The 57671-nt window shown below is 62.9% G+C and carries 20 protein-coding genes (1 of these 20 cut by a window edge); 9 read left to right on the forward strand and 11 right to left on the reverse strand.

What is annotated here, in order from left to right; translation table 11 throughout:
- A protein-coding gene (locus tag AC07VV_RS01095; protein ID WP_495034900.1) for an LTA synthase family protein crosses the window boundary here: on the reverse strand, positions 1-1458 show its 5' portion. 753 nt of this gene lie to the left of the window's left edge; only the first 1458 of its 2211 coding nucleotides appear in the window; its start codon is at positions 1456-1458; the stop codon falls past the left edge of the window.
- Positions 1459-1757: 299 nt separating this feature from the next.
- Here AC07VV_RS01095 and AC07VV_RS01100 point away from each other — a divergent pair, with 299 nt between their 5' ends.
- From AC07VV_RS01100 to AC07VV_RS01115, 4 genes are all read left to right on the forward strand, one after another.
- Positions 1758-2777 (forward strand): sterol desaturase family protein, encoded by a 1020-nt coding sequence (locus AC07VV_RS01100; protein WP_495034901.1) that lies wholly within the window; start codon positions 1758-1760, stop codon positions 2775-2777.
- Positions 2778-2957: 180 nt separating this feature from the next.
- Entirely contained in the window at positions 2958-3512 is a 555-nt protein-coding gene (locus AC07VV_RS01105; protein WP_495034902.1) for a hypothetical protein, read from the forward strand.
- Positions 3513-3564: 52 nt separating this feature from the next.
- Positions 3565-4086: a DUF2846 domain-containing protein gene (locus AC07VV_RS01110; RefSeq protein WP_495034903.1), complete on the forward strand. Its 522-nt coding sequence runs from the start codon at positions 3565-3567 to the stop codon at positions 4084-4086.
- Between the two features lie 270 nt (positions 4087-4356).
- Positions 4357-4773 carry an organic hydroperoxide resistance protein gene (locus AC07VV_RS01115; protein ID WP_495034904.1) on the forward strand — a complete coding sequence of 139 codons (417 nt, stop codon included), beginning with the start codon at positions 4357-4359 and terminating at the stop codon, positions 4771-4773.
- 83 nt (positions 4774-4856) lie between these two features.
- Here AC07VV_RS01115 and AC07VV_RS01120 read toward each other — a convergent pair whose 3' ends face one another.
- The 4 genes from AC07VV_RS01120 to AC07VV_RS01135 all read right to left on the reverse strand — a co-directional run bounded on the left by AC07VV_RS01120 (position 4857) and on the right by AC07VV_RS01135 (position 8367).
- Positions 4857-5336 carry a copper chaperone PCu(A)C gene (locus AC07VV_RS01120; RefSeq protein ID WP_495034905.1) on the reverse strand — a complete coding sequence of 160 codons (480 nt, stop codon included), beginning with the start codon at positions 5334-5336 and terminating at the stop codon, positions 4857-4859.
- Positions 5336-5941, reverse strand: a complete 606-nt coding sequence (locus AC07VV_RS01125) for an SCO family protein (RefSeq protein ID WP_495034906.1) — start codon at positions 5939-5941, stop codon at positions 5336-5338. Before AC07VV_RS01125 ends, AC07VV_RS01120 begins: the two co-directional genes overlap by 1 nt.
- A 156-nt stretch (positions 5942-6097) precedes the next feature.
- Positions 6098-7510: an efflux transporter outer membrane subunit gene (locus AC07VV_RS01130; protein WP_495034907.1), complete on the reverse strand. Its 1413-nt coding sequence runs from the start codon at positions 7508-7510 to the stop codon at positions 6098-6100.
- Positions 7511-7572: 62 nt separating this feature from the next.
- Positions 7573-8367, reverse strand: coding sequence for a helix-turn-helix transcriptional regulator (locus AC07VV_RS01135; protein WP_495034908.1), 795 nt, complete (start codon positions 8365-8367; stop codon positions 7573-7575).
- Positions 8368-8859: 492 nt separating this feature from the next.
- Here AC07VV_RS01135 and AC07VV_RS01140 point away from each other — a divergent pair, with 492 nt between their 5' ends.
- From AC07VV_RS01140 to AC07VV_RS01160, 5 genes are all read left to right on the forward strand, one after another.
- Entirely contained in the window at positions 8860-15270 is a 6411-nt protein-coding gene (locus tag AC07VV_RS01140; RefSeq protein WP_495034909.1) for an amino acid adenylation domain-containing protein, read from the forward strand.
- Between the two features lie 185 nt (positions 15271-15455).
- A complete protein-coding gene (locus tag AC07VV_RS01145; RefSeq protein WP_495034910.1) occupies positions 15456-31724 on the forward strand; it encodes an amino acid adenylation domain-containing protein in 16269 nt (5422 codons plus the stop codon).
- Complete coding sequence (locus AC07VV_RS01150) at positions 31721-46369, forward strand: amino acid adenylation domain-containing protein (RefSeq protein WP_495034911.1); 14649 nt, start codon at positions 31721-31723, stop codon at positions 46367-46369. Before AC07VV_RS01145 ends, AC07VV_RS01150 begins: the two co-directional genes overlap by 4 nt.
- A 66-nt stretch (positions 46370-46435) precedes the next feature.
- A complete protein-coding gene (gene macA / locus AC07VV_RS01155) occupies positions 46436-47584 on the forward strand; it encodes a macrolide transporter subunit MacA (protein WP_495034912.1) in 1149 nt (382 codons plus the stop codon).
- A 2-nt stretch (positions 47585-47586) separates the two neighbouring features.
- Positions 47587-49545: a MacB family efflux pump subunit gene (locus AC07VV_RS01160; RefSeq protein ID WP_495034913.1), complete on the forward strand. Its 1959-nt coding sequence runs from the start codon at positions 47587-47589 to the stop codon at positions 49543-49545.
- Positions 49546-49609: 64 nt separating this feature from the next.
- Here AC07VV_RS01160 and AC07VV_RS01165 read toward each other — a convergent pair whose 3' ends face one another.
- The 6 genes from AC07VV_RS01165 to proP form a co-directional block, all read right to left on the reverse strand.
- On the reverse strand, positions 49610-50383 hold the full coding sequence (locus tag AC07VV_RS01165) for a helix-turn-helix transcriptional regulator (protein WP_493091718.1): 774 nt from the start codon (positions 50381-50383) through the stop codon (positions 49610-49612).
- A gap of 926 nt (positions 50384-51309) precedes the next feature.
- Positions 51310-52542: a glycolate oxidase subunit GlcF gene (gene glcF / locus AC07VV_RS01170; protein WP_495034914.1), complete on the reverse strand. Its 1233-nt coding sequence runs from the start codon at positions 52540-52542 to the stop codon at positions 51310-51312.
- 3 nt (positions 52543-52545) lie between these two features.
- Complete coding sequence (gene glcE, locus AC07VV_RS01175; protein WP_495034915.1) at positions 52546-53610, reverse strand: glycolate oxidase subunit GlcE; 1065 nt, start codon at positions 53608-53610, stop codon at positions 52546-52548.
- Positions 53610-55109 (reverse strand): glycolate oxidase subunit GlcD, encoded by a 1500-nt coding sequence (gene glcD, locus AC07VV_RS01180; RefSeq protein ID WP_495034916.1) that lies wholly within the window; start codon positions 55107-55109, stop codon positions 53610-53612. The genes glcE and glcD overlap by 1 nt, the downstream gene beginning before the upstream one ends.
- 53 nt (positions 55110-55162) lie before the next feature.
- On the reverse strand, positions 55163-56002 hold the full coding sequence (gene yghU, locus AC07VV_RS01185; RefSeq protein WP_495034917.1) for a glutathione-dependent disulfide-bond oxidoreductase: 840 nt from the start codon (positions 56000-56002) through the stop codon (positions 55163-55165).
- A gap of 128 nt (positions 56003-56130) precedes the next feature.
- Complete coding sequence (gene proP, locus AC07VV_RS01190; protein ID WP_495034918.1) at positions 56131-57630, reverse strand: glycine betaine/L-proline transporter ProP; 1500 nt, start codon at positions 57628-57630, stop codon at positions 56131-56133.
- Positions 57631-57671: the final 41 nt, after the last annotated feature.

The raw sequence follows: 57671 nt of genomic DNA on the forward strand, positions 1-57671 counted from the left end.
ATTCAAGTGCGGCAACTGGGCCTGCTCCGGTGCCAGGGTCAGGTTGAATCCCCAGGACGACGCCAGTCGCACGCCATCGATGCCATGGGATTCGTCCGAGGTGATCACCACCAGCGTGTCTTTCAGTACGCCCTGACGTTCGAGGCCGCTGAGGAACTGGTCCAGTGCGTCGTCCAGATAACCGACGGCGGCCTGTTTCGGCGTGTCGTAGCGTTGCAGGTAGTCTTCCGGCGCCGAGTAGGGCTGATGGGTGCCGACGGTCAGCAGGGTCAGCATCCACGGTTTTTTCTGTTTCTTCAGTTGGCCGACGTAACCCAGTGCGCCTTCGAAGAACGCCTTGTCGTCCTTGCCCCACGGGAATTCCAGATAGTTGGCGTTGGTGAACCACTCCAGGCCATGAGTCGCATCGAAGCCGATGTGCGGCATGATCTTGTCTTTGGCCATGAAGCGCAGGCCGGCGCCTTGCAGGTAGTGAGTGCTGAAACCGTGCTGGCGCAGTTGGGCCGGCAGACAGGCCTGGTTGCGTTCGTTCTGGGTCAGCATTTCCACGCCTTTGGGCGTGCCGTTGTTCAGTTTGTCGTAGTCGCCGCAGAGCATGGCGTACAGGCCGCGAATGGTCTGGTGCGTGTGCAGCACGTAGTCCGGCGTGTTCATGCCGCGTTCGGCCCAGCGACTGAGCTTGGGCATCAGGTCTTCCTGATAATGGCTGCCGATGGCCTCGCGATTGGCGCGGATGTAGGCGCCGGGAATGCCTTCGACGGTGACGATCAGGACATTGCGCGCCTGACCTTTGGCTGCCAGTAACGAGCGACCATTCAAGTCGAGGTCGGTGAGCCCGGCCATCGAGGGCGCTGGTGCTTCGCTGCCACCTTCCAGCCATTCCTCGGCCTGCATCTGCGCGTCGGCGACCTGCGCGGCGAGCAACTGATGCGGCAGGTTGTACAGGCGCCATGGGTCGGCGTCGCTCGGCGAAAGGTTTTGTGCGCCCCAATGGGCGGCGAACAGCAACACCGGTGCCGTCCACGCCGCGCGGGGCAGGGCCGGGGCGGGAGTCGCGCGGTTTGCCCACTGCGTCGCCAGCCACAGCAGCAGGGCCAGCAGCAATGCGCCGGCCACCGCCGGATGGGCAAAACCGCCGCCGGTGGAGTTCTCCACGAATTGCGGGTCGATCAGGTAATGCAGGTCCTGGGGATTGGGCAGGCGCCCGACCGCGCTGACCAGTTCAGCTGTCGCCACCGCCAGCAAGCCCCAGAACACCAGCACCGGCAACCCCAGCCACCACGGCCGGCGATGCAGCAGGACCACCAGCAGGCTGCCGATGGCCAGGTCCGAAAGATAGCCGAACAGGCTCGACCAGCCGAGTGCCGCACGCAGGCACACCGGTACGATCAGTACCAGAAAAACCAGAGAGAGAAGACGGGCGTCGGGGTGCCGAAGCCGTTGAAAAAGAGCGCTCACAAAAAAGACCTTCCAGCCATCAAACCGTCATAAAAGTGTGCGCGATGATACCAAGGGTGGGCTGTCTGATCGCCCTTTTAAACGAGAAGCTGATCCGCTGTCGAACGGCTGTGCGATCACGGCGAAATGCCTGAGGCCCAGACCTGCGTTCATGTCAGGGGTGGCGGAAGGCTTTTTCCGGCGTACCGGAGCAGGGGATTAATTGTTTCAGGCTGTTTATTGCGCCTTTGATCCCTTTCGGCTGCATTTGCGAAACGTTGCGATTTACAATGCCCGACCTCTGATGGAGACCTGCCTCCGTGGATGTCCTCACGCAACTCAACGCGTATCTGCACCGACTGCTGATCGAGCCGGTCGCCGAGCAGTTCTTCGGCCTGTTCGATCTGAACGGTCGTATCGGCGTGGCGTTTATCTTCACGTCCTATTGCGTGGCCTATGGTCTGTTCCGCTACAGAAAATCCCGAGGCCTGACCGAGGCCCCAACCTTCTGGCAGTTCCTCGGCGGCGGTCGCGTGCATGGGCATCGCTCGGCGTGGCTGGATTATCGCTACTACTTCATCAAGGGCATTCTGCGGGTCGCGCTGGTGTTGCCGGTCGTGGCGCTGGTCGATCCGCATATCCTGCGCTCTGGCGACTACGTGCAGTTTTTCACCCGGCTCTGGGGCGCCCGCGAACAGGTCTCGGATCACCCCTCGATCGCGTTGTTCTATGGCCTCGGCGTATTTGTGTTCAGGGACTTCCTGCACTACTGGATTCACCGCGCCTTTCATTCCCGTTTTCTGTGGGAATTTCATAAGGTCCATCATTCGGCACCGGTGCTGGTGCCGGCCACCGCCAGCCGCATTCACATCGTCGAATCGATCTTCGAACGAATCGTCATCACCGCCGGCCTTGGCGCTTTTGCCGGCGTGGTCTGGTATGCCTGTGGCGGGGAAGTCAGTCGCTACACGCTGTTCGGTGTGACCTGGCTGGCACTGATCATCAACAGCCTGGGGGCCAATCTGCGGCACAGCCATGTCTGGCTGTCGTTCGGGCCGTCGGTGGAACACGTGCTCAACAGCCCGGCCCAGCACCAGATCCACCATAGCGACGCGCCGCGGCATTTCAACAAGAATTTCGCGATCAACCTGTCGCTGTGGGACTGGATGTTCGGCACGTTGTACGTCACCACCTCGACCCCGGAAAAACTGCGTTTCGGCACGGGAGAACAGGACGGCGAACGTTACCTGACACTGCACGGCCTGATCATCCTGCCCTTTGCTGAGGTGGCGCGACTTGTTCTTCCCCTGACGGTGAAACGCAGGTTACGCATGCTCTGAAGGGGCGAAGAGGGACGTTGATCGAAAGCCGAAATATTCAAGGTTGCTGTTCTTTGGACGATACCTGTGACCAATGTGCGCCGGATCAATTAGGTCGGTGCACCTTTTGGATCAACTGGTCGTCATGGGAACAACATGCCAAGGAATATCTGCTGCAACTTTGCCGGGTGGGGAGCGATATTGTTCTGCATCGTATTTTTGAACGGGTGCACGACGGCACGCTTTGACGGAAGCCGGGCGCCCGATCCTGCCAAGGCGTTGATCGTGGGCTCGATTACCGAAGGTTATCTCACGCAGCCTCATGGATTGATTGTCAATATCCGACAGCTTGACGAGCCCGGGGCAAGCATCGAGTTGAGGACGCTCAACAACGACGACGATCAACCGTCGCGCAACCTGCTGGGCAATCTGTTCATGTACGAAGTGCCGCCCGGCCGGTATGAATTTACCGACTGGCGCTATCAGTTCTACTTCGGCCGTGCCGTTGCACGCCCGTCTCCTGTCGTGTTCCACGTGAAGGCAGGGCAGACGCTCTACATCGGGGATCTGTACGCCAATGCCCTGACTTACTGCCTGTCCAACGTGAACAATGATGGCGAGACAGTAGAAGCCCTGAAGCGCAAATACCCGATGCTCGCTAAACGGACGATCACCAATCTGACCGCCGAAAGTGCTTTCGCGCCATGGCCCAACTCGGATGCCGAAGACAACGGCAAGGGACTCTGCAGGTTTTGAAGCGCGCTGTGCAACAGCGCTGTACGTGTCTTCGTTAAGGGATTGAACAATCATGAAATGCTTTACGCTGATCCGGGCTTGTCTGCTCGCCACCCTGACTTTGCTGAACGGGTGCAGTACCGGGCCTGACCTCAAGGGCCAACCTTTCTTCACCGCCCCTGATCCGGCGCAGCCGGGTCAGGCAACGTTGTACTTTTACAGGCCTGCCGCGAGCGTCGCCTACTTTGTGACAGCCACCATTGAACTCAATGACAAAGTGGTTGGGGTTTTGCCGTCCGGGGGCTATTTCAAGACCCTGGTTCCTGCCGGTCGTTATCGAGTCGAGTCGACGTCGCCCTCGATAGGCAGTGGCAAAGCGGACACGCGTTTTGATCTCGATGTTGAAAACGGCAAGGTTTATTTCATCGCTGACCAGACCAGTCTTTCGGAGTTCAATGATGCTCATACGGTGGGGGAGGTGAATGATGCTCGCTACTCGGGCGCCCATTACTATTTCCGCTATGCACTTCTGCCCGAGGAGCAGGCGCTGCGCACGATCAAGTGGTGTCAGCAGGTGCCTGAAGCCGCTCGATGAGGCCTGACTGGCGCTCTCACTGAGGTCATCCTGAAAGAAAACGGCCCCCTGAAGGGGCCGTTTTCTTTTCGGTTCAGTCCCGGCCATCGTCGAAATCGCGCTCGATAGTGATCCTGGCCGATCATTATTCGACAAGCCGACCGCCATACGTCCGTTGCTCAAGTGAACCGAAAACCCCCGTCTATAGTGACAAGGCTGTGCGAAACGGGTGGCGCATCCATACCTTGAAGGGGGGCGCCGAGAAGACAGGTTGTCTATCAGGAGATCGCCATGAGCCAGATCGAAAAAGTCCTCTACACCGCAAAGACCCACACCACCGGCGGACGTGACGGGGCGTCGCGCAGTTCCGACGGGATTCTCGACGTCAAACTGTCGTCCCCCGGCACCAACGGCGGTGGGACCAATCCGGAACAACTGTTCGCTGCCGGCTGGTCGGCGTGCTTCATCGGCGCGATGAAAGCGGTGGCGGGGCAACAGAAAATCAGCCTGCCAGGGGACCTTGCGGTGGATGCCGAAGTAGACCTGGGTACCAACTCGGGAGGGTATCTGTTGCAGGCGCGACTCAATGTGAGCCTGCCAGGCATGGAACGCGGCGCGGCGCAGCAACTGGTGGATGCGGCGCATCAGGTGTGCCCGTACTCCAAGGCCACGCGCAACAATATCGAAGTCGAGTTGAAACTGGTCTGACATCCAGATGCAAACGGGGCGGCATGATCGTCGATCAGGCCGCCCCGTTTGTTTTTTGAAGCCGTAAATCTGTCAGTCAGCGATCAATGCATCTTGCTGTGATCGTGGCCTTCCATGTTGGTCAGCGAGCGCACCGGCGCCTGGACTTCAATGGCCTGTTTCTCGCCCTTGGCGTTTTCCACGGTCAGGGTCAGCGGCACGTTGTCGCCTTCCTTCAGTTGACCCTTCAGGCCCATCAGCATCACGTGGTAGCCGTTCGGATCGAACTTCACAGCCTTGCCGGCCGGCAGGTCGACCGAGTTGACCGGGCCCATGCTCATCACGTCGTTCTTCATGGTCATTTCGTGAATCTGCACGTCCTTGGCCACCGGCGATGCAACGCTCAGCAGTTTGCTGTCGCTGTCGGCGGTGACGGTCATGAACGCGCCGCTGGCCGACTGGTTTGGCACGGTTGCACGGACCCAGGCGTCATCGACCTTGGTCTGCGCCGAAACCTGGAAAGCCAGGCCCAGCAGGGACAGGCCCAGTGCGGCACGTTTGATGTTGTTCAGAAAAGGGTTCATCAGCAGACCTCCATGACGGTAAGCAAGTCTTCCGTACACTCTTGTGCAGAAAGCGATTGGGACAGACCCACGCGCAGGTTGCCGCGGGTGTCGTAGACATAACTGGTAGACGTGTGCGACAGGGTGTAAGTGTCGCCGGCAGGGACTTTTTCGTAGAAGACGTCGAATTCCTTGGCGGTGGCCTTGGTTTCCTCGAGGGTGCCGTACAGGGCGACGAAGCTCGGGTCGAAGGTCTTGACGTAGGCGTCGAGGATTTCGGGTGTGTCGCGCTCCGGGTCGAGGGTGATGAACACCACTTGCAGGATGTCGCCATCCTTGCCCATCAGCTTCTTGATTTTTGCCGCGCGGGCCAGGGTCGTCGGGCAGACGGCCGGGCACTGGGTGAAACCGAAGAAGATCATCGGCATCAGGCCGCGAAAGCTCGACAGCGATACGGTGTTGCCTTCGGTGTCCTTGAGCTTGAAGGTGCGTCCGAGGATCTTGTCACTCAGATCCTTGCCGTACTTGTACGACAGTTGGCCGCGGGTGTCGCAACCGGCGAGCAGGCCCAGACCGAGCACGCCCATTCCCGCAAGCACCTTGCGGCGAGTCAACAAAGCCGTCATCTAATACCGCCTTTTGCAGCCCGCCGGTCAGCAAGACAGGCGGGGGGTTAACCGTAAAAGCGGCGCATGATACCAAAATGAACCGCCAGGTCGGTTTTTGATCACCCACCAATGTCGGATCGGGCGACAAAAGGTGTAAGAAAACATGACCTGCGGTTATTGCAGCGACGGTTCAACCGGGCTCCAGCTACCGCCCAGCGCGGTGTAAAGGTTCACCTGAGCGACCAGTTGCGCCAATCGGTCAGTGATCAGCCCTTGCTGGGAACTGAACAGCGAACGCTGGGCATCGAGGAACGTCAGGCTGCTGTCGACGCCGGTCTGATAGCGGTGCTGCGCCATGTCGTAATAGTCCTGGGTCGCCTGCACCAGATCACGCTGGGCCTGGAGTTGTTGCTGGTAGGTCTGGCGCGCCGCGAGTCCGTCGGACACTTCCTGGAAGGCGGTCTGAATGGTCTTTTCGTACTCGGCGACGCTGATGTCCTTCTGCAATTTCGCGTAGTCCAGACTGGCGCGCAGGCTGCCGGCATTGAAGATCGGCAGATTGATCTGCGGCTGGAACGTCCAGGCCCCGGAGCCACCCTTGAACAGCCCCGACAGGTCGCGACTGGACGTGCCGGCGTTGGCGGTCAGGCTGACACTGGGAAAGAACGCCGCCCGGGCCGCGCCGATATTGGCATTGGCAGCCTTGAGCTTGTATTCGGCCTGGAGAATGTCCGGCCGGCGCTGCAGCAGATCCGACGGCAACCCGGCCGGCACTTGCGCCACCAGATCACTGTCCAGCGGACGGGCCGGCAGGGTTTCGGAGACTGGCGCGCCGACCAGCAGTGTCAGGCTGTTCAAGTCCTGGGCGACCTGGCGTTGATAGCGGGCGAGGCTGGCGCGGGTGCTGTCGACGCTGGTCTGCGCCTGGATCTGATCCAGCGCCGAGGACTTGCCGGCCTCGCGGTTGCGCGTGGTCAGGCGCAGGCTTTTTTCGTCGGCGGCGAGGGTTTCGCGGGCGAGGGCCAGTAGCTCCTGGTCGGCGCGCCAGGTCAGGTACGCATTGGCGACGTTCGCCACCAGGCTCAATTGCGCACTGCGTCGGGCCTCTTCGGTGGCCAGCCAGCTCATCAACGCCTGATCACTGAGGCTGCGTACCCGGCCGAAGAAATCCAGCTCGTAGGCGCTGATGCCAAGGTTGGCGGAGTAGGTCGAGGTGATCGCCGCTTTGGTTTTGGTCACGCTCGCCGGCACCCGCTGGCGCAGTTCGTTGGCATTGGCCGAGACCGCCGGAAGCAGATCGGCGCGCTGAATGCGGTACTTCGCCTGGAATGCCTCGACGTTCAGCGCGGCGACCCGCAAGTCGCGGTTATTGACCAGCGCGCTTTCAATCAACTGTTGCAACGCCGGGTCATTGAACAATCCGCGCCAGTCCTCGACCGCGCTGGTGGCCTGGGTTGGCGCAGGGTAGGCGGGGCCTTTTGGATACTGCGCCGCACTGGGCGACGCGGGCTGCTGGTAGTCGGGAATCAGCGAGCAGCCGCCCATCAGCAACGCCATGGACAGCAGGGAGATCGGCAACCTGGACATCAAACAGCCTCGTTCACGAATGAGAGCGGGCGCCGGGCGCCCATGATGAGAGAAACGCCGGATCAGGCCCCGGCCATCCATTTCGCCAGACCGTGACGACCACTGACCCCGAGCTTGGCGGCCGCGCGCTTGAGGTAGGTCTCGACCGAACTGTTCTTGACTCGCAACCGCTCGGCCATCTGCGGCACGGTGCCGCCGGTCAACAAGCCCAGGCAGACTTCCTTCTCGCGCACTGACAGGGTGATGTCGCCCAGTGCCAGGCGTTCGTCGAACACCTGTTGCAACGGTGTCTGCTCCTGATCGGCCTGGAGTGGGCGCGGTTGTCGGGCGACGATTTGCCGACGGATCTGCGCGTGACGCTCGATCAACGGCAGCAGGGTGTCGGACAGGCTTTTGAGAAACGACAGTTCCGGCAGGGAAAACACCCGGTGCGTGTGAGGGCGACAGAACGAGATGACACAGCGGCGGTTGGAGGTGCGTGACACCAGATTGCACTGATGGACGCTGTGGTGCGGGTGTCGTTGCTGCAGCGAGGCTTTGAGTTGAATCAGCAGCGAGTCATTCATCTCGATCATCTTCTGCAACAGCGGATGATCGTCCTGGCATTGCAGCGGATCCGGGGGCGGGAAGGTATCCGGCAAACCGGCGCTGCCCAATGCCTTGATCTCGACCACGCTGGCCTCGCGCTCGTCGAGTGTCCATTCGCTGAGATCCACCCGGTTGACCGGCACCAGGGTGTCGACCAACTGAAACATGTTCGTGGCGAAACGCTCGTTCCCCGTGCTGGCGATCAACTCGCCCAGCTGCCAATAGAAGTGCGGGTTGTCCATGTTGCGAAGACTGCCGGTCAGATTCATATCCTTGTCATCCTTGATTTAAAGCCATTGCCGAATCCTCTGCCGTGCATGCACCTGTGAAGCCGCCACCCAATCATTTCTCCTTGAAATCGATCTGGAGCGGGATTTAATCCTATGCATTTGTCCTACGTCTGTAGGGGAAAACGGGGACACAAAGTGCCACTATTTCCGGATTAATGGCGCCACGTTTCTGTCAGTCCAGGGGTGGCAGGCATGTAGGACGTGACTGTACGGTCTAGTGAGAACCCCGAAAACCGGGGTTCAGAGCGCCGTTTCCCACCATTGCGAAGTCGTAGTCAGCGCAGGTGGATGGCGATTGTCCTACAGGATTTTCAGTCATTTCTTTCCGAACTTTTGGAGGGATGGCCGGCCAGTCGAGGCCTGTCAGCCCGCAGGGCAGGGCAAAGAGGGGGGAGTTGTCCGGGTTTCACGTGTCATGCGGGTTTCGGGGCCGATGCTTGAATACGCGCCAAATCACATGAGACGGATCTTATGAACCAATTTGCTGCCGATGCGGCGGACGGTCTGTCCGCGATTTCCGAGACCTTCCCGCTGACTGCCGCCCAGAGCGACATCTGGCTCGATCAACTGCGTCAGGGGGATTCACCGCTGTACAACATCGGTGGCTACGTCGAGCTGACCGGCCCACTGGATCCGGCGCTGATGCAGGCGGCCCTCGAAGGTCTCGTGGCCCGGCATGACGCCATGCGCACGATTCTGTTGCCGGGCGCCGGCCAGCATGGCTTGCCGCTGCAGCGCTTTGCGCGATCCTTGCCGGCCCCGATGCCGATCCATGACGTTTGCGCGCAGCCCGATCCACAGTCCGCAGCGCGCAGGCTGATTCAGGAGCGCATCCAGCAACCGTTCACGCTGGATGGCGGGCCGTTGTTCCGGTTCCTCCTGATCCGTCTCGATGCCGATCATCATTGGCTGTCGATCCTCGCCCATCACCTGATCGTCGACGGCTGGGGTTTCGGCGAGATGCTCAAGTCACTGGACGAGATCTATAACGCGCTGGCGCTTGGGCAACAGCCGCCGGACTCGGCACCGTCCTATGTTGATTTCATCCATGACGATGCGCGTTATTACGAGTCGGCACGCTATACCCACGACCGGGCGTACTGGCTGGACAAGTACCGCGACCTTCCCGAGCCGTTATTGCTGCCCCGATATCAGGAGCGCTTTGCCGGTGCCCTGGCCCCGACCCGGATTTTCTCCCAGGCCTTTCCCGCACGGCTGCACGAACGCATGAAACACGTGGCCCGCGAATACAGCGGGTCGGCGTTCCATGTGTTGCTGGCAGCCTTGCACGTGTATTTCAGTCGTACCGCCCAGCGTGACGAATGGGTGGTGGGCGTGCCGCTGCTCAACCGTTCCGGCGCCCGGTTCAAGTCCACGCTCGGGCTGTTCACTCAGGTCAGCGCGGTGCGGATGGGGTTCGGCCGGGCGTTGTCGTTCGGTCAATTGATCACGGCGATCCGCGACGAACTGAAGCGTGATTTCCGTCATCAGCGTTTTCCGCTGAGCGAAATGAATCGTGCATTGGGCCTGCTGCGCGAGGATCGCTCCCAGTTGTTCGAACTGACGGTGTCCTACGAGCAGGATGTGCACGAATACCGCTACGGCGACGCTCAGGCGCGGGTCATCAAGGTCTCGAACCATGAAGAGGGCACGCCGCTGGCGGTGCATTTGCTCAGCACCCTCAACAACGACAAAGACAGTTTGTACATGGTCTACAACGAAGCCTATTTTGGCGCCGATGAGATCGAAGCGCTGTCCGGGCGCCTGTTGCTGGTGCTGGAGCAGGGCCTGGAGAATGTTGACCTGGCGCTGGACGATTTCTGCCTGAGCCTGCCAGCCGAATCGGCGTTGCTGCAGCAGTGGAATGACACGCGCGCGGACTACCCCAACGAGCTGACCATCCATCAGCGCATCGAAGCGCAAGCGGCGGCGCGGCCAGAGGCGGTGGCCGCAGAGTTTCAGGGACAACGGCTGACCTATGTCGAGCTGAACCGTAAGGCCAACGCCCTGGCTCATCACTTGATCGGGCTCGGTGTACGGCCCGATGACCGCGTGGCGCTGGTCGCTCGCCGAGGGCTGGACACGCTGGTCGCGCTGTTGGCGATCCTCAAGTCCGGCGCCGGTTACGTACCGGTTGATCCGGCCCATCCGGCGGAACGCTTGAGCTATTTATTGAGCGACAGCGCTCCGGTCGTGGTTCTGACCCAGCGCGATCTGCGCGTACGCTTGCCGGTGCTGGACGTGCCGGTGATCGAAATCGACCCGCGCTCTTGGCCGGTCAACGATCTCAACCCCGAGGTCTCGGGCCTGACCACCGCGCATCTGGCCTACGTGATCTACACCTCCGGTTCCACCGGCCAGCCCAAAGGCGTGATGGTCGAACATCAGACCCTGTCGAATCTGGTCGACTGGCATTGCACGGCTTTCGATCTGGGCGCCGGACGTCACACCTCGAGCCTCGCCGGCTTCGGTTTCGACGCCATGGCTTGGGAAGTCTGGCCCGCACTGTGTGCCGGCGCGACCCTGCACCTGGCGCCGTCCCGCGACGGCGGCGAAGACATCGACGCGTTGCTCGACTGGTGGCGTGCGCAACCGCTGGACGTGAGCTTCCTGCCAACGCCGATTGCCGAATACGCCTTCAGCCGCCACCTCGAACATCCGACTCTGCGCACGCTGCTGATCGGCGGTGATCGCCTGCGGCAGTTCAATCGCGAGCAGACGTTCGCGGTAATCAACAACTACGGCCCGACCGAAGCGACGGTGGTCGCCACCTCGGGCCGAATCGAACCGGGACGGACGCTGCACATCGGCAAACCCGTGAGCAATGCCACGACCTATCTGCTGGATGACCGACAGCGTCCGGTACCGATTGGTGTGGCCGGTGAGCTGTACGTCGGTGGCGCCGGGGTGGCGCGGGGTTACTTCAACCGGCCGGAGCTGACCGCCGAGCGCTTTCTCGACGACCCGTTCAGCTCCCGCCCCAACGCGCGCATGTACCGTACCGGCGACCTCGCACGCTGGCGCCCGGACGGCAACATCGAATACCTGGGCCGCAACGACGATCAGGTGAAAATCCGTGGTGTGCGCATCGAACCCGGCGAAATCGAAGCGGCGTTGAGCAGCCATGAATCCGTGCGCGATGCGGTGGTGCAGGTGCGCGACGGGCAGTTATTGGCCTGGTTCACCGAAAAACAACCGCTGGACATCACGCAACTGCATGCCCATCTGCAAACCCGTCTACCCAGCGCAATGCTGCCGTCGGCGTACGTGCGCCTGGCGGTGTTGCCGCTGACAGCCAACGGCAAGCTGGATCGCCAGGCGTTGCCGGCGCCGGGGCCGGAGGCGTTGATCCGCCGCGAATATGAGGCCCCGCAAGGCGACGTCGAAATTCTGCTGGCTCAGATCTGGGCCGAGGTGCTGCAAGTCGAAAAGGTCGGGCGTCACGATCACTTCTTCGAACTGGGCGGGCATTCCTTGCTGGCGGTCAACCTGATCGAGCGCATGCGTCAGCTCGGCATGAGCAGTGATGTGCGCGTGCTGTTCGGCCAGCCGACGCTGGCAGCACTGGCCGCGTCGGTGGGCAGTGGTCGCGAAGTTGAAGTGCCGGCCAACCGCATCCCGTCGGGTTGCACGCAGATCACTCCGGACCTGTTGCCATTGGTGCAACTGGATCAGGCCACCCTCGACCGGATCATCGCCACCGTGCCGGGCGGGGCGGTCAACGTGCAGGACATTTATCCGCTGGCGCCGTTGCAGGAAGGCATCCTTTATCACCACATCACCGCCGCGCAGGGTGATCCGTACCTGCTGCAATCGCAGCTGGCGTTCGACAGTGTCGAGCGGGTCGAGGCCTATGCGGCGGCGTTGCGTCAGGTCATGGCGCGGCACGACATTCTGCGCACCGCCGTGGTCTGGGAAGGTTTGACCACTCCGGTGCAAGTGGTCTGGCGCGAGGCTGAACTGCCGGTGCAGGAAATCACCCTCGATCCGGCCGGGGGCGATGTCCTCGCGCAACTGCATGAGCGTTTCGATGCCCGGCGTTATCGCATCGACGTCAGCCAGGCGCCGCTGATCCGGCTGATGTATGCGCGCGACCCGGCCCACGGGCGGATCGTGGCGATTCTGTTGTTCCATCACCTGGCGCTGGATCACATCGCGCTGGAAGTCTTGCGCCATGAAATGCGCGCCAATCTGCTGGGGCTGAGTGAACCGTTGCCGCCGGCGGTGCCGTATCGCAACTACGTGGCGCAGACCCGACTGGGCGTCAGCGAGCAAGAACACGAAGCGTTTTTCCGCGAGATGCTCGCCGACATCGACGAGCCGACCCTGCCGTTCGGTTTGCAGGATGTACAGGGCGACGGTCGCGGCATCGACGAAGCCGTGCGAACGCTTGCGCCTGAACTGGACCGCCGCTTGCGCCTTCAGGCGCGGCAGGCAGGCGTCAGCGTGGCCAGCCTGATTCACCTGGCCTGGGCGCAGGTGCTGGCGGCGACGTCGGGGCAGGATCAGGTGGTGTTCGGCAGCGTTTTTATGGGCCGTATGCAGGGCGGCGAGGGCGCGGACCGGGCGCTCGGGGTGTTCATCAACACCTTGCCGTTGCGGGTGGACATGGATCGAGGCGTGCGCGATGCAGTGCTGCTCACCCACGCCCGACTGACTGACTTGCTCGGGCACGAACATGCGTCACTGGCGCTGGCCCAGCGTTGCAGCGGGGTCGCGTCACCGGCGCCGCTGTTCAGTGCGTTGCTCAACTATCGACACACTGACTTTGAGGCGCAGGAAGAGGCGTCGGACCAAGCCTGGCAAGGCATCCAGACTCTGGAGAACGAAGAACGCACCAACTACCCGATGACCTTGAGCGTCGATGATCTGGGCAGTGCCTTGCAGATCACCACGCGGACCCTGATGAGCATCGGTGCGCAGCGCATCGGCGACTATGTGCAGACCGCGTTGCAGAAACTGGTCGATGCTCTTGAGCAGACACCACAACAGCCGCTGAATAGCTTGCCGATTCTGCCGGCGGCGGAGCTTGAACAACTGCTGGTCGAGTTCAATGCCAGCGAAGTCGATTGTCCGCTCGACCAGCCGCTTCAGGTGTTGTTCGAACAGCAAGCGCAGCGCAGACCCGACGCCATCGCCTTGCAGGCCGGGGAGCAACAGCTGACGTATCGCCAATTGAACGAGCAGGCCAACCGTCTGGCGCATCATCTACGCGAGCACGGCGTGCAGCCCGATTCTCGGGTGGCGATCTGCGTCGAACGCAGTCTGGATCTGATAATCGGTCTGCTCGGCATTCTCAAGGCCGGTGGTGCTTACGTGCCGCTGGACCCGGACTATCCGCTGGAACGCCTGCATTACATGTTGCAGGACAGCGCGCCGGTCGCGGTGCTGGTGCATGAAGCCACCCGCAATCTGTTGGGCGATCCGGGTGTGCCGGTCATCGATTTCGACCGTTGCACCTGGCAGGAGGCATCGGTCGAAAATCTGCAAGTACCGGGTTTGGGCGCTGCGAACCTGGCCTACATGATCTACACCTCGGGCTCCACCGGCACGCCGAAGGGCGTGATGATCGAGCATCGCAGTGCCTGCAACATGGTGCACTGGGGCTCGCAGATCAGCCCGCCGACCGGGCACGGCGCGCTGTTGCAGAAGGCGCCGTTCAGCTTCGACAGTTCGGTGTGGGAGATTTTCTGGCCGCTGTGTTCCGGCCTGCGGCTGGTGCTGGCGCGTCCCGACGGCAACCGCGATTCGGCCTATGTGACCCAGGTGATTCGCGAACGGCAGATCACCGTGGTCAAGTTCGTGCCGGCGCTGCTGCAACAGTTCATCGAACAGGACGATGTCAGCCAGTGCACCAGCCTGACCGACGTGCTCAACGGTGGCGGTGAGCTGACCGCCGCACTGGCCCGGCGTGTCCGCGAGCGCCTGCCATGGGTGCGTCTGCACAACGTCTACGGGCCGACCGAAACCACGGTCGACAGCACCGGCTGGACGCTGGAACCCGATCAATCGGTGCCGGAGGCCGTGGTGCCAATCGGCAAGGCACTGAGCAACACCCGGCTCTATGTGTTGGATGCCCACGACCAACCGGTGCCATTCGGTGTCAGCGGTCACCTGCACATCGGCGGGGTCGGGGTTGCGCGGGGTTATCTGGGACTGCCGGACATGCAGGCCGAGCGCTTCATCGACAGCCCGTTCGTGGCCGGTGATCGTCTGTACCGCACCGGCGATCTGGTGCGCTACCGGGCGGATGGCAACCTCGAATTCCTCGGGCGCAACGACTTCCAGGTCAAGCTGCGTGGCCTGCGTCTGGAACCGGGGGAAATCGAAGCGCGGCTGATCGAGCATCCAGCGGTGCGTGAAGCGGTGGTGCTGGTGCGGGATGAGCGACTGGTGGCGTATTTCACCGTGCGTGAAGGCTTCGACGCGCCCAGCATCGAAACCTTGCGCGCCCATGTGCTTGAGCGCTTGCCGGAGTACATGGCGCCGGGCGCTTACGTGAAGCTCGATGCGTTGCCCCTCACTCCCAACGACAAGGTCGATCGCAAGGCCTTGCCGGCACCGGGGGCAGAAGCGGTGCTCAGTCGTCGTTACGAGGCGCCCGAAGGGGAGCTCGAGATCAGGCTGGCGCAGATCTGGGCCGAGGTGCTGCAACTGGAGCAGGTCGGGCGCAACGATCATTTCTTCGAACTCGGCGGGCATTCGTTGCTGGCGGTCAGTCTGGTGGCGCGCATGCGTCAGGCCGGGCTGCACGTCGATGCCCGGACGCTGTTCAGCCAACCGACCCTGGCCGCGCTGGCGGCTCAGACTTCGGCGCAGGCAAAACAGGTGGAAGTCCCTCAAACCACCATACCGACGCTCAACCGCAAACGTCGGCTCTGAGCCGACATCGGCGTCGATTCGCGGTTCCCGCGGATCGACGCCATGACTGGCCGGTCACGGGTCTTGTCCCCGCTTCCCATGTCAGACACCCAAGCCCCGATGTTTTAGCTTTTCCGGGCTGCGCGTGGCCGCACGGATTCGCCGCTGCGCGCTCCTTTTCCCCGAATTTACAGCAGGTTACCCCCATGCAATTTCGCGAGCTGATGGCTGTTATTTCCACCCATGCGATCCGCCTTCAACAGGACGATGAAGACCTGGTCATTCTGGGCGACGACGACGCGCTGGACGACGCGTTGTGGGACAGCCTCGCCAAGCACAAGGCGCAATTGCTGGAACTGGTGGCGAGCCACGGCGGCGACTGGTCGAGCCCGGCGCTGCGCATCACCCCGGACATGCTGCCGCTGGTGAAACTGGATCAGCCGGCCATCGACCGCATCGTCGCCACCGTGCCGGGTGGGGTGGCGAATGTGCAGGACATCTATCCGCTGGCGCCGTTACAGGAAGGCATGCTTTATCTGCACCTCGCGGCCGGCGAAGGTGATCTGTATGTGCAACAGGCGCAGTTCACCTTCGACAACCACGAACGTCTCGACGCGTTTGCCCAGGCGTTGCAATGGGTGATCGACCGTCACGACATCTTGCGTACCTCGTTTGTCTGGGAACGCCTGGACGAACCGGTGCAAGTGGTGTGGCGCCAGGCGCCGCTGGTCTGCGAAGAGGTGCAGCTCGACACGTCCACGGACGTGTTCAGCCAGTTGCAGGCGCGCTACGACGCCCGTCACTTGCGCCTCGATCTGCAACAGGCGCCGCTGCTGCGCTTGGTCTATGCACGGGATCCGGCGCAGGGTCGGATCGTCGCGCTGCTGCTGTTCCATCACATGATCATCGACCACGTTGCGCTGGACGTGGTGCGCCGCGAAATCCAGGCCTGGCTGCAAGGGCTGACCGAACAGGTTGCGCCGGCGGTGCCGTTTCGCAATCACCTGGCGCGGGCGCGCATGTCCCTTGATGAGCAGGCCCACGAAGCATTCTTTCGCGAGATGCTCGGTGATATCGACGAACCGACACTGCCGTGGGGCCTGCAGGATGTTCACGGCGGCGGGCAGGGTTTCGAAGACGCGCAGCTGACGCTCAGCGACGCACTGAACCTGCGACTGCGCACGCAAGCGCGGCAACTCGGCGTGAGCGTGGCGAGCCTGATGCACCTGGCGCTGGCTCGGGTGTTGGGCCAGTTGTCCGGGCGCACCTCGGTGGTGTTCGGCACCGTGTTGCTGGGGCGGATGGAGGCGGGCGACGGTGGCGAGCAGGCGCTGGGCATGTTCATCAACACCTTGCCGCTGCGGGTCGATGTCGGCGCGCAAAGCGTCTACGACGGCGTGCTCGCCACACACCGACGGCTGAGCGCCTTGCTCGCTCACGAACAGGCCTCGCTGGCATTGGCCCAGCGTTGCAGCGCGTTGAGCGCGCAGACGCCGTTGTTCAGCGCCATGCTCAACTATCGCCACAGTGCTGTCGGTGATGTTGCCGAGGTGATCGAACTGGCCCCCGGTGTCCAGGTCCTGAGCGGCAAGGAACCGACCAACTATCCGCTGACCCTGAGTGTCGATGACTTGGGCAGTGGTTTCCGACTGTCCGCCATCGCCCCGACCGGCATTGGCGCCGAACGCGTCTGCGGCTACGTGCAAACTGCACTCGACGCCTTGCTGGACGCTCTGGAACAGTCGCCTGAGACACTGATCAACCAGTTGCCGATTTTGCCGGAGCACGAGCGTCAGCAATTGCTGGTGGGCTTCAATGACAGCCGCGTCGATCTCGATCTGGAACAGACCGTTCACCGCCTGTTCGAGGCTCAGGTTCAGCGCACGCCACAGGCCATCGCGTTGCAGGCTGATGAACAAACACTGACGTACTTTGAGCTTAATGCGCGGGCCAATCGCCTGGCTCACCGATTGCGTGAGCTGGGTGTCGGGCCGGACACGCCGGTGGCGATCTGCGTCGAACGCGGGCCTGAACTGGTGATCGGCCTGCTGGGCATTCTCAAGGCCGGCGGCGCTTATGTGCCGCTGGACCCGGCGTACCCGGCGGAACGCCTGAATTACATGCTCAAGGACAGCGCCCCGGTGGCGCTGCTGGCGCACGGCGCGACCCGGGCGATGTTCGAGGCGGGCGGTGTGCCGTTGCTCGATTTCGATCAGGACCACTGGCAGGACTATCCCGATCACAATCCTCACGTGCCGGGCTTGAACGCTTCGAACCTGGCCTACGTGATCTACACCTCGGGTTCCACCGGCACGCCGAAAGGGGTGATGGTCGAACACCGTGGCCTGGGCAATCTGCTTCATTGGAGCTCGCAGGTTTGCCCGCCCGTGGCGGACGGCGCGCTGTTGCAGAAAACCCCTTACAGTTTCGACGCCTCGGTCTGGGAGCTGTTCTGGCCGTTGACGGCTGGCCTGCGGCTGGTGCTGGCGCGTCCCGACGCGCATTTCGAACCGGCGTATCTGACGCAAGTGGTGCGCGAGCAGCGTATCAGCGTCATCCAGTTCGTCCCGGCGTTGCTGCAACAGTTCCTCGACGTGGAAGACGTCAGTCAATGCACCAGCCTTACGGATGTTTTCTGTGGCGGCGGCGAGCTGACCCCTGCGTTGGCCCTTCAAGTGCGCGAGCGTCTGCCGCAGGTGCGTTTGCATAACGTCTATGGCCCGACCGAGGCTACGGTGGACAGCACGGTGTGGACGCTGGAGCCGTCGATGCCCGTGCCGGAAGCGCTGTTGCCCATCGGCCGACCGGTCAGCAACACCCGTTTGTACATTCTCGATGAACAGTTGCAACCGCTGCCGATGGGCGTGGCCGGTGAGCTCTACATCGGCGGCGTACAGGTGGCGCGGGGGTATCTGAATCTTGCGTCGCTCACCGCCGAGCGCTTCCTCGACGATCCATTCAGCGATCAGCCGAACGCGCGGCTGTACCGCACGGGCGACCTGTGCCGCTATCGGGCTGATGGCAACCTCGAATACCTCGGTCGTAACGACGATCAGGTAAAGATTCGCGGTTTGCGCATCGAACTCGGGGAAATCCAGGCGCGACTGATTCAACTCGACACCGTGCTCACGGCCGAAGTGCTGGTGCGCGAAGACGTGGCCGGCGATCCACGGCTGGTGGCGTACTACAGCGGTGAGCCGCTGGACATCGGCAAACTGCGCAGCCATCTGCTGGAGCAGTTGCCGGATTACATGGTGCCGACGGCGTTCGTCCATCTCGACGCCATGCCGCTGAGCCCCAACGGCAAACTCGACCGCAAGGCCTTGCCGGCCCCGGATCAAAGCGGCCAGTTGCTGCGCGGGTACGAGGCGCCGGTCGGCGATGTGGAATGTCGCATCGCCGAGATCTGGCAGGCCCTGCTGAACGTCGAGCAGGTCGGTCGCCACGACAACTTCTTTGAACTGGGCGGCCATTCCCTGTTGGCGGTGAAGCTGGTCGAGCGCATGCGCCAGCAGGAGTTGAGCTGCGATGTGCGGGTTCTGTTCGGCCGGCCTACCGTGGCGGGGCTGGCGGCAACCCTGGGCGCGTCGTCCAGCGTTCAAGTGCCGGTCAATCGCATCACCCCGGACTGCCAATACATCACGCCAGACCTGCTGCCCCTGGCCTCGCTGGATCAGGCCGGCATCGACCGGATCGTGGAAAGTGTCCCCGGTGGCGTCGCCAATGTGCAGGATATCTATGCGCTGGCGCCGTTGCAGGCGGGGATTCTGTATCACCACATGGCGGCAACTGCGGGCGATCCTTACGTGTTGCAGGCGCAATTCGTGTTTGACGGGATCAATTCGATCAAGGCGTTCGTGCGCGCCGTGAACGTGGTGATCGCGCGCCACGACATCCTGCGTTCCAGCGTGGTCTGGGAAGGCCTCGAAGAGCCGGTGCAAGTGGTCTGGCGTGCGGCGCCGCTGGCGCTTGAACGAGTCGATGCCGACCCGCAGGACGGCGACGTGCTGCAACAGATGCAGGCACGTTTCGACCCGCGTCACTACCGTCTGAACCTGGGCCGCGCGCCGATGATGCGCTTTGCCTACACCGAGGATCCGCAGCAACAACGCTGGGTCGGCATTCTGTTGATGCACCACTTGATGCTCGATCACACCGCGCTGGAAGTGCTGGTGACCGAGATGAACAGCGTGCTGCACGGCCACGCCGCCGAACTGGCGACCCCGGTGCAGTATCGCAACTACGTCGCACAGGCACGGCTCGGCGCGGATGCCGAGGCGCACGAAGGATTTTTCCGCGACATGCTCGGCGACATCGACGAGCCGACCCTGGCGTTCGGCGTGCAGGACGTGCACGGCGACGGCAGCGCGGTAGTCGACAGCCAACTCACGCTGGATACCGCGCTGGCCTTGCGTCTGCGCGAGCAGGCGCGCCGGCTCGGTATCAGCGTCGCAAGTCTGGCGCACCAGGCCTGGGCGCAGGTACTGGCGCAGCTTAGCGGCCGGGACGAGGTGGTGTTCGGCACGGTGTTGCTGGGCCGGATGCAGGGCGGCGAGGGCGCCGACCGAGCGTTGGGCCTGTTCATCAACACCTTGCCGCTGCGGGTCAGCGTGACCAGCACGGCGGTGCGCGAGAGCGTGCTCGCCACCCATGAACGGCTGGCGCAGTTGCTTGCGCATGAACAAGCGTCACTGGCGCTGGCCCAGCGTTGCAGCGGGGTTTCGGGGGCGTTGCCGCTGTTTGGTACGTTGCTCAACTATCGCCATAGCGCGCCGCAGGCTGCCGGCTTGACCCTGGACGGCATTGAATTGCTCAGCTCCCGCGAGCGCAGCAACTATCCGCTGGTGGTCAGCGTCGATGACCTTGGCGAAGGCTTGCGTCTGAGTGTGCAAGCGGTGCCGGGTATCGATGGTGCGCGGGTCTGCGAGTACATCAACATTGCCTTCGACAGTCTGGTGCAGGCGCTGGAGCAGACGCCGCAACTGGGTGTCGATCAGTTGTCGATTCTGCCGCGGGATGAGCGTCGGGAGTTGCTGGTGGGTTTCAATGACACTCACCGGGATTACCCGTCGGGTTCGACGGTTCATGGTCTGTTCGAGCAGCAAGTGAAACTGCATCCGCAAGCTGTGGCGGCGGTGCATGGCCACACGGTGCTGACGTATGAGGAACTGAATCAACGGGCCAACCGACTGGCCCACCATCTGATCGGGCAGGGCGTGCAGCCGGGGGATCATGTGGCGATCCTGCTGCCGCGTTCGCTGGATCTGCTGGTTGCGCAACTGGCCATCGGTAAATGCGCAGCGGCTTATGTACCACTGGACATCAACGCCCCGGCCGAGCGTCAGGCGTTCATGGTCGAGGATTGCGGGGCGAAAGCGCTGTTGACCTTCAGTACTGAAACGGTTGATTACGCTGTGCGCCGTATTGATCTGGATGCGCTGCCGTTGGACGCGCAACCGACGCACAACCCGGACCTGTCGCAGTCTTCGGAATCCGTGGCCTACATCATGTACACCTCCGGTTCCACCGGCACACCGAAGGGCGTGATGGTGCCGCACCGGGCGATCGGCCGACTGGTAATCAACAACGGTTATGCCGATTTCAACTCACAGGACCGCGTGGCATTTGCGTCCAACCCGGCGTTCGACGCCAGCACCATGGACGTCTGGGGGCCGCTGCTCAACGGCGGGCGAGTGGTGGTGATCGATCACGCGACCTTGCTCGATCCTCACGCATTCGGACAGGAATTGGCGGCCTCGGGCGTGACGGTCCTGTTCGTCACCACCGCGCTGTTCAACCAGTACGTTCAACTGATCCCCGAGGCACTGAAGGGCCTGCGCATTGCGCTCTGCGGTGGTGAACGCGCTGACCCGGCCGCCTTCCGCCGCCTGCTGGCCGAGGCGCCGAACCTGCGCATCGTCCACTGCTACGGCCCGACCGAAACCACCACCTATGCCACGACGTTTGAAGTGCACGAAGTGGCAGAAACCGCCGACAGCGTGCCGATTGGCGGCCCGATCTCCAACACCCAGGTCTACGTGCTCGACGCTCGCCAGCAACCCGTGCCGATGGGCGTGACCGGCGAGCTGTACATCGGCGGCCTAGGCGTGGCGCTGGGTTACCTCAATCGCCCGGACCTGACCGCCGAGAAATTCCTGAAAGACCCGTTCAGCGGGCAACCGGGCGCATTGCTGTATCGCACCGGCGACCTCGCACGCTGGCTCGCGCCGGGCCAACTGGAATGCATCGGTCGTAATGACGATCAGGTGAAAATTCGCGGCTTCCGCATTGAACTGGGGGAAATCGAAAACCGCCTGCTGAACTGTGAAGGGGTCAAGGAAGCCATCGTGCTGGCCCGTCAGGACGGTCAGGAACCGTTACGCCTCGTGGCATATTTCACCGCCGAAGAGGGCGTGGACAGCGCCAGCCTGCGCGAACAATTGCAAGCACGCCTGCCGGAATACATGGTGCCCTCGGCCTGGGTGCAGCTCAACGCCTTGCCGCTGAACAACAACGGGAAAGTCGACCGCAAGGCCTTGCCGTTGCCGGATCCGAGCGCCTGGCTCAGCCAGGCATACGAAGCCCCGCAAGGCCCGGTGGAAACCGCGCTGGCGCAGATCTGGGCCGATGTCCTGAAGCTGGAAAAGGTCGGTCGCCACGACAACTTCTTTGAACTGGGCGGCCATTCGCTGCTGGCGGTGAGCCTGATCGAGCGCCTGCGCCGGATCGGCCTGAGCACCGACGTGCGCGTGCTGTTCAGCCAACCAACCCTGGCAGCATTGGCAGCGGCGGTGGGCAGCGGACGCGAAATCGAAGTGCCGGCCAACTGCATTCCTGCTGATTGCACCCACATCACCCCGGACCTGCTGAGCCTGACCGAACTGGATCAGGCCAGCATCGAGCGGATCGTCGCCACCGTACCGGGCGGTGCTGCCAATGTGCAGGAAATCTACCCGCTGGCGCCGTTGCAGGAAGGCATCCTTTACCACCATTTGAGTGCTGAGCAGGGTGACCCGTACCTGCTGCAATCGCGGCTGGCCTTCGACAGTGTCGAACGTTTGCGTACCTTCACCGACACCTTGCAGCAGGTCGTCGCCCGCCACGACATCCTGCGTACCAGCGTTGTCCACGAAGGCCTGGCGATTCCTCATCAAGTGGTGTGGCGCCACGCCGAGCTGGTGGTGCAACACGTAACGCTGAACCCGGCACAGGGCGATATCCTCGAGCAGTTGCACGAGCGTTTCGATGCCCGTCACTACCGCCTCGACATCAGCCAGGCGCCGCTGCTGCGCATGGTCTATGCCGAAGACCCGAAACAGCAGCGCGTGGTGGCTATCCTGCTGTCCCATCACCTGATCCTCGATCACACCGCGCTGGAAGTGATCGTTGAAGAAATGCGCGATGTGATGTTCGGTGAGATCGACCACCTTTCGGCGCCGATCCCCTATCGCAACTACGTCGCCCAGGCACGTCTGGGGCTCGGCGAGCAGGAGCACGAAACGTTCTTCCGCGAGATGCTCGGTGATATCGACGAGCCGACGCTGCCGCTAGGACTGCGGGATGTGCAGGGTGACGGTCACGGCGTCGAGGAAGCGCTGCAACCGGTGGCTGCCGAACTCAACGGGCGCCTGCGTGAACAGGCGCGGCAACTGGGCGTGAGCGCGGCCAGCCTGATGCACCTGGCCTGGGCGCAAGTGCTGAGCGTGCTGTCGAACCGCCGCGATGTGGTGTTCGGCACGGTGATGATGGGGCGGATGCAGGGTGGCGATGGCGCCGACCGGGCGCTGGGGGTGTTCATCAATACCTTGCCGCTGCGCATCGATGTCGGCGCCGGCGCGCGCGACGGGGTCAAGGCGACTCACGCACGGCTGACGGCGTTGCTCGGGCATGAACACGCCTCGCTGGCGCTGGCCCAGCGTTGCAGCGGTGTCGCGGCGTCGTCGCCGCTGTTCAGTGCCTTGTTCAACTACCGTCACAGTGCCCCCGCAGAGCCGTCGCAGAACGGCCAGGGCATCTGGGAGGGCGTGCAGAAACTCGGTGGTGAAGAGCGCACCAACTACCCGTTGACCCTGAGTGTGGACGATCTGGGTGAAGGGTTTGCCTTGTCGGTTCTGGCGGTCAGCCAGATCGGCGCGCAACGGATTTGCAGTTACATGCACACCGCGCTGGAGCAACTGGTGCAGGCGCTGGAACAGACGCCGCAAAAGCCGCTTAACCGCTTGCCGATCCTTTCGGCCGCGGAACTGGAACGTCTGGTCGACGGCTTCAATCCACCGGTCACGGCCTATCCCCGTGGCGCGACGATTCACGCAATGATCGAGGTTCAGGCCGAGCGCAATCCGAATGCGCTCGCGGTGATTCAAGGTACGCAACAGCTGACCTACGGGCAGCTCAATCAGCGCGCCAACCAACTGGCCCATCATTTGATCGGCCTCGGTGTACAACCGGATGACCGCGTCGCAATTTGCGTGCGTCGTGGCCCGCAGATGCTGGTCGGGCTGCTGGCGATTCTCAAGGCCGGCGCCGGTTATGTGCCGGTGGATCCGGCGCATCCGGTGGAACGCATCGCCTACCTGTTGCAGGACAGTGACCCAGTGGCCGTGCTGGCCCAGGCTTCGACCCGGGAGCTGCTGGGCATGATGCCGGTGATCGATCTGGACAGTGACGCCTGGCAACACCTGCCTGAGACCAATCCGCAACTGCCGTACCTGACTCCGGCGCACCTGGCGTACGTGATCTACACCTCGGGCTCCACTGGCCAGCCGAAAGGCGTGATGGTCGAGCACGCGACCCTGGAAAACCTCGTGCACTGGCACGCCGAAGCCTTTGACCTGCATGCCGGCAGCCACACCGCCAGCGTTGCCGGGTTCGGTTTCGATGCCATGGCCTGGGAAGTCTGGCCGGCGCTGTGCGTTGGCGCGACCCTGCACCTGCCGCCGGAATCGGTGAGCAACGAGCATCTGGACGAACTGCTCGACTGGTGGCGAGCGCAGCCGTTGCAAGTCAGCTTCCTGCCGACTCCGGTGGCCGAATACGCCTTCAGCCGCGAGTTGCACCATCCGACCTTGCGCACCTTGCTGATCGGCGGGGACAAGCTGCGCCAGTTCAACCGTGCGCAGAGCTTTGCGGTGATCAACAACTACGGCCCGACCGAGGCCACGGTGGTCGCTACGTCCGGGCCGGTGGAAGTCGGCCAACCGCTGCACATCGGCCGTCCGATGGCCAACGCCCGCATCTATCTGCTCGATGACCAACAACGTCCGGTGCCGGTGGGTGTGACGGGCGAGCTGTACGTCGCCGGCGCCGGGGTGGCGCGGGGTTACCTGAACCGTCCCGATCTCACCGCCGAACGCTTTCTCGCCGACCCGTTCAGCGACCAGCCGCAGGCGCGGATGTACCGCACCGGCGACCTCGCGCGCTGGCTGGCGGACGGCAACATCGAATACCTGGGCCGCAACGACGATCAGGTGAAACTGCGTGGCGTGCGGGTTGAACTGGGGGAAATCGAAGCGGCGCTGGCCAGCCATCCGGCGGTGCAGGACGCGGTGGCGCTGGTGCGCGACGGGCAGTTGCTGGTGTGGTTCACCGAGCGTGCGCCGACCCATATCGAAGCCCTGCGCAATCATTTGCAAACGCTTCTGCCGCAAGCCTTGATCCCGGCGGCTTACGTGCGACTCGGCGCCTTGCCGCTGACCGCCAACGGCAAACTCGACCGCAAGGCCTTGCCGGAACCGGATCAGAACGCCTGGCTCAGCCGTGTATACGAAGCCCCGCAAGGGCCGGTGGAGACTGCGTTGGCGCAGATCTGGGCCGATGTCCTGAGGCTGGAAAAGGTCGGTCGCCACGACAACTTCTTCGAACTGGGCGGCCATTCGCTGCTGGCGGTGAGCCTGATCGAACGTCTGCGCCAGATCGGCCTGAACACCGACGTGCGCGTGCTGTTCAGCCAGCCAACGCTGGCTGCACTGGCCGAAGCGGTAGGCAGCGGTCGCGAAATCGAAGTGCCGGCCAACCGCATTCCCGTTGGCTGCACCCACATCACCCCGGACCTGCTGAGCCTGGCCGAACTGGATCAGCCGAGCATTGACCGGATCGTTGCCACGGTGCCAGGCGGCGCTGCCAACGTGCAGGACATTTATCCGCTGGCGCCGTTGCAGGAAGGCATCCTTTATCACCACTTGAGCGCCGAACAGGGTGACCCGTACCTGCTGCAATCGCGGCTGGCCTTCGACAGCGTCGAGCGGGTCGAGAGCTTTGCCGCAGCGCTGCGTCAGGTCATGGCACGCCACGACATCCTGCGCACGGCGGTGATCTGGCAGGAACTGGCCGAACCGATGCAAGTGGTGTGGCGTCACGTTGAGCTGCCGGTGCAGGAGATCTTGCTCGACCCGGCGGATGGCGACGTCCTCGAGCAGTTGCACGGGCGTTTCGATGCCCGACACTACCGCCTCGACATCAGCCAGGCACCGCTGCTGCGACTGGTGTATGCCCGTGATCCGGCCCACGACCGGGTGGTCGCGATGTTGCTGTTCCACCATGTCGTGATGGATCACACCGCGCTGGACGTGGTGCAGCACGAAATGCTCTCCTGCCTGCAAGGGCATAAAGCTTCGCTGGGCGCGGCCGTGCCTTACCGCAACTACGTGGCGCAGGCGCGTCTGGGTGTCAGCGAGCAGGAGCACGAAGCGTTCTTCCGCGACATGCTCGGCGACATCGACGAGCCGACCCTGCCGTTCGGATTGCAGGATGTACAAGGTGACGGTCGCGACATCGAGGAAACGCAACAGGCTCTGACCGAAGTGACCGGTCAGCGTCTGCGCAGCCTCGCGCGGCAACTGGGCATCAGCGTAGCCAGCCTGTTTCACCTCGCGTGGGCGCAGGTGCTGGCCGCGACGTCCGGGCAGGAACGGGTGGTGTTCGGCACAGTGCTGATGGGTCGGATGCAGGGCGGCGAAGGGGCCGACCGGGCGCTGGGGATGTTCATCAACACCTTGCCGCTGCGGGTCGATCTGGGGGAAATCCCGGTGCGCGAAGGGGCTCGGGCGACTCATGCGCGTCTGAGCGCATTGCTCGGTCATGAGCACGCGTCACTTGCGCTGGCCCAGCGTTGCAGCGGTGTGTCCGCGCCGTCACCGCTGTTCAGTTCGATGCTCAACTACCGGCACAGCGCCGACGAGGCGCAACAGCAAAGCGTGCGTCAGGCCTGGCAAGGCATCGAGACCCTGAGCAGCGAAGAACGCACCAACTATCCATTGAGCCTGGGCGTCGATGATCTGGGCAACGGTTTTGTGCTCACTGCCATGACCCCGGCGAACATCGGTTCGCAGCGCATCTGCGACTACATGCAGACCGCACTGGAGACACTCGCGGACGCCCTGGAACAGGCACCGGATCAACCACTGAATCGCTTGCCGATCCTTGAAGGCGCAGAACGTCAGCAGGTGCTGTACGACCTTAACGACACCGGCACCGCAGACGATCTGCAGCAAACCGTTCACGCGCTGTTCGAGGCGCAAGTGCAGCGCACGCCGCAAGCCATTGCGTTGCAGGCCGGTGAACAGCGGCTGACCTACGCCGAACTCAACGCACAGGCCAACCGTCTGGCCCATCACCTGCGCGAACTGGGCGTGGGGCCGGATTCGCGGGTGGCGATCTGCGTCGAGCGGGGGCTGGAGCTGCTGGTCGGTCTGCTCGGCATCCTCAAGGCTGGCGGCGCCTATGTGCCGCTGGACCCTGCGTACCCGGCGGAGCGTCTGGATTACATGCTCAAGGACAGCGCCCCGGTGGCGGTGCTGGTTCATGGGGCGACTCGCGCATTGCTCGATGAGAGCGCTGCACTGGTGATCGATCTGGATCAGGCTCACTGGACATTCAACCCGGATGACAATCCGCAAGTGCCGAACCTGAGCGCTTCGAACCTGGCCTACGTGATCTACACCTCCGGTTCGACCGGTGCGCCGAAAGGCGTGATGGTCGAGCATCGCGGCGTCGGCAATCTGTTGCACTGGAGTTCGCAACTGTGTCCTGCCGTTACGGACGGCGCCCTGTTGCAGAAAACCCCGTTCAGTTTCGATGCCTCGGTCTGGGAGCTGTTCTGGCCGTTGAGCGCCGGGCTGCGTCTGGTGCTGGCGCGTCCTGACGGGCACCGCGAGCCGGCGTATCTGGCGCAGGTGATTCGCGAGCAGCGGATCAGCGTGATCCAGTTCGTGCCGGTGCTGCTGCAACAGTTCCTCGAGCAGGACGACGTCAGCCAGTGCAGCAGCCTCACCGATGTGTTCTGTGGCGGCGGAGACCTGACGCCAGCGCTGGCTCGTCTGGTTCGTGAGCGTTTGCCGCAGGTGCGTTTGCACAACGTCTACGGCCCGACCGAGGCCACGGTCGACAGCACGGTGTGGACGCTGGAGCCTTCGATGCCGGTGCCGGGCAGCGCGTTGCCGATCGGACGGCCGATCATCAACACTCGTCTCTATGTACTCGACGCCGCCGAACGGCCGGTGCCGATGGGCGTCATCGGTCAGTTGTTCATTGGTGGTGCCGGGGTTGCGCGGGGCTATCTGGGGTTGTCGCAGTTGATGGCTGAACGGTTTATCCCGAGCCCGTTCGTGGCCGGCGATCGGCTGTACGCCACGGGCGACCTGGTGCGCTACCGCGCCGATGGCCAGCTCGAATTCATCGGGCGCAACGACTTCCAGGTCAAGCTGCGTGGCCTGCGCCTGGAGTTGGGTGAAATCGAAGCGCAACTGCTCAGCCATCTCGCCCTGCGTGAAGCCGTGGTGCTGGTGCGTGAGGAGCGTCTGGTGGCGTACTTCACCTGGCACGCCGAGGCCGGCCAGCCGGGGATCGAGGCATTGCGCGAACACTTGCTCGCACGCCTGCCGGACTACATGGTGCCGTCGGCATTCGTCGCGCTCGACAGCCTGCCACTGAGCCCCAACGGCAAGGTGGATCGCAAGGTGCTGCCGGCCCCCGGTGCCGAGTCGGTGCTGGTGCGTGAATACGAGCCTCCCGTCGGCGAGACCGAAATTGCTTTGGCCCGACTTTGGGCCGAGGTGCTGAAAGTCGAGCGGGTCGGACGTCACGATCACTTCTTCGAACTGGGCGGTCACTCGCTGCTGGCAGTGAGCCTGATCGAGCGCATGCGCCAGATCGGCCTGAGCACCGACGTGCGCGTGCTGTTCAGTCAGCCCACCCTGGCCGCACTGGCCGCCGCCGTGGGCAGCGGGCGTGAAATCGAAGTGCCGGCCAATCGCATCGCGGCCGGTTGCACCCGCATCACCCCGGACATGCTGACGCTAGTCACGCTGGATCAGGCCGCCATCGACCGCGTGGTGTCCAGCGTGCCGGGCGGCGCGGCCAACGTGCAGGACATCTATCCGCTGGCGCCGTTGCAGGAAGGCATTCTTTACCACCACTTGAGCGCAGGAGAAGGCGATCCCTACCTGCTGCAATCGCGGCTGGCGTTCGACAGCCTTGAACGTCTGCAGCGTTTCCGTGCGGCGTTGCAACACGTCATCGACCGCCATGACGTGCTGCGCACGGGCGTGGTGTGGGAAGGTTTGAGCGTGCCGGTACAGGTCGTGTGGCGTCAGGCTGAAGTCGTGGTGCAGGAGGTCATGCTAGATCCTGCGGCCGGCGACATACTTGAGCAGTTGCACGCGCGGTTCGATGCCCGGCATTACCGCCTCGACATCGCACAGGCACCGTTGCTGCGACTGGTGTATGCCCGCGATCCGGCCCGTGGCCGGGTGGTGGCGATGCTGCTGTTCCATCACATCGTGCTCGACCACACCGCGCTGGAAGTGGTGCGCCACGAAATGCAGGCGTACCTGCGCGGGGCTGACGAACCTTTGCCGGCGGCGGTGCCATACCGCAATTACGTGGCGCAGGCGCGTCTGGGCGTTTCGGAGTCGGAGCATGAAGCGTTTTTCCGCGACATGCTCGGCGACATCGACGAACCGACCCTGCCGTTCAGCCTGCGCGATGTGCGCGGCGACGGACGTGGCATCGAGGAAGTGCAGCAGGCGCTCGACAATGGCTTGAACCTGCGACTGCGCAGTCAGGCGCGGCAGATGGGCATCAGCGTGGCCAGCCTGTTCCACCTCGCCTGGGCCCAGGTATTGGCGGCGACCTCCGGGCAGGACAACGTGGTGTTCGGCACCGTGCTGATGGGCCGGATGCAGGGCGGCCAGGGCGCCGACCGTGCGCTGGGCATGTTCATCAACACCTTGCCGTTGCGGGTCGATCTGGGCGAGACCCCGGTGCGTGAGGCGGTGAAGACGACGCATCAGCGCCTCACCGCATTGCTGGGGCATGAGCATGCTTCGTTGGCACTGGCCCAGCGTTGCAGCGGGATTGCGGCGCCGTCGCCGTTGTTCAGTGCGATGCTCAACTATCGACACAGCCACGGTGCAGAGCATGCGGACAGCGTGGTTCAGGCCTGGCAGGGCATCGAGACCCTGAGCAGTGAAGAGCGCACCAACTATCCGCTGAGCCTGAACGTCGATGACCTGGGCAACGGTTTCTCGCTGATTGCCATGGTGCCGGCGGACATTGGCGCGCAGCGGATTTGCGGTTACATGCAAACGGCGTTGTTGGCATTGGTGGAGGCGCTGGAACAGGCACCGACGCAGGCGATGAATCGCTTGCCGATTCTTGAGGGAGCAGAGCGGCAGCGGTTGCTGTTCGATTTCAACGCTACCGATGTTGGTTATGAACTTCAGCAAAGCATCCATGGCTTGTTCGAGGCGCAGGTCTTGCGGTCGCCGCAGGCTGTGGCGGTGCTCTCAGGCGAACAGCGGCTGAGTTATGCCGAGCTGAACGCTCGGGCCAACCGTTTGGCGCATCACTTGCGCGGTTTGGGCGTCGGTCCGGATGCGCGGGTGGCGATCTGCGTCGAGCGCGGGCTCGAAATGGTGGTCGGGCTGCTGGCGATTCTGAAGGCCGGCGGCGGTTATGTGCCGTTGGATCCGGCGTATCCGCTGGAACGTCTGGCCTACATGCTGGAGGACAGCGCGCCGTTGGCAGTGCTGGTGCAGGGTTCGACTCGCGGGTTGTTGGGTGAGGTCGCGGTGCCGGTGGTCGATCTGGATCACCAGAATTGGCAATCACAGTCGTCCGATAACCCTTCGGTCGATGGACTGACCCCGCAGCACACGGCTTATGTGATTTACACCTCCGGTTCCACCGGCCAGCCGAAAGGCGTGATCAACGAGCACAGCGGGGTGGTCAACCGCTTGCTGTGGATGCAGGACGCTTATCGTCTGACGGCTGAAGATTCAGTGCTGCAGAAAACGCCGTTCAGCTTCGACGTCTCGGTGTGGGAATTCTTCTGGCCACTGATGACCGGCGCCAGGTTGGTGATGGCGCGTCCGGGCGGCCACAAGGATCCGCTGTATCTGAGCGAAGTGATCGAACGCGAACGCATCACCACGCTGCACTTCGTACCGTCGATGCTCGACGTGTTCCTCGCTCACGGTGACACCGCACGTTGCAACGGTTTGCGTCAGGTGATGTGCAGCGGTGAAGCGTTGCCGGGCAGTCTGGTGCGGCGCTTCAAGCAGCAATTACCGGGCAGCGACTTGCACAACCTGTACGGCCCGACCGAAGCGGCCGTGGACGTCACGGCGTGGGATTGCGCCGGGCCCATCGACACCACGCCGGACAACACGCCCATCGGCAAACCAATCGCCAACACGCGCATGTACATCCTCGATGCCCAGCAACAACCGGTGCCGCAAGGCGTGGTCGGCGAGCTGTACATCGGCGGCGTGCAAGTGGCGCGGGGTTACCTGAACCGTCCTGAACTCAGCGCCGAACGTTTCCTTCAGGATCCATTCCAGCCGAACGGCCGGATGTATCGCACCGGCGACGTCGCCCGCTATCTGGCTGACGGCAACATCGAATACCTGGGCCGCAACGACGATCAGGTGAAGATCCGTGGCCTGCGCATCGAACTCGGTGAAATCCAGTCTCGCCTGACCGACATCGGTGGCGTTCAAGAAGCGGCGGTGCTGGCCCGAGAAGATGTGCCGGGAGACAAACGCCTGGTGGCCTATTACACCGGCGCACGACTGGAAATCGACGTGCTGCGCGGTCATCTGCTGGAGCATCTGCCGGACTACATGGTGCCAGCGGTGTTCGTGCATCTCGATGCTCTGCCGTTGAGCCCCAACGGCAAACTCGACCGCAAGGCCCTGCCGGCGCCGGATCAGGCCTCGGTCATCACCCGCGAATACGAAGCACCGGTCGGCGAGGTGGAAATCCTCCTCGCCGGGCTCTGGGCCGAATTGCTCAACGTGGAACGGGTAGGGCGGCACGACAACTTTTTTGAACTGGGCGGACACTCATTGTTGGCGGTCAGTCTGATCGGCCGGTTACGTCAGGAAGGCATGGAAGCCGAGGTCAGGGCGTTGTTCGAACAACCGACCCTGGCCGGTTACGCCGCAATTACGGAAAGAATGGAGATCGTCCTGTGAACGTGATCGAACTGTTGGCAACACTCAAGGCTAAAGACATCCAGTTGGCGGTCACCGACGACCAGTTGCGCGTACAGGGCAACAAACAGGCGCTGAGCGATCCGGCGGTGCTGGCGCTGTTGCGCGAGCACAAACCGGCGCTGATCGAGCTGATCAAGGCCGGGCAGTATTCAGCGACCAAGAGCGGTCAGGTCGACGTGCCGGCCAATGGCATTGTCCCCGGCACCACGCGCATCACTCCGGCGATGCTGACCTTGGCCGAACTCGATCAGGCGACCATCGACCGTCTGGTCGACGACGTGCCGGGTGGCGCCGCCAATGTGCAGGACATCTACCCGCTGGCGCCGTTGCAGGAAGGCATTCTTTACCATCATGTCAGCGCCACGCAGGGTGATCCGTACGTGATGCAGGCGCATTTCGCCTTTGCCGATCGCGGGCGTTTGAACGCGTTCGTTCAGGCTTTGCAGGCCGTGATCGATCGCCACGACATCCTCCGTACGGCGGTGGTCTGGGAGGGACTGGATACGCCGCAGCAAGTGGTCTGGCGTCACGCCGAACTGCCGGTGGAAGAGATCGATGCCGAAGGCGATGCGCTGGCGTATTTGCACGAGCGTTTCGATGCCCGGGAATTCCGCATGGACGTGGGCCGGGCGCCGATGATGCGTCTGGCCCATGCCTGGGACGAAACCGGGCAACGTGTGGTTGCGACGTTGCTGTTCCATCACATGGCGCTGGATCACTCGGCGCTCGATGTGGTGCGCCATGAGATGCGCGCGTTCCTGACGGGGCAGGGCAATCTGCTGGGCCGGCCGGTCGCGTTTCGTGATTACGTGGCGCAGGCGCGGCTGGGTGTCAGCGAGAGTGAGCACGAGGCGTTCTTCCGCGACATGCTCGGCGATATCGACGAGCCGACCTTGCCGTTCGGTTTGCAGGATGTGCAGGGGGACGGGCACGGCATCACCGAGCTGAGTGTGCCGGTCGAACCGGCCTTGGGCCAACGTCTGCGGGGGCAGGCGCGGCAGCTCGGGGTGAGCGCGGCCAGTCTGTTCCACCTGGCATGGGCGCAGGTGCTGGCCACGCTTGCCGGCAAGCAGCGTGTGGTGTTCGGCACGGTGTTGATGGGGCGCCTGCAAGGTGCTGAAGCCACCGACCGGGCGCTGGGCATTTTCATCAACACCTTGCCGGTGCGGGTGGACGTCGATGCTCAAACCGTGCGCAGAGCCGTGCAGGCGACACACGCGCGCCTCACGACATTGATGCGCCATGAACACGCGCCGCTGGCGCTGGCCCAGCGCTGCAGCAGCGTGGCTGCGCCGACGCCGCTGTTCAGCGCCTTGCTCAATTATCGCCACAGCCATGGCGCGGCATCGGCGAGCGCACAAACCCTGTCGGCGTGGGAAGGCATCACCACTCTGCACTCGGAAGAGCGCACCAATTATCCGCTGACCCTGAGTATCGATGACCTGGGCGACGCCTTCAGCCTGACCTTGCTCGCCACCACTGAGGTCGATCCGCAACGGGTGTGCGATTACATGCTCGGTGCCCTGAGCGGTCTGGTGTCTGCGCTGGAACAGGCGCCGGATTCACCGATCAGCCAGGTGCCGATCCTGCCGGACGCGGAGCGCGAGCAGATCCTGCGCGGCTTCAACGCCACCCGGGCTGACTATCCGCAAGGGCTGACCATTCATCAGCGTTTCGAGGCGCAAGTCATCGAGCGGCCGGAAGCGGTGGCGGCGGTGTTCCTCGGTGAACAAGTGACCTATGCCGAGCTGAACCAGCACGCCAATGCACTGGCCCATCATCTGATCAGCCTGGGCGTTCGCCCCGATGATCGCGTGGCCATCGTCGCCCGCCGAGGGTTGGATACGCTGGCCGGGCTGCTGGCGATTCTCAAGGCTGGGGCCGGCTACGTACCGGTTGACCCGGCGTATCCCGCCGAACGCTTGAGCTATCTGCTCAGCGACAGCGCCCCGGTGGTGGTGCTGACCCAGAGCGATCTGCGTGATCGACTGCCGACGCTGGACGTCCCGGTGATCGACCTCGACCGCCGTACCTGGCCACTGAGTCTGGCCCTCGATCCGCAAGTGCCGGGGCTGACCACCGAACATCTGGCCTACGTGATCTACACCTCGGGCTCGACCGGTCTGCCCAAGGGCGTGATGGTCGAACACCGCACCCTGTCCAACCTCGTCGACTGGCATTGCGGCGCGTTCGATCTGTGCGCCGGCCGCCACACGTCAAGCCTTGCCGGGTTCGGCTTCGACGCCATGGCCTGGGAAGTCTGGCCGGCGTTGTGTGCCGGTGCGACCCTGCACCTGGCCCCGACCCGGGACGGCAACGAAGACATCGACGCTTTGCTCGACTGGTGGCGCGCGCAACCGCTGGATGTGAGCTTTTTGCCAACGCCAGTGGCCGAATACGCCTTCAGTCAAAACCTCGAACACCCGACCTTGCGCACGCTGCTGATCGGCGGCGATCGCTTGCGGCAGTTCAGCCGTCACCAGCATTTCGATGTGATCAACAACTACGGTCCGACCGAAGCCACGGTGGTGGCGACCTCGGGCAAGGTCGAGGCCGGGCAGACGCTGCACATCGGTCGGCCGGTGAGTAACGCCACGGTGTATCTGCTGGATGAGCAGCAACGCCCGGTGCCCATCGGCGTGGCGGGGGAGTTGTATGTCGGGGGCGCCGGGGTTGCCCGGGGTTATCTGAACCGTCCGGAGCTGACGGCTGAACGCTTTCTCGACGATCCGTTCAACAACGGGCGCATGTACCGCACCGGTGACCTGGCGCGCTGGCAGGGCGACGGCACCCTCGAATACCTGGGGCGCAACGACGATCAGGTGAAGATTCGCGGCGTGCGCATTGAGCTGGGCGAGATTGAAACCCGGCTCAACCAGCTTCCCGGTATCCAGGAAGCGGTATTGCTGGCCCGCGAAGACGAACCCGGTCAGCCGCGTCTGGTGGCCTATTACACCGAACAGGCTCAGGTCGAACCGCAACCGGTGGCTGAGCTGCGCGCTTGCCTGCTGGCGCAATTGCCCGAATACATGGTGCCGACGGCGTTCGTGCGGCTGGACGCGTTGCCGCTGACGGCCAACGGCAAGGTCGACCGCAAGGCCTTGCCGGCGCCGGATCGCGCGGCGTTGTTCACCCGCCATTACGAAGCACCGCACGGCGAACTGGAAACCGCGTTGGCGCGGATCTGGGGTGAAGTGCTGCAGGTCGAGCGGGTCGGGCGGCGTGACCACTTTTTCGAACTGGGTGGCCACTCGCTGCTGGCGATGCGCATGGTCTCCCAGGTTCGCCAACGCCTGGGCGTCGAGCTGGCCCTGAGCGAGCTGTTCGCCAATGCCGAGCTGTCAGCGGTCGCCGAGGTGCTGGCCCAGGCCGGACGCAGCTCGCAACCGGCGATGCTGCCGGTGCCTCGTGACGGCGCGCTGCCGCTGTCGTTTGCCCAGCAACGACTGTGGTTTCTGGCGCGGATGGAAGGGGTCAACACCGCCTACAACATTCCGCTGGGCCTGCGTTTGCGCGGCCATCTCGACGAGGCGGCGCTGCAACAGGCACTGGCACGGATCGTCGACCGCCACGAAACCCTGCGCAGCCGTTTTGTCCCGCACAACGATGAGGTGCAGGTGATGATCGCGGCGGTTGACAGCGGCATGCTGCTGCGGGTCGAGGATCTGCGTCAGCATCCACACGCCGACGAAGCCTTGCAGGCGTTGATCCGTGAACAGGCCTCGACCCCGTTCGATTTGCAGCACGATCCGTTGATTCGCGGGCGTCTGGTCCGGTTGGCTGACGATCACCATGTGTTGCTGCTGACCTTGCACCACATCATCTCCGACGGCTGGTCGATGGGCGTGCTGACCCGTGAGCTGATGGCGCTGTATCAGGCGTTCAGTCATGGCGAGGCCGATCCGCTGCCGCCGCTGGCGTTGCAATACGCCGACTACGCGACCTGGCAACGGCGCTGGTTGAGCGGTGAAGTGCTGCAGCGTCAGAGCGATTACTGGCAGCAAAATCTGGCCGGCGCCCCGACCTTGCTGGTGCTGCCGACCGACCGTCCGCGCCCGGCGCAACAGGACTACACCGGCAGCAGCGTCGAGTTCCGGCTCGACGAACCGCTGAGCGCCGGGCTCAAGGCGCTGAGCCAGCGGCACGGCGTAACGATGTACATGACGATGGTGAGCGCCTGGGCGTTGTTGCTCAGTCGCTTGTCCGGCCAGTCGGACGTGGTGATTGGCTCGCCGATTGCCAACCGTGGCCGCACGGAAATCGAAGGGCTGATCGGGTTGTTCATCAATACCCTGGCCCTGCGGATCGATACATCCGGCGGGCTCAGCGTCGAGGCGTTGCTGGCCCGGGTCAAGGCGTGCACGCTGCAAGCCCAGGCCCATCAGGATCTGCCGTTCGAGCAGGTGGTGGAAGTCACCCGGCCGGCGCGCAGTCTTTCCCACAGTCCGTTGTTCCAGACCACCCTGAGCTGGGAAAACAGCGTGGGGCCGGAGCTGGCGCTGGGTGAGCTGGCGCTGGAAAGCGTGGGCGGCCCGGCTCAGTTTGCCAAGTTCGATTTGTCGCTGACCCTGGGTGAAACCCGCAGCGGAATTCGCGGAGCGCTGGAATACGCCACGGCGTTGTTCGATGAATCGACGATCCAGCGTTATGTCGGCTACTTCAAGCAACTGCTGCATGCGATGGTCACTAACGATCAGGCAGCGCTGGAACAGCTCGACATGGTTCAGGCTCACGAGCGTGAACAGTTGCTCGTCACGTTCAACGACACGCACACGGCGTTTGTGTCGGGGCTGACCATTGCGCAGCGATTCGAAGCGCAAGTGATCGAGCGGCCCGAGGCGGTTGCCGCGGTCTGTCAGGGGCAGGCGTTGACCTTTGCCGAGCTGAACCGACAGGCCAACACGTTGGCCCATCACCTGATCGGGCTGGGCGTTCGCCCTGATGATCGCGTGGCCATCGTCGCCCGGCGCGGGCTCGACACACTGGTCGGGCTGGTGGCCATTCTCAAGGCCGGCGCCGGCTATGTGCCGGTGGATCCGGCGCACCCGGCGGAGCGTTTGCACTATCTGCTGAGCGACAGTGCGCCCGTGGCGGTGCTGTGCCTGAGTGATTTGCGTGAACGCTTGCCGGCGCTTGATGTACCGGTGATCGATCTGGATTTGCGTACCTGGCCGGACAACGAGACCGGCAATCCGCAGGTGCCTGGCATGACCAGCGAACACCTGGCCTACGTCATCTACACCTCGGGCTCCACCGGTTTGCCCAAAGGCGTGATGGTCGAACACCACACCCTGAGCAACCTCGTCGATTGGCATTGCAAGGCGTTCGACCTGCGCGCTGGGCGCCACACCTCGAGCCTCGCGGGCTTCGGCTTCGACGCCATGGCCTGGGAAGTCTGGCCGGCCTTGTGTGCCGGCGCGACCCTGTACCTGGCACCGGCCCGCGACGGCAGCGAAGACGTGGATGCGCTACTCGACTGGTGGCGCGCGCAACCGCTGGACGTGAGCTTCCTGCCCACGCCGGTGGCCGAATACGCCTTCAGCCAGAACCTCGAACACCCGACCCTGCGCACGCTGCTGATCGGCGGCGACCGCTTGCGTCAGTTCAACCGCAATCAGTCGTTCGATGTGGTCAACAACTACGGCCCGACCGAGGCGACAGTGGTGGCCACCTCGGGCATCGTCGAAGCGGGGCAGGCGCTGCACATCGGCAAACCGATCGCCAACGCGACGGTGTACCTGCTCGATGAACAGCACCGCCCGGTGCCGGTCGGCGTGGCGGGTGAGCTTTATGTGGGTGGCGCCGGTGTGGCCCGGGGTTATCTGAATCGTGCGGATCTGACCGAAGAACGCTTCCTGCGTGACCCGTTCAACCACGGCCGGATGTACCGCACGGGTGACCTGGCGCGCTGGCGCGCCGACGGCTCCATCGAGTACCTGGGGCGCAACGATGATCAGGTGAAAATCCGTGGCGTTCGCGTCGAACTCGGCGAAATCGAAACCCGACTGAACCAGCTACTTGGTATTCAGGAAGCGGTGCTGGTGGCCCGCGAAGACGAACCCGGCCAGGTGCGGCTGGTGGCGTATTTCACCGAGCAGGCACAGGTCGAACCGTTGGCCGTGGCCGAACTGCGGGCGCACCTGTTGACTCAGTTGCCGGAATACATGGTGCCGGCGGCCTTCGTCAGACTCGACGCGCTGCCGCTGACCGCCAACGGCAAGGTTGACCGCAAGGCCTTGCCAATGCCGGATCGCAGCGCCTTGTTCACCCGCGACTATCAAGCGCCGCAAGGTGAACTGGAAACCACGCTGGCGCAGATCTGGGCCGAAGTGCTGCAGGTCGAGCAGGTCGGACGTCAGGATCACTTTTTCGAGCTGGGCGGCCACTCGCTGCTGGCCATGCGCATGCTGTCTCAGGTGCGCCAGCGGCTGGGGGTGGAACTGACGCTCGCCGAGCTGTTCGCCAATGCTGAACTCGCCGCTGTAGCCGAGGTGCTGGCCCAGGCCGGACGCTGCACGCAACCGGCGATCATGCGGGCGCCACGTGACGGCGCGCTGCCGTTGTCGTTCGCCCAGCAACGGTTGTGGTTCATGGCGCAACTGGAAGGTGCCAACACTGCCTACAACATTCCCCTCGGTCTGCGCCTGCGCGGTCGCCTCGACGAAGCGGCCCTGCAACAGGCACTGGCGCGGATCGTTGAGCGTCACGAAACCCTGCGCAGCCGCTTCGCCCAGTTCAACAATGAAGCCCAGGTGCTGATCGCGCCGCTCGACAGCGGTGTGCTGCTGCGGGTCGAAGATTTGCGCCACCACCCGCAGGCCGATGACGCCTTGCTCGCACTGATTCAGGGTGAAGCCTCGGGGCCGTTCGATTTGCAGGACGATCCGTTGATTCGCGGGCGTCTGGTGCGACTGGCCGATGATCATCATGTGTTGCTGCTGACCCTGCACCACATCATCTCCGATGGCTGGTCGATGGGCGTCCTGACCCGCGAACTGATGGCGCTGTATCAGGCGTTCAGCCATGGTGAGGCCGATCCGCTACCGCCGTTGGCGTTGCAATACACCGATTACGCCGTGTGGCAGCGTCGCTGGTTGAGCGGCGAAGTCTTGCAGCGTCAGAGCGACTACTGGCAGCAGACCCTGGCCGGTGCGCCGGCCTTGTTGATGTTGCCGACCGATCGTCCACGCCCGGCCCAGCAGGACTACGCCGGCAGCAGTGTTGACATCCGGCTGGATGAGCGTTTGAGCGCAGGGCTCAAGGCGTTGTGCCAACGCCACGGCGTGACGCCGTACATGGCGGTGATGAGTGCGTGGGCGATGTTGCTCGGTCGCTTGTCCGGCCAATCGGACGTAGTGATCGGTTCGCCCGTCGCCAACCGTAACCGGGCAGAAATCGAAGGGCTGATCGGGCTGTTCGTCAACACGCTCGCCGTGCGCATCGAGATCTCGGGTGCGCTCAGCGTCGAAGCCCTGCTGGCGCGGGTGAAGGCGTGCACGCTGGAGGCGCAGGCCCATCAGGATCTGCCGTTCGAACAGGTGGTGGAAATCACCCGGCCGGTGCGTAGCCTGTCTCACAGCCCGTTGTTCCAGACGTTGCTGAGCTGGGACAGTGGCAGCGGTGCGACGCTGGCTCTCGGTGACCTGACGCTGGAAGGCGTGGCCGAGCCGAGCCATTTCGCCAAGTTTGACCTGTCGCTGACGTTGGGCGAGGCGCAAGGCGTGATCCGGGGTTCGCTGGAATACGCTACGGCGCTGTTCGATGAATCGACGATCCAGCGTTATGCCGGTTACTTGCTGCAACTGCTGCAAACCATGGTCGGCAACGATCAGGTGTTGCTGGAGCAGGTCGATGTGCTGGCGGAGGATGAGCGTCGGCACTTGCTGCATGACTTCAATGCCACCGACGTTGATTACGATCTGGAGCAGAGCATCCACGGTCTGTTCGAAGCGCAGGCCTTGCGCACGCCGCAGGCTGTGGCGGTGCTCTCAGGCGAACAGCGGCTGAGCTATGCCGAGCTGAACGCTCGGGCCAACCGTTTGGCGCATCACTTGCGCGGACTGGGCGTTGGCCCGGATGCGCGGGTGGCGATCTGCGTCGAGCGGGGGCTGGAGATGGTGGTCGGGTTGCTGGCGATTCTGAAGGCTGGCGGCGGTTATGTGCCGCTGGATCCGGCGTATCCGCTGGAACGTCTGGCTTACATGCTGGAGGACAGCGCACCGTTGGCAGTGCTGGTGCAGGGCTCGACTCGAGGGTTGCTGGGTGAGGTGGCGGTGCCGGTGGTCGATCTGGATCACGACACCTGGCAATCGTTGTCGGCGGATAGCCCTTCCGTCGATGATCTGACCCCGCAGCATACGGCGTATGTGATCTACACCTCCGGCTCAACTGGCCAGCCGAAGGGCGTGATCAACGAGCATTCCGGGGTGGTCAACCGTCTACTGTGGATGCAGGACGCCTATCGCCTGACGGCTGAAGATTCAGTGCTGCAAAAGACGCCGTTCAGCTTCGACGTCTCGGTGTGGGAATTCTTCTGGCCGTTGATGACCGGCGCGCGACTGGTCATGGCCCGTCCCGGCGGTCACAAGGATCCGCTGTACCTCAGCGAAGTAATCGAACGCGAACGCATCACCACGTTGCACTTCGTGCCGTCGATGCTCGACGTGTTCCTCGCCCATGGCGACACCGCGCGTTGCAATGGTTTGCGTCAGGTGATGTGCAGCGGTGAAGCGTTGCCGGGCAGTCTGGTGCGGCGCTTCAAGCAGCAATTACCGGGCAGCGGCTTGCACAACCTGTACGGCCCGACCGAAGCGGCAGTGGACGTTACCGCGTGGGATTGCTCTGGTCCGCTGGAGCAAACCCCGGACAACACGCCAATCGGTAAACCGATCGCCAACACCCGCATGTACATCCTCGATGCCCAGCAACAACCGGTGCCGCAAGGCGTGGTCGGCGAGTTGTACATCGGCGGCGTGCAGGTTGCTCGCGGTTACCTGAACCGTCCTGAACTCAGCGCCGAGCGGTTCCTCAACGACCCGTTCCAGCCCAAGGGTCGCATGTACCGCACCGGCGACGTCGCCCGTTACCTGGCCGACGGCAACATCGAATACCTGGGCCGTAACGACGATCAGGTGAAGATCCGCGGCCTGCGCATCGAACTGGGCGAAATCCAGTCACGCCTGACCGACATCGGCGGTGTGCAGGAAGCCGCGGTGCTGGCCCGCGAAGACGTGCCGGGAGACAAGCGCCTCGTCGCCTACTACACCGGCGCCCGTCTGGAAATCGACCTGCTGCGCAGTCAACTGCTGGAGCACCTGCCGGATTACATGGTGCCCGCAGTGTTCGTGCATCTGGAGGCGCTGCCGCTGAGCCCCAACGGCAAGCTCGACCGCAAGGCCCTGCCGGCGCCGGATCAGGCTTCAGTGATTACCCGCGATTACGAAGCACCAGTCGGCGAGGTGGAAATTCTCCTCGCAGGGTTGTGGGCCGAACTGCTCAAGGTGGAGCGAGTAGGGCGCCACGACAACTTCTTCGAACTGGGGGGGCACTCGCTGATGGCAGTCAACCTTGTGGCGCGAATGCGCCACGTCGGGCTGACGGCTGATGTGCGCGTTCTGTTCAGTCAGCCGACGCTCGCCGCACTGGCTGCTGCGGTCGGTGATGAGACGGAGAGTGAAATCCCGGCCAACCGGATTGCACCGGACTGCAAACACATCACCCCGGACATGCTGCCACTGGTTGCACTGGATCAGCCCGCCATTGACCGCATCGTCGCCAGCATTCCCGGCGGCGCGGCCAACGTGCAGGACATTTATCCGTTGGCGCCGTTGCAGGCCGGCATTCTGTTCCATCACTTGTCGGCGCCCCAGGGTGATCCGTATGTGTTGCAGGCGCAGTTCGCCTTTGCCAATGAGTCACGCCTGAGGGTGTTTGCCGAAGCCTTGCAGGCCGTGATCGAACGCCATGACATCCTGCGCACGTCGCTGTTCTGGGACGGTCTGCAAGAGCCGGTGCAAGTGGTCTGGCGTCAGGCGTCGCTGGTGTGTGAAACGGTGGAGCTGGATGCTGGCGCAACTGATGCACTCGATCAGTTGCGCAGCCGGTTCGATACTCGGCAATACCGCATGGCCGTCACACAGGCGCCATTGATGCGGGTGGTGCACGGCTGGGACGCGGTCAATCGGCGCGTGGTGGCTCTGCTGCTGTTCCATCACCTGGTCATGGACCACATTGCGCTCGAGGTGCTGCGCCACGAAATGCAGGCAGTCCTGCTCGGCCAGGTGCGGCAACTGGCCGAACCGGTGCCGTATCGCACCTATGTCGCCCGCACGCGTTCGGGGCTGAGCGAGGAGGAGCATGAGACGTTCTTCCGCGACATGCTCGGCGATATCGACGAGCCGACCCTGCCGTATGGCCAGGGCTCTGTTGCGGACAGCGGCAACGGGCATGCGCAGCGGCTGCTGAATACCGCGCTGAGCCAGCGGGTCAGGGCCAAGGCCAGGCGCCTGGGCATCAGCGCCGCCAGCCTGATGCACCTGGCCTGGGCCAGCGTGCTGGGGCAACTGTCGGGGCGTGAAAACGTGGTGTTCGGCACCGTCATGCTCGGCCGGTTGCACGGTGGTGAAGGTGCCGAACGGGCGCTGGGCGTGTTCATCAACACGCTGCCGCTGCGCATCGATCTGGACGGGCAATCGGTGAAAGAAGCCGCGCTGGCGACCCATCAGCGCTTGAACCGCCTGCTGCATCATGAACACGCGCCGCTGGCGCTGGTGCAACGCTGCAGCGCCATGGCCCCGGGGTCGCCGCTGTTCAATGCGTTGTTCAATTACCGCCACAGTGGCGGCGGGGGCACGCCGTCCGACGAAGTCGTGGCGGCATGGCAGGGCATGCAGTTGCTCAATGCCGAAGAACACAGCAACTACCGCCTGAGCCTGAGCGTCGATGACCTGGGCGAAGGCTTCAGCCTGACCGCGTTGACCATGGCCGGGATCGACGCCGAGCGGATCTGCGACTACATGGATCTTGCGGTCGACAGCTTGTTGCAAGCGCTGGAGCGGACGCCGCAACTGGGCATTGATCAGTTGTCGATCCTGCCGCGGGATGAGCGGCGGCAACTGCTGGTCGAGTTCAACGCCACTCAACGGGATTACCCGGCGACGCTGACGGTTCATCGTCTGTTCGAACAGCAAGCGGCGAAGCATCCGCAAGCCGTTGCAGCGGTGCATGGCCGCGCGGCGTTGACCTATGAAGAGCTGAATGAGCGGGCCAATCGCCTGGCTCACCATTTGATTGGCCAAGGTGTGCAACCGGGCGATCACGTGGCGATCCTGCTGCCACGCTCGCTGGATCTGCTGATCGCGCAACTGGCCATCGGCAAGTGCGCGGCGGCGTATGTGCCGCTGGACATCAACGCGCCGGCCGAGCGTCAGGCGTTCATGGTTGAAGACTGCGGGGCGAAAGCGCTGCTGACCTTGAGCACTGAAACGGTTGATTACGCTGTGCGCCGGATCGATCTGGATGTGCTGAAGCTCGATGCGCAACCGACGCACAATCCGGACCTGCCGCAGTTGTCCGAATCCTTGGCCTACATCATGTACACCTCCGGCTCCACCGGCACGCCGAAGGGTGTGATGGTGCCGCATCGGGCGATTGGCCGGTTGGTGATCAACAACGGTTATGCGGATTTCAATGCGCAGGACCGCGTGGCATTCGCCTCCAACCCGGCGTTCGACGCCAGCACCATGGACGTCTGGGGGCCGCTGCTCAACGGTGGGCGAGTGGTAGTGATTGATCACGCGACTTTGCTCGATCCACTCGCGTTCGGACGTGAGCTGGCCAACACTGGTGCGACGATCCTGTTCGTCACCACCGCACTGTTCAACCAGTACGTGCAACTGATCCCCGAGGCCCTCAAAGGCCTGCGCATGGTGTTGTGCGGCGGCGAACGCGCTGATCCGGTGGCCTTCCGCCGCTTGCTGGCCGAGGCGCCAAACCTGCGAATCGTCCACTGCTACGGTCCGACCGAAACCACCACGTACGCCACGACGTTTGAAGTGCGCGAAGTGTCGGAAACCGCCGACAGCGTGCCAATTGGCGGCCCGATCTCCAACACCCAGGTCTATGTACTCGACGCTCGTCAGCAACCCGTGCCGATGGGCGTGACCGGCGAGTTGTACATCGGCGGCCAGGGCGTGGCGCTGGGCTATTTGAATCGCCCGGACCTGACCGCCGAGAAATTCCTGCAAGACCCGTTCGGCGATCAACCGGGAGCGTTGCTGTACCGTACCGGCGACCTCGCACGCTGGTTGGCGCCGGGACAACTGGAATGCATCGGTCGCAACGACGATCAGGTGAAGATCCGCGGTTTCCGTATCGAACTCGGGGAAATCGAAAACCGCCTGCTGAATTGTGAAGGGGTCAAGGAAGCCATCGTGCTGGCCCGTCAGGACGGTCAAGAGCCGTTGCGTCTGGTCGCCTACTTCACGGCCGAAGAGGGTGTCGACAGTACGAGCCTGCGCAGCCAATTGCAGGCACGCCTGCCGGAATACATGGTGCCCTCGGCCTGGGTGCTACTCGACGCCTTGCCGCTGAACAACAACGGCAAGGTCGACCGCAAAACCCTGCCGGTACCGGCACAGGACGCGCTGCTCAGCCACGCCTATGAGGCTCCGGCCAATCCGCTGGAGGAAACCCTGGCGCAGCTGTGGGCCGAAGTGTTGCCGGTCGAACAGATTGGCCGGCACGACAACTTCTTCGAGCTGGGCGGGCACTCGTTGCTGGCGATTCGTCTGGTCAACCTGATGCAACAGAACGGGCTGGAAGTGACGTTGGCCGAGCTGTTCCAGCATGCCAGCATCGAGTCGCTCGGCACGTTGCTCGGCCAGCGCACAGGCGCAGAGCAACAGGATGACGGGCTGGTCGTGGTGCGGTCCGGTGGCGCAGACACGCCGTTGTTCCTGGTCCATGAGTTCAGTGGGATGGACGCGTACTTCCCGGCGCTGGGCCTGCACATCGACGGCGATTTCCCGATCTACGGTCTGCCGGGCATCCCGCTCGGCAAGGCACCGCTGCGCACCATGGAATGCCTGGCGGCACGCATGGTGGACATCATCCGTTCGGTGCAGCCGCAAGGGCCTTATCGCCTGGCCGGCTGGTCGTTCGGCGGGGTGCTGGCCTATGAAGTGGCGATGCAGTTGCTCGGCATGGATGAGACGGTGGCGTTCGTTGGCCTGATCGACAGTTTCGTGCCGCGCCTGACCGATCAGGGCAAGGCGCGCTGGAGTGACGAGCATGCGCACAAGCGCCAGTTGCTGCAGCATTGCACGATGTACCGCGCCTCTCTTGGCGACGCGGGGCAAGCCGCACTGGCGCATCTCGCAGTGTTGCAGACCGAGCTGGAGCAGATCGACTTCCAGTCGCTGTTGCAGCGCTGCCGGGAGGAGCAATTGCTGCATCCGGAGATGGCCGCCGCTGCGCCGGAGGATCTGTGGCACTACCTCGACCGCGAGGTCGCCCACGGGCATGCGCTGGCGCATTACCGGATCAACCCCTTGGGCTTGCCGCTGCACCTGTTCCGGGCGCAGGAGCATCCGACGGAGCTGTCTCGTCGTCACCCGACTCTGGGCTGGTCGGATGAAGTGTCGGCCACGCTCCTGCATTGCATCGACGTGCCGGGCGATCACCAGAGCATGATGCAGGCGCCGCATGTGCACGTACTCGGTCAGGCGCTCAGTCAGGCATTGCAGGTATCGGCAGTGGTCGAATCCCGGGCGTATCAGCCGTTGTTGACGATGCAGACCGGTTACACCGGACATGCGCCGATTTTCTGTGTGCCGGGGGCTGGTGACAGTGTCACCGGGTTCATCCACCTGACCGAGGCGCTGGGGCCGGAGTGGCCGATTTACGGGCTGCAACCCCGAGGGCTCGACGGCGCGACCGTGCCGCACAGTCGGGTCGAGAGTGCCGCCACGTTCTACGTACGGGCGGTTGAGCAGTTGTGCCCGCAAGGGCCGGTGCATCTGATCGGGCACTCGTTCGGTGGCTGGGTGGCCTACGCCATGGCGGCGCAGTTGCAGGCTGCGGGGCGCGAGGTGGCGTCCCTGACCCTGATCGACAGCGAATCGCCGGGCGGCAACAGCGTGGTGGGCAAGCCTTACACCACCACGGCAGCGCTGCTGCGACTGATCGAGTCTCTGCAACTGTCCAGCGGCAAGTCTTTGGGCATCGATGCGCTGGCCTTCGCCGAAGCTGACGACACCACGCAAATGCGCCTGCTGCATGACGGGATGGTGCACGCGAGTGTGCTGTCTGAACGTGCGTCAACCGATGCGATGCAAGGCCCGGTGCGCACGTTCGCCACCGCGCTGCGCACGATCTATCGACCGGCTCTGGCCTACACCGGGCCGGTGCGCCTGGCGTTGGTGGACGACCCGACGCTGGACGCGTCGGGCAACCAGCGCGAACAGGTTGCAATGCTCGAAGGCTGGCAGCGCGAAGCCAGGGATCTGGCGGTGTGGTACGGCCCCGGCAACCATTTCACGATTCTCAAGGCGCCCAACGTCTTCAGTCTCGCGGCGTGGTGGCATGACGGGTTGACGGTGGCGGCTGGCCAAGTGTTGTCCTGATTGAAGTCTTTATCCTGGAACCCGGCCATTGGCCGGGCTCATCCCTGAACGGAATTGTGGTCATTTATGGAACAGTCGAAGTTGCGCAAAGTCGGTCTGGGAATCGCGTTGACGCTGGTGGCCGGGTTGGTGTTCTACACGGTGCAGGCGCCGGCCGAAGCACCGCAATACCTGACCGCCACGGTCGAACGCGGTGACATTGAAAACGCGGTGCTGGCCACTGGTTTGCTGGAAGGCATCAAGCAGGTGGACGTCGGCGCCCAGGTCTCGGGGCAGTTGAAGTCGCTCAAGGTCAAGGTCGGCGACAAGGTCAAGAAAGGCCAGTGGCTGGCGGAAATCGACCCGCTGGTGCTGCAGAACACCCTGCGTCAGGCGCAGGTCGACGAGGAAAACCTGCAAGCTCAGCGCCGGGCAACGCAGGCTCAGCTCCGGCAGACCAAGGCAATCTACGAGCGCTATCAGAATCTGCAGGAAGACGCCTCGATCTCGCGGCAGGATTTCGAAACCGCGCAATCGAACTACGAAGTGCAGCAGGCCAATCTGTTGTCGCTGGATGCGCAGATCAAGAGCGCGCATATCCAAATCGACACCGCCAAGGTCAACCTGGCCTACACGCGGATCATCGCGCCCATCGACGGTGATGTGGTGGGTATCGTGACTCAGGAAGGCCAGACCGTGATCGCCAGCCAACTGGCGCCCGTCCTGCTGAAACTGGCGGATCTGGACACCATGACCGTCAAGGCTCAGGTGTCGGAGGCCGACGTCATTCACATCGCGCCGGGGCAAGAGGTGTATTTCACCATTCTGGGTGAGGACAAGCGTTACTACGGCAAGCTGCGCGGCACTGACCCTGCGCCGCAGAACTTCCTTGAAGCGCCGCCTGCCGGCACACCGAAACAGAATACGGCGGTGTTCTACAACGCGCTGTTCGACGTGCCCAATCCCGATCACCGCTTGCGCATTTCCATGACGGCTCAGGTGCGGGTGGTGCTCGACACCGCCAAATCGGTGTTGACGATTCCGGTGGCCGCGTTGGGCCCGCGCAACAACGATGGCAGTTTTCCGGTGCGGGTACTGGATGCCAAGGGCCAGGCGCAGTCGCGCAATGTGCAGACCGGGATCAACAACAACGTCAAGGTGCAGGTCAACGACGGTCTGGCCGAAGGCGACCGGGTGGTGATCGGTGATCCGGTGGCGAAAGTGGCAGGGGCATGAGCATGACCGAACCTCTGCTGCAACTGACCGGCATCAGCCGCAGTTTCACCGCGGGCGACCGTGAATTTCTGGCGCTGAAGAACATCGACCTGACGATCAATGCCGGGGAAATGGTGGCGATCATCGGCGCCTCGGGCTCCGGCAAATCAACCCTGATGAACCTCCTCGGCTGCCTCGACTACGCCACGGCCGGCAGCTACAAGATCAACGGCCGGGAAACCCGTGATCTGGACAATCAGGCGCTGGCCGAACTGCGCCGTGATTACTTCGGTTTCATCTTCCAGCGCTACCACCTGCTGCCGCATCTGAGTGCGATGCACAACGTCGAAATGCCGGCGATCTACGCCGGCACGCCGGAACCGCAGCGTCATGCCCGGGCCCGTGAGCTGTTGGCACGGCTGGGGCTGGAAGGGCACCTGACTCATCGTCCGAGCCAACTGTCGGGCGGTCAGCAGCAGCGCGTCAGTATCGCCCGGGCCTTGATGAACGGCGGCGAAGTGATCCTCGCCGATGAACCGACCGGCGCACTCGACACCACCAGCGGCAAAGAGGTGATGCGTATTCTGCTGGAGCTGCACGCCGCCGGGCACACAGTGATTCTGGTGACCCACGACCCCAAGGTCGCGGCCAACGCCGAGCGCATCATCGAAGTCAGCGACGGCGAAATCCTCAGCGACCGCCGCAACGAGCGCGACACCACGGCGCTGACCAATGAGGACGCAGTGCCGCCCAAATCCACGGCGGCGCGGCGTCTGGTGGCCAGCCTCGGGTTGTTCAAGGAAGCGTTCAACATGGCCTGGGTCGCACTGATCTCCCATCGGATGCGCACCTTGCTGACCATGCTCGGGATCGTCATCGGCATCACCTCGGTGGTGTCGATTTCGGCCATCGGCGAAGGGGCCAAGCGTTATGTCTTGAAAGACATCCAGGCCATCGGCAGCAACACCATCGATATCTATTCCGGCACCAGTTTCGGTGACAGCCGTTCGGCGGCCATCGAAACCCTCGTGCCCGCCGACGTGACGGCACTCAATCAGCTCTACTACGTCGACAGCGCCACGCCAGTGGTTGGGCGCAATCTGTTGCTGCGTTACCGCAACATCGACCTCGATGCGCAGGTCAACGGCGTCAGCGATCTGTACTTTCAGGTGCGCGGGATCAAGATGGAGGCGGGCATCCCGTTCAGCGAAAGCGATGCACGGCGTCAGGCGCAAGTGGTGGTGATTGATCACAACACGCGCCACCGGTTGTTCGGCGAGGGCGTCGATCCGCTGGGGCAGGTGATCCTGATCGGTAACCTGCCATGTACGGTGATCGGCGTGGCGGCGGAAAGCAAAAACATCTTCTCGGCGAGCAAGTCGCTCAACGTCTGGGTGCCCTATGAAACCGCAGCCGGCCGATTGTTGGGCCAGCGTTACCTGGACAGCATCAGTGTGCGGATCAAGGACGGCCAGCCGAGCAAGGTGGTGGAAGACAACGTCAACAAACTGATGCTGCAGCGCCACGGCACCAAGGATTTCTTCACCAACAACCTCGACAGCGTGATGCAGACCGTGCAGAAAACCAGCCGCTCACTGGCCTTGTTACTGTCGCTGATCGCGGTGATTTCACTGGTGGTGGGCGGCATCGGCGTGATGAACATCATGCTGGTGTCGGTCACCGAGCGTACCCGTGAAATCGGCATCCGCATGGCGGTTGGGGCGCGGCAGTCGGACATTCGCCAGCAGTTTCTGGTGGAGGCGGTGATGGTCTGCCTGCTGGGTGGCGCCATCGGTATCTCGTTGAGTTACGCCATCGGCCACCTGTTTTCGCTGTTCATCAAGGAGTGGGAAATGGTGTTCTCGATGACCTCGGTGCTCACCGCTGTGCTTTGCTCGACCCTGATCGGCATCGTGTTCGGCTTCGTGCCGGCGCGCAATGCGTCGCGGCTCGATCCGATCGAGGCGTTGGCCCGGGATTGAAACGGGCACAAAAAAAACCGCCGTCCTTTGCAGGAGGGCGGTTTCGTTACAGGCGAGTGAACCGTCAGGCCGCGTTCGATGGGCCGCAGGCTGCGGGGCAGTCCTTTGGCGAGTACATCCAGCGCATCAGCGAGTGACGGCCGCTGATGCCCAGTTTGATCGCGGCGCGTTTGAGGTAGCTCTCCACGGTGTTGACCTTCAGTTGCAACTGCTCGGCCAGTTCTGGCGCGGTGCGCCCGGCGAGCAGGCCGACACACACTTCCATCTCGCGGTTCGAAAGGCTCAGCCCCAGTTGCTCCACGCGCTCGCAAAAGCGCAGGCGCAGGGTTTCCAGGCCCAGCAGGGTTGAATCCGATTGTTCCTGAGATTGTCCCTGGGCGTCAGTGTTCGCCGGTTGCAGGGCGTTGATGTGTTTCTCGACCATCGGCAGTAGCACCGGAGAAATGTCCTGCAACAAACTGCGCTCGTGGGCGGAGAAGCGTTTTGACGGGCCGCAACGGTAGACCGAGATCACATAGCGGTAACCGTCCTTGCGCCGGGTCAGGTGCAATTGCGAGGCGTCGGTGACTGTCGAGGGTTCGGGAGTGGGCAAATCATTGGCACTCGGCAGAGTGCTCAACTCGGAATACACCGTTTCAGCCAGCAAGGATGCTTCCTTGACGCATTCGGGCTCACTGCGCGGCTGTGCGCGTCCGACCGGTTCCACGCGCATCTGCCGGATGTGCGTGGCGTCCACGGCCAGTTGGGTCAGGATCAGGTCGTGCAGCATCCGTGGGAAATGTCGGCTGCCAGTGCTGGCGATGACCTTGCCAATGTGAGGAAACAGCTGTGAGTTCATGTCGTTCATCCATGAGTTGCAGTGTGGTACTCGTGTTCCTGAACCACCGGAAAACAGCTCCATGCCCGGCGACAGCGAATCAGGAAATTGGATCCTATCCTAGTACAACGTTTCAGCGACGGTTTAATGAAGGGGCTATTAGCTCATAACTGACGGTGAGGGGGATGTCGGGATGACAGGTGTCAGCGAAATGCCTTACAGCTGAGTGGGAGTGCTTTTATAAAAATCCTATAAATGACAGTATTAAAAAACAAAAAAAGCCCGTTTCAGCCGAAGCCAAAACGGGCTTTTTCCCGCAACGACAACCGTTACTTCAGGTTGTCAAAGTGGTCTCGCAGGAACTCGTAAAAGCGAAACGCTTGAAACGATCTCCATACGAGGCTCAGCGTACGCAGCAAAAGCTTCATACGTTTTGGCCTCCAGGTCGGGGGCCAAACCTCCAGCGCACTTACCGGATCATGTGTGCCTTCGGACATAAACGTCAGTTCTGTCCATGAGGCGGCCGGTTGTGATCCCTCCGAGCCTTCATTCCGGCACGGGTGCAAAACCGTGTCGAAGGGCATGAAACCGTTATGGTTCCAGCCAAACCTCATGGACATACTGACGAGTGAGCGCTGGCATATTAACCTGTCTTGTGGCGGGATTTTGAGGATCCTGGATATAGATTCGGTATGTTTTGTAATTCGTTATTTCTGTCAGCGTGTTCGGGTGTAGTAAACGTCGGCCAGGAATTTCCTTGTCGTCGGATAACGTCATTCAATACACGCAAAATAACGTTGCAACGAAGAACAAAGATTAATAGTATTCCGGCACGTCAGTTCTGTCCGTGAGACAAAACAGGCCCCAGCCGCAAACTGAGGCCTACCGAAAAACCGCCCCGCAAAGGCGGTTTTTTTTCGCCCATCGTTTGACCGCCGCCAGCAATCCTACGCCTCGGTCACCAAGGGCAAGCCGGCATCCACCAGCTCGATCCAGTGCTTGACCTGCGTACGTCCCGCGCCGTCGAGGTGGGTCTGGCAGCCGATATTGGCGGTGGCGATGATGTCCGGATGGTCGCTTTCCAGGGCGTTGAGCTTTTGGTCGCGCAGTTGCCGGGCCAGCGCCGGTTGGGTTATCGAATAGGTGCCCGCTGAGCCGCAGCACAGATGGGCGTCCGGCACGGTCGTGAGGTTGAAGCCCAGCCGGGTCAGCACCGATTCCACTGCGCCGCCGAGTTTCTGTGCGTGTTGCAAGGTACAGGGGCAGTGGAACGCCAAGCGCTGATCGGCATGAACGCCAAGGGATTCGAGCGGCTCCTCGCGCAGCACTTCCACCAGATCTTTCGCCAGCGCACTCACGGTTTTCGCCTTTTCGGCATAGGCCGGATCGGTGCACAGCAGGTGTCCGTAATCCTTGATGAACGCGCCGCAACCGCTGGCGGTCTGCACGATCGCTTCGGCGCCCTGTTCGATGGCCGGCCACCACGCATCGATGTTCTGGCGGGCGCGGTCAAGTCCGGAGGCCTGGGCGTCGAGGTGATAGTCCACGGCGCCACAACAGCCAGCATTTCGCGTCGGTGTAATGCTGATCCCCAATCGATCCAGCACCCGTGCTGCCGCCGCGTTGGTGTTGGGCGACAAACCCGGTTGCACGCAGCCTTCGAGCATCAGCACCTGGCGGGCATGCCGGGTTACCGGGCGGGGTGCGATTGCAGAGGTGCTGCGCGGCAGTTTGGCTTGCAGGGTATTGGGCAACAGCACACGGAAGATCTGGCCAGCGCTGACCAGTCCTTTGAACAGTCCGGGATTCGGTGCCACACCACGCAAACCTGCCCGCAACACACGTTGACCAATGGGTCGCGGCACAGCGGCATCAACCACGGCGCGGCCAATGTCGAGCAGGTTGTGATAGTCCACGCCCGAGGGGCAGGTGGTTTCGCAATTGCGGCAGGACAGGCAACGATCCAGGTGCAGTTGGGTCTTGCGGGTGACTTCGTTACCTTCCAGCACCTGTTTGATCAGGTAGATGCGACCCCGTGGGCCGTCGAGCTCATCGCCGAGTAACTGATAGGTCGGGCAGGTCGCATTACAGAAGCCGCAGTGCACGCAAGTGCGCAAGATGCTTTCGGCTTCTTCGGCGCGAGGCAGTTGCCGGGCTTCTTCGCTGAGAGTGGTTTGCATGGCTCAAAGCTCCGCGTACAGGCGACCGGGGTTGAAGATACCCTGAGGATCGAGCTGTTGCTTGAGGCGGCGGTGATAGTGCAGGAGGGCGGGCGGCAGTGGATGGAACGGCGCGTCAATCAATCCATGGCTGTAGCAGGTCGCATGCCCGCCGACGGCCGACACCACCTTGTGAATCAGTGCCGCCTCGGCCCCTGATTTGAGCCAACGCTGTGCGCCGCCCCAGTCGAGCATTTGTACACCGGGCAAGGCCAGCGGCGGGGTGTTGTTCGGCACCGACAGGCGCCACAGGGGCTGGTCTTCATCAAAAAAATCCAGGCGCTGTTCATTCAGATCTGCCCAATAAGCGCCATCGAGCATTTCGCCACCGAGGCGATCACGGGCTGCGGCCACGGAGCCTTCGCCACCCTCCAGACGCAAGTGCAGACGCTGGCCGTCGTGGCAGGCGGCGCTGATCGGCAAGGGCTGCTGCCCCCATTCGGCCAGGCGCTGCAAGGCACGTTCGCTGTCCATTTCCAGGCTGATGCTCAGGCACTCACGCGGTTTGGGCAGGACCTTGAGCGAGACTTCGGTGATCACCCCCAGCGAGCCGTAACTGCCGGCCATCAGCCGCGACAGGTCATAACCGGCTACATTTTTCATGACTTCACCGCCAAAGCGCAGATGCTTGCCGTGGCCGGTGATGATCCGCGTGCCGAGTACGAAATCCCGCACCGACCCCGACCACGGGCGCCGCGGGCCTGACAGTCCGCTGGCGATCATCCCGCCCACCGTCGCGTCCTCGGCGAAGGCCGGTGGTTCGCACGGCAACATCTGTTGTGAAGCGTCCAGCACCTCAAGCAGCTCGGACAGCGGAGTGCCGCAACGCGCGGTGATCACCAGTTCGGTCGGGTCGTAGCTGACGATGCCGCGATGGGCGCGGGTGTCGAGGATTTCCCCGGCGACGATGCGGCCCAGAAACGCCTTGCTGTTGGCGCCCTGAATCCGCAGCGGTGTGGCGTCCTGCAACGCCAGATTGACCTGATCGAGCAGCGCGGCGCTGTCGTCGACATCCTTTTCTCGGACCATCAGAAACGCTCCAGCTCGGGGAAGGGCAGTTGTCCGGCGTGGACATGCATGGCGCCGAACTCGGCGCAGCGGTGCAGCGTAGGGATGTTCTTGCCCGGATTGAGCAACCCGCCGGGGTCGAACGCGGCTTTGACGGCGTGGAACAGAGTCAGCTCGTCGTTGTTGAACTGCGCGCACATCTGGTTGATTTTCTCCCGACCCACGCCGTGCTCACCGGTGATGCTGCCGCCGACCTTCACGCACAACTCAAGGATTTTGCCTCCCAGGGTTTCGGCGCGTTCGAGCTCGCCGGGTTGATTGGCGTCGAACAGAATCAACGGGTGCATGTTGCCGTCGCCGGCATGGAACACGTTGGCCACGCGCAAGCCGTATTCGGCAGACAACTGCGCAATGGCTTGCAGCACGCCGGGCAGCTCGCGGCGCGGGATGGTGCCGTCCATGCAGTAATAGTCCGGCGACAAGCGCCCCACGGCCGGGAAGGCATTCTTGCGCCCGGCCCAGAAACGCACGCGCTCGGCCTCGTCCCTGGCCTGACGCACTTCGGTCGCACCGGCGTGTTCCAGCACTTGGCGGACGCGGATGCAGTCATCGTGGACATCAGCTTCGACGCCATCGAGTTCACAGAGCAAAATGGCTTCGGCGTCCACCGGGTAACCGGCGTGGATGAAGTCCTCGGCGGCGCGGATGGCCAGGTTGTCCATCATTTCCAGGCCTCCGGGAATGATCCCGGCGGCGATGATGTCAGCCACGGCGCGGCCGGCGTTTTCCACGGAATCGAATGCGGCCAGCAAGACTTTGGCCGTCTGAGGTTTGGGCAGCAGTTTGACCGTGACTTCGGTGATGACGCCCAGCAGGCCTTCGGAACCGGTGAACAGCGCCAACAAATCGAAACCGGGGGAATCGAGCGCATCGGAGCCGAGCGTGAGGTGTTCGCCCTCGACGGTCAGGATCTCGACCTTGAGCAGGTTGTGCACGGTCAGGCCGTACTTGAGGCAATGCACGCCGCCAGCATTTTCCGCCACATTGCCACCGATGGAGCAGGCGATCTGCGAGGACGGATCCGGCGCGTAATACAGACCGAACGGCGCTGCAGCCTGGGAAATCGCCAGATTGCGCACCCCGGGTTGAACCCGCGCGGTGCGGGCGGCCGGGTCGATGTGCAGGATGTTGTTGAAGCGCGCCATCACCAGCAGCACGCCTTTCTCCAGAGGCAACGCGCCGCCGGACAACCCGGTGCCGGCACCCCGGGCCACCACCGGCACGTTTCTCTCATGACAGATTCGTAAAACGCCCTGCACCTCATCGAGATGCCGGGGCAGCACCACCAGCAACGGCGCAGTGCGGTAGGCGGACAAACCGTCGCATTCGTACGGGATGAGATCCTCGCGCTGGTGCAGGACTTCCAGCGTCGGCCAATGGTTGTGCAGTGCCTGCAACAGCGCCGCTTTGTCGACGTCCGGCAGGACGCCGTCGACCTGCTCGTCGTAGAGAATGTTCATGATTGCTGGTGGCCCCTTGGTTTTTGTTATCGGGTGCGGGTTCCGTGGGTTGCTCAGCCCAGATCAGCAGCCTCATGTCGCTCCGGAACCTGGCTCGCTTCATCGCCCCAGGTGCGGTTGACGCGCTGCCCACGAATGACCGCAGGCCGGTTGGCGATCTCCTCGGCCCAGCGCTGAACATGAGTGTATTCGTGTGCCGACAGGAATTCGGCCGCCCCGTACACGTTGTTGCGCACCAGTTGTCCGTACCACGGCCAGACCGCGATGTCGGCGATGGTGTAGTTGTCGCCGGCAAGATAAGGGCTTTCAGCCAGGCGTCGGTCGAGCACATCCAGCTGACGTTTGGTTTCCATGGTGAAGCGGTTGATCGGGTATTCGAGTTTGTCCGGTGCGTAGGCATAAAAATGCCCGAAACCGCCGCCCAGGTAAGGCGCCGCACCCATCTGCCAGAACAGCCAGTTCAGAGTTTCGGTACGGCCTGCGAGGTCGGTGGGCAGGAAGGCGCCGAATTTTTCGGCGAGGTAAAGCAGGATCGAGCCGGACTCGAAAACCCGGATGGACGGCTCCACGCCACGATCCAGCAGCGCCGGGATCTTGGAGTTCGGATTGATCTCGACAAAGCCGCTGGAAAATTGATCGCCTTCGCCGATGCGGATCAGCCAGGCGTCGTATTCCGCCCCGGTGTGCCCGAGCGCCAGCAACTCTTCGAGCAGGATGGTGACCTTGACTCCATTGGGCGTGGCCAGCGAATACAGCTGCAGCGGGTGCTTGCCGACAGGCAGCGCCTTGTCGTGGGTCGGCCCGGCAATCGGGCGGTTGATGTTGGCGAACTGGCCGCCGGACGGCGCGCTGTGTGTCCAGACCTTGGGTGGAACGTAAGGTGTTTTGCTCATGAAACGAACCTCATCGTCAGCTGCTGAATGGGCGTGAGCCGGCAGACTTGCGACCGGCTCCTGACGAACAGAACACCACAGAAGGGCGTTTGAATTCCACCTTGTTGCCCGAACAACGCCTTATATCGTTATTCGATTCGCGGATGCTGCTGCACCAGATGCTCGCGTCTGGTTTGCAGCTCGGCGATCTCGGCGTCGATGTCTTCGATCTTCTGTTCGATGTTGTCGTGGTGCTCCTGCAACAGCTCCCGCGCTTCCTCTATGTCGGAAGCCGCCGGCGCTGCACCGCGTAGCGGCTTGTTCGCGGTTTCTTTCATTGTCAGCCCGGTCATCAGTCCGATCAGGGCAGTCACCATCAGATAGTAGGCGGGCATGTACAGATTCTGGGTGCCCTCAACCAGCCAGGCCACGACGGTCGGGGTGAGGCCGGCGATCAGTACCGAGACGTTGAACGCCCCGGCCAGCGCACTGTAACGAATGTGGGTAGGGAACATCGCCGGCAGCGTCGAAGCCATGACACCGATGAAGAAATTGAGCAGTACCGCCAGTATCAGCAACCCGGAGAAGATCAGGCCGATCTTGCCGCTGTTGATCAGCATGAACGCTGGAATGGCGAGGATGAACAGGCCGACGCTGCCGCAGATGATGAAGGGACGACGGCCGATCTTGTCGCTGATGAAACCGATCGCAGGCTGGACGAACAGCATGCCGACCATGATCGCGATGATGATCAGCACCCCGCGGTTTTCGCTGTAGTGCAGGTTGTGCGACAGGTAGCTCGGCATATAGGTGAGCAGCATGTAGTAGGTGACGTTGGTCGCCGCCACCACGCCGATGCAGGTCATCAGGCTGCGCCAGTGTTTGGTCGCGACCTCCTTGAACGACACTTTCGGGCCGCCCGCCAGGCCTTCGCGGTCGCCTTGTTCAAGCTTCTCGACGTGTTGCTGGAACGCCGGGGTTTCTTCGAGCGCGTGGCGCAGGTAGAGCCCGATCATGCCCAGCGGGAGGGCGAGGAAGAACGGCAGTCGCCAGCCCCATTCCTGGAATTTTTCTTCGCCGATGATCGTGGAAATCAACACCACCACACCCGCGCCGAGGACGAAACCGGCGATGGAACCGAAGTCCAGCCAACTGCCGAGGAAACCGCGTTTGCGATCCGGCGCATATTCAGCGACGAAGATCGAGGCCCCGGTGTATTCGCCACCGACCGAAAAGCCCTGGGCCATTTTCGCCAGCAGCAGAAGGATCGGCGCCCAGATGCCGATCGAGGCATAGGACGGAATCAACCCGATGGCAAAGGTGCTGAGCGACATGATCACGATGGTTGCCGCCAGGACTTTCTGTCGTCCGTATTTGTCACCCAATGCGCCGAAGAACAGACCGCCCAGCGGTCGGATCAGGAAGGGCACCGAGAAGGTCGCCAGTGCAGCGATCATCTGCACACCGGGATCGGCGCCGGGGAAAAACACCTTGCCGAGCACGTAGGCAACGAAGCCATAGACGCCGAAGTCGAACCACTCCATCGCGTTGCCCAGCGCAGCGGCCGTAATGGCTTTGCGCATCTTGGCGTCGTCGACAATGGTGATGTCTTTCAGCCTGATCGGGCTGACGCTTTCCTTAGATTCCATGGGATTCACTCTGCATCTGATCTGTCTTTGTGCAAACCGCG

This window comes from Pseudomonas sp. GW821-FHT02C04 (assembly GCF_059421845.1).

What these genes read in the sequence shown, in the direction of transcription:
- AC07VV_RS01165 (WP_493091718.1), bottom strand. Translation starts at nt 50,383, where the DNA reads ATGAACTCACAGCTGTTTCCTCACATTGGCAAGGTCATCGCCAGCACT.
- AC07VV_RS01125 (WP_495034906.1), bottom strand. Translation starts at nt 5,941, where the DNA reads ATGACGGCTTTGTTGACTCGCCGCAAGGTGCTTGCGGGAATGGGCGTG.
- AC07VV_RS01140 (WP_495034909.1), top strand. Translation starts at nt 8,860, where the DNA reads ATGAACCAATTTGCTGCCGATGCGGCGGACGGTCTGTCCGCGATTTCC.
- glcE (WP_495034915.1), bottom strand. Translation starts at nt 53,610, where the DNA reads ATGGTCCGAGAAAAGGATGTCGACGACAGCGCCGCGCTGCTCGATCAG.
- AC07VV_RS01160 (WP_495034913.1), top strand. Translation starts at nt 47,587, where the DNA reads ATGACCGAACCTCTGCTGCAACTGACCGGCATCAGCCGCAGTTTCACC.
- glcD (WP_495034916.1), bottom strand. Translation starts at nt 55,109, where the DNA reads ATGAACATTCTCTACGACGAGCAGGTCGACGGCGTCCTGCCGGACGTC.
- proP (WP_495034918.1), bottom strand. Translation starts at nt 57,630, where the DNA reads ATGGAATCTAAGGAAAGCGTCAGCCCGATCAGGCTGAAAGACATCACC.
- macA (WP_495034912.1), top strand. Translation starts at nt 46,436, where the DNA reads ATGGAACAGTCGAAGTTGCGCAAAGTCGGTCTGGGAATCGCGTTGACG.
- AC07VV_RS01120 (WP_495034905.1), bottom strand. Translation starts at nt 5,336, where the DNA reads ATGAACCCTTTTCTGAACAACATCAAACGTGCCGCACTGGGCCTGTCC.
- AC07VV_RS01130 (WP_495034907.1), bottom strand. Translation starts at nt 7,510, where the DNA reads ATGTCCAGGTTGCCGATCTCCCTGCTGTCCATGGCGTTGCTGATGGGC.
- AC07VV_RS01145 (WP_495034910.1), top strand. Translation starts at nt 15,456, where the DNA reads ATGCAATTTCGCGAGCTGATGGCTGTTATTTCCACCCATGCGATCCGC.
- glcF (WP_495034914.1), bottom strand. Translation starts at nt 52,542, where the DNA reads ATGCAAACCACTCTCAGCGAAGAAGCCCGGCAACTGCCTCGCGCCGAA.
- AC07VV_RS01135 (WP_495034908.1), bottom strand. Translation starts at nt 8,367, where the DNA reads ATGAATCTGACCGGCAGTCTTCGCAACATGGACAACCCGCACTTCTAT.
- yghU (WP_495034917.1), bottom strand. Translation starts at nt 56,002, where the DNA reads ATGAGCAAAACACCTTACGTTCCACCCAAGGTCTGGACACACAGCGCG.
- AC07VV_RS01110 (WP_495034903.1), top strand. Translation starts at nt 3,565, where the DNA reads ATGAAATGCTTTACGCTGATCCGGGCTTGTCTGCTCGCCACCCTGACT.
- AC07VV_RS01115 (WP_495034904.1), top strand. Translation starts at nt 4,357, where the DNA reads ATGAGCCAGATCGAAAAAGTCCTCTACACCGCAAAGACCCACACCACC.